Genomic DNA, 57,164 nt, shown 5'->3' on the forward strand with positions numbered 1-57,164 from the left:
CCAAGGTCGTCACCGACGCCGCCGGCACGGCGCTGTTCATGGAATACAAGGGCCGCAAGGTCGCCGACGTTTAGTCTCGTTGTGCTCGAACGTCTGATGCCGCGCCGACGGATGCCGGGAGTCCCGATTCAGGGTCCCGATCCGTTGAGTCGCGGCATCAGTGTTTTCGGTCGGCATCTGCCTGGCGGGCACTCGCTGAGTCGGCACTCGTGAGCGTCGATCCCGAGGTCTCGTCCTTGCTGGCGACTCTCGGCGTGCAGATCGACCCGGCCTTGCTTGAGCTCTCTCTCACCCACCGCTCGTACGCGTACGAGCACGGCGGCATACCCAACAATGAGCGCCTCGAATTTCTCGGTGACTCGATTCTGGGGCAGGCCGTGACGGTCATGCTCTATCGGGAGTACACGCAGCTCGACGAGGGTGACCTTGCCAAGCGCCGGGCCAGCCTGGTGTCGAGCGTTGCCCTGGCGGGCATCGCGCGCGGCATCGGATTGGGTGCGTACGTGCGCCTCGGCCGCGGCGAGATCCTCACCAATGGGCGCGACAAGTCGTCGATCCTTGCCGACACCGTCGAGGCGCTCATCGGAGCGGTCTACCTCGACTCCGGCGGAGAGACGGCGACGGCGCTCGTGCTGCGCCTGATCGAGCCGCTCCTCCGTGACCCAGGGCACTTCGGAGTGTCCATGGACCCCAAGACGAGCCTGCAGGAAGCCGCGGCTCGCCTGGGAACCGGGGTTCCCGTGTATTCCATCGCGGAAAGCGGACCCGATCACTCCAAGATCTTCATCGCCACCGTCACTGTGGGTGACGTCAGTGCGGTCGGCGGGGGCACGAGCAAGAAGCACGCCGAGATGGCCGCCGCGCTCGACGCCTGGACGCGCCTCAGCACTCCCTGAGCTGCTGTCAGGCCGTGACGCTGAAAGGCTCGCATGCCCGAACTTCCTGAAGTGGAGGTCGTTCGCGCCGGCCTGGCGCCGGCCGTAACCGGCGCCGTGATCGCCGGTGTCGAGGTCTTCGAGCCACGATCCCTGCGTCGCCATGACTCCGCGAGCGGGTATTTTGCCGACCTGTTGCAGAGGCGGGGCGTGCTCGCCGCCGTCCGCCGGGGTAAGTTCCTCTGGCTGCCGCTGGATTCCGGGCGCGCCCTGGTCGTGCACCTCGGAATGAGTGGTCAGGTGCTGCTGCGCAGCCCCGGATCGGACACGGACCGGCACCTGCGCATCCGTTTGCAGATCGAGCACCCGGAACACGGCGAGCTGTGGGTCAACTTCGTCGACCAGCGCATCTTCGGCAGTATGGCCGTGGACTCGATGCAGCCCACCCGCGACGGGCTGACGGCCGGGTACTCCGGGCTCGCAGGCGGCGCGACCGGGGCGGACGGACTGGCCGGTTCAGGCCTGGGCTGGTCGGGGCTGATCCCGTCGCAGGTGGCGCACATCGCGCGCGACCCGCTGGATCCGGGCTTCTCGGCGCCGCTCTTCCTGGCTGCCCTGGCCCGCAAGAAGACCGGGATCAAGCGCGCCCTGCTCGACCAGACCCTGATCAGCGGCATCGGGAACATCTACGCCGACGAGGCCCTTTTCGAGGCCCGGGTGCACTACGAGCAGCCGGCAGACTCCCTGTCGCCCGCGAAGGGGCGGGCGCTGCTCGGCGCGGTCCGCAGCATCCTGAACCGGGCCCTGGCCGAGGGCGGCACCAGTTTCGATGCGCAATACGTGAACGTGAATGGTCAGTCCGGGTATTTTTCGCACCGCCTCAACACGTACGGCCGGCAGGGTCTACCGTGCCCCCGCTGCGGCACACTGCTCGTGCGGCAGCAGTTCATGAACCGCAGTTCACACCTCTGCCCGCGATGCCAACGGCTGCGCTGAGGCTCGCTGCCCGCGAGAAGCCTGCCTGTCGAACAAAAATACGAAAGTCTTTCGAATATCAAGTGAATAACTCTCGACTTTAATTACCATCTTCGCTAACCTCGGACCATGACAACCACCGCAGATGACCTCAGAGCGGCAACGGATGCCGACGCCCGCCTGGGCTCGTCCTGCGCCGACTATGAGCACCTCGCCGACGCCGCGGTGCTGGCCGGTCAGAAGCAGATCGCGGCCGCCCGCCGCCTCTTCGACACCCGATCCGCGTGGATGGCGGCGACCATCGCCCGGCGTTCCCGGCCCGAACTCGGCCATTCAGGTCTGGCCGCGCAGCAGGGATTCCTCTCGCCCGAGGCGCTGATCCAAAAGGTGACGGGCTCGACCAAGACCGACGCGTTCAAACTGGTCGCGGTCGGCACGATGATGGCCGATGCCGAGGCGGCGCAGGCGCGCGTCGAGGCGGCCGTGGAGTCGCCGGACGCTGATGCCGCCGAGGTTGCGGAGTTCGTTGCGAAGGTACCCTGGCAGGCGCCGATCGCCCGCGCGGTCACCAGTGGCGCTCTCTCCGTCGACGCGGCCGAGTCGATCCGTTTTGGTCTCGGCCAGATCGACGCGGCGGTCACCGCCGACAAGCTCACCGAAGCCCTGACCCTGCTTCTTGTCGAGGCGTCGACGCTGAACACTGACCAGGTCTTCAGACTCGCGCGGCGCATGCGCGACCGCCTCGACGAGGCCGGCATTGCCGCCCGGGAGAAGCAGGCCCACGACGACCGGTTCCTGAAGGTCTACCGGCTCGGCAACGGCAAGGTGCGTCTGGATGGCCTCTTCGCGACCGAAGACGGCGAGTTCGTGCTCTCCGTCTTCGACTCGATCACCAGCCCTCGCCGCGGCGGGGTGCGCTTCGTCGACAAGGCGAAAGCCGCGTGGGCCACACGCATGCAGGACGACCCCCGCACCACGGACCAGATCGCCGCCGATGCCCTCGTGCAGCTGCTGAAGATCGCCGGCGAGGCCGATCAGGGCCGGGTGTTCGGCGGTCACCGCCCTTCGGTGCGGGTCATCGTGACCGAAAAGGCCGTCAAACCGCGCCAGCCGGGAGCCCTGAAGTCCGCGGCCACGGGCAGATCGAAGGCAACCCCGAGCCGATCTCGCAGGAAACGATCGACCGGCTCCACTGCGACACCGGAACCCGAAGCCTCCAGTTCGACGACACCGGGCAGATCATCGACGTCGGCGGTGACGAACGACTCTTCACCGAGGCACAGCGCGCCGCCATGGGAGTGCGCGACGGCGGATGCCGGTGGGTGGACTGCGACAGATCACCCGCCTGGACTGAAGCACACCACATCACTGAGTGGTTGAAAGACAACGGCTACACGGACCTCGCCGACGGGGTACGCTCTGCCACCCGCACCACCTGTTGCTGCATAACCGGCACTGCCCTCTTTGCTGGCTTTTCGGTCTTTTGTTCTTTGGCTTTGGGCTTTTGGTTGTCGGGTCTTGGGATCTGGGTCTTTGGCTCTGGGACTCAGGGCTCGGGGATTCAGGGCTCGGCAGGCTTGAGGGCCGGAGGGCCGGGTTAGAGGGCGTCGCGGCGCCAGGCTCCCTCGTAACCGAGCGGCACGAAGCCGATGGCCTCGTTGACCGTGAGCATGTGCCGGTTCTCCTCAGCGTTATAGGTCAACACCGACGGATGCCCGGGGCGCTCCGCCGCGAGCAGCTCGAGGTTCGCCACCTTCAGCAGCATCCCCAACCGGCGGCCGCGGTGCTCGCGCAGCACCAGAGTGTCCTCCTGGCTGACCGCGCGGCGGGACTCCGCCGGCACCTCCAGTTCGGTGAATCCCACGAGGTAGCCGCTCGGGCCATGCAGCACCGCCGAGGTCAGCGCCGTGCGCCTGCCGGCGGCAGCCTTCTGCTCCTCCTGCATGACGCGCTCGGGCGTCCAGAGCTGCTCCGGTTCGGCAAGGCCGGCGCTCGGGGCATCCGTGCTCATGCGCGTGTAGAGCACCGCCAGATCGGGCAACCATTCCGGCGGGGTGCGATCGACCCACTGCAGCACTGCATAGTCCGGACCCGCGTGCGCGGCGGCGGCGTCGCGCAGTCGGCGTAGCTGCGTGGGATCCACCGGCAGGGTAAGCCGGCTGGCGCGCACGACCTGCTCGAGGAGGTAGCCGCGGCCCTGAAGGAACCGAACCTCGGGGTTGCCGAGCGGAACCGAACCGAACCCGGTGGAGGAGTGAATGCGCTCACCCGGCGCTGTCGGTGATGGTGCGTAGACGATCTGAACGCTACGGTCCAAGGACTGCGCGATCGCTTCGAGCGGGGCAGTGAGGGCTGAGCCGATGCCTCGCCGTCGGTACTCGGGAAGCACTTCCACGGCCAACCACGCGTGCTCGGCAGAATCCTCCGGAAGGGTCTCGTAGTGACCGCGCCCGACAAGGCGTCCCTTGGACCGGGCCACGAAGAGGCGTTTGGGCTCCCACGCCTGCATGAGCCAGCCCGGCAGGAGCTCTTCGGCGGTCAGCTCCAGGTCGGTGGTGCCATACGCCTCGGCCTCGACCGTGTTGCGCACCCCGTTTGCCGCCTCGAAATCGGCCCAGCCGGGAGCCTGCGGCGCGGCGGGGATGGCGAGTTCGTCGATCTCGAAGGTGAAGGTCCCCATGATCGGCCAGCGTAGCGCCGCCCCTGCCGCCCCTGCCGCCCGGGCTCGGCCCCAACCCCGAACCAATTCGACGGAGATTTTGCTCAAACCCGGCCCGAGACATCCGTTTCCGCTCCAAATCGGCAAAATCTCCGTCGAATTCGTCAGGGACCGCGCCTACCGCCAGGGACCGCGCCTACCGCCAGGGACCGCGCCTACCGGGCGGTGGCGGCTGTGTCCGGTACCGTTACTGGGGGTGGCGCGCCGGGCAGCCGCGACCCGAGTCAGCGACGAAAGGGGGCGAAACCGTGTATCTGAAAAGCCTCACGCTCAAAGGCTTCAAATCCTTCGCCCACCCCACCACGTTCGCCTTCGAACCCGGCGTCACCTGCGTGGTCGGGCCCAACGGCTCGGGCAAGTCCAACGTCGTCGACGCACTCGCCTGGGTGATGGGCGAGCAGGGCGCGAAGACCCTTCGCGGCGGCAAGATGGAAGACGTCATTTTCGCCGGCACGTCCACCAAGGGCCCACTCGGCCGGGCGGCCGTGACGCTGACCATCGACAACACGGATGGCGCGCTACCGATCGACTACACCGAGGTCACCATCTCCCGCACCCTCTTTCGCAACGGCGCGAGTGAGTATGCGATCAACGGGCGCACCTGCCGCCTGCTCGACGTGCAGGAGCTGCTCAGCGACTCCGGCCTCGGCCGGGAGATGCACGTGATCGTGGGGCAAGGGCAGCTCGACGCCGTGCTGCGCGCCAGCCCCGAGGAGCGCCGCGGGTTCATCGAGGAGGCCGCCGGCATTCTCAAGCACCGTCGGCGCAAGGAGAAGACCCTCCGCAAGCTCGACGGCATGCAGGCCAACCTCACCCGGCTCAGCGACCTCGCCGGGGAGATCCGGCGGCAGCTCAAACCGCTCGGACGCCAGGCCGACATCGCCCGCGAGGCGCAGATCATCGCCGCCGTCGCCCGCGACGCCCGGGCCCGGCTCCTCGCCGACGACGTGGTCACGCTGCGTATCGCGCTCGACGCGCACGGCCGCACCGAGAGCGAGCGGCACGCCGAACGACTCGTGCTGACCGAACAGCTCGAGACTCGGCAGCGGCGCCTGCGCCGACTCGAGCAAGAGCAGATCGGCGACGCCGTCGACCGAGCCCGGCGCACGAACTTCGGCCTGGAATCCGTGCAGGAGCGCCTGCGCGGCCTCTACACCCTCGCCAACCAGCGGCTGGCCCTGCTCGGCTCGCAGGCCGAGTCCGTGGACGCCGGCCCCAGCGTGACCACGGCGATGCTGACGGATGCCGCCGCCGAGATCGACGCGCTGCGTAGCCGCATCGACGTGGCCGACTCCACCTGGGCTGCCGCCCGCGCGGCCACCGAGGAGGCCCGGGGCCGGCTCGACGCCCTCGACGAACAGATCGCCGCCCAGGCCGTGCTGGTCTCCCGGCACGACCTTCACCTCTCCCAGCTGACCGGGCAAGCCGAGACCGCCGCGGGCCGCCTGGCCTCCGTGCGCGGCGAGGTGCTGCGGCAGCAGAACGCCCTCAATGCCGCCCGTGGCCGGGTCGACACGGCTGAGGCACACCTCGCCGGACTCGACGCGGACGCCGCGGCGCTCGACGCGGCCGCCGTCGACGCCGGCGAGAGCCACCCGGCCGAGGCTGCCGCCGCGGCCCGGTCTGCCGTCGCCCAGGCGGAGGTCGAGGTCGAACGCCTGCGCGACGAACTGCACCTCGGCGAACGCGAACGGGACGCCCTCGCCGCCCGCGCGGGGGCACTGTCCCTCGCCCTGGACCATAAGGACGGCTCGGCGGCCCTGCTCGCTGCGGCGCCGGCGGGCATCCGTGGTCTGGTGGCCGAGCATGTGCGCGTGCGGCCCGGCTACGAGGCCGCCATCGCCGCCGCCCTCGGCTCCCTCGCCGACGCCGTGCTCGCCGACACCTGGAGCGCGGCCGTCGACGCCATCGTGCGCGCCCGCGCCGACGATCTCGGCCGGGTCGAACTGATCGTGGCCGGCACGATCGACGAAGACGCCAGGGCCGACGCCCCGCCCGCAGACGCGACCGGCGATGCGACGGCCGGCACGATCGACGCCGACGCGCCCGGTGACGGCACGGCGGATACCGGCATGTCAGGTATTGGCACGTCGGGTACCGGCACGACGGATGTCCTCGCACCCGACACCCGGCCCGACCTCGCCGTGCAGCCCGGGCTGCTCTGGGCCGAATCGGTGATCGACGCGCCACCCGGGGTGCTCGGCCTGCTCCGGCGTACAGCGATCGCCGACGACCTCGACGCCGCCCGAGCCGCCGTGGACCGATTCGGACCCCGATCCGAGGAAGTGGAGACCGTTGGCGTGGCGACCGCCGAGCGCGCAGCCCTCCCGATCACCGTCATCACCCGGGCCGGGGACGTATTCAGCGACACCGTGCTGTGCGGTGGTTCCGGGGCCCGGCGCAGCCGCCTCGAGCTCATCGCCGACCGCGATGCGGCCGCCGACTCGCTCGCTGCGGTGCGCACCCGGCTCGAGCAGGTCGTCGCCGACCTCGCCGAGGCCCGCGTCGTGCTGTCCGCCCGCAAGACCCAGGCCCAGGCGGCCGCCGCCCGGGTGCGGGCGTTCGAGTCCCGCACGACCGTGCAGGCCGAGAAGACCAACCGGGCCACCGTGCAGCTCGAGGCGGCCGCCGCCGAACTGAGTCGGCTCTCCGCCGCCCTCCTGCTGCAGGCCGAGGCCGTCGCCGCCCTCGAGGCCGCGAGCGAGACGGCCCGCACCGCGCGCGACGAACAGCGCGCCCGGCCGCGCCCGGTGCCGGATACCGGACCTCGCGACGCGCTCGTCGCCGCCCTCGAGGCCGCGCGCGAAGCCGAGGTCGAGGCCCGGCTCCAGGCCGAGACCGCCCGCGAACGCGTGCGCGCCGGGCAGGCGCGGGCCGACGCGCTCGCGAAACAGCAGACTGCCGCGCGGGCGGCGGCCGAGGAGGCAGCCCGGCGTGCGGTCATCCGTCGCCGTCAGGTGGATGCCGCCAGCCGGGTGGCCGAGGCGCTCCCGCTGGTGCTTGCCTCGGTCGACGCCTCCGCCAGCGAGGCCAGGCTGCGCCTGGCCACCGCCGAGGCGGAGCGCAGCAGCCAGAACGAGGAAATCGCGGCGCTGCGCCGGGAGGACAGCGCCCTCCGCGCCCGGTTGCAGGCCGTCACCGAGACCGTGCACGGCCTGGAACTGGCCATCTACGAGAAGAAGCTGCACCTGTCCGGGCTGCTCGAGCGCGCCGTCAGCGACCTCGGTCTGACCGAAGACGTGCTCGTGGCCGAGTACGGGCCCGACCAGCCGATCCCGGGCGCCGTCCAGAACAGCTCAGACCCGACCGCCGAACCCGTCCGCTTCGACCGGGACGACCAACAGCGCCGCCTGACCGTCGCCGAGCGCCGCTACGCCCAGCTCGGCCGAGTGAACCCGCTGGCCCTCGAGGAGTTTGCCGCGCTCGAGCAGCGGCACCGCTTCCTCACTGAGCAGCTCACCGACCTCACCAACACGCGCCGCGACCTGCTCACCATCATCGAGGAGATCGACGAGAAGATGGGTGCCATCTTCGGCAGCGCCTTCGACGACACCCAGGCGGCGTTCGCCGAGGTGTTCCCGGTGCTGTTCCCGGGCGGGAGCGGCAGCATCCGTCTCACCGATCCCGACAGCCTGCTCACGACCGGCATCGAGGTCTCGGTCAAGCCCGCCGGCAAGAAGATCGAGCGGCTCTCGCTGCTGTCGGGCGGGGAGCGCTCGCTCGCTGCCGTGGCCCTGCTGATCGCCATCTTCAAGGCCCGCCCGAGTCCGTTCTACATCATGGACGAGGTCGAGGCTGCCCTCGACGACGCCAACCTCGGCCGGCTGCTGACTATCTTCGAGGACCTGCGCGCCACCAGTCAGCTCATCGTGATCACCCACCAGAAACGCACGATGGAGATCGCGGATGCCCTTTACGGCGTCTCGATGCGGCTCGATGGGGTCTCGGCCGTGGTCGGGCAGCGCATCGCGAAGGATGACGAGCAGGCATCCTGACACGTCGCCGCTGATCGCCGCTGTCGAGTGAAGAACGTTAGCGCAGCACGGCCAGGAGTCGCGCGCAGGCCTCGTCGACCCGGCGGCAGGCCATGCTGCAGGTGTGCCAGCCCGGATGCAGCCGGGCCATGTTCTCGCAGGCCGCGATCGATGCCCGGGCGGCCTCGCGGCAGGTTTCCAGCAGCGCGATGGTCATCAGCCCGTCCTTGCGCGCATGCCAGGACAGCAGCCGGCTCGTCGACGAGCACACCTCGATACAGTCCAGGTCGGCGAAGAAGCAGCGGGTGATGTCGCCGTTGCCCTTGATGCGGAGGCAGGCGTCCGCGCAGTCCTCGCTTACCGTCACGAGCGCGTCGCACGCCGCGATGCACCGGTTGATCCCGGTGCGCACACTCTCGGGCCCTGTGCTGACTGCCATGCCGACACCCTAGACCGGGTCCGGGCGGCTGTCGGGGGGCTTGCACATTCCTGCTCGGAAGGACGTGCCGCGACGTGGACGATGCCGACACAAGAGGGTGAGGTCTGGGCCGTCACCCCATCATTCTGCCGGGTCGGGTCGCTCGTGTGACGGCACGAATCGCACGAACGAGCGTTATCGGGGCGGTGCCGCTCCCGGTCCGCACCATCGGTTCGGAGGTCCTCCGCTCGGTACGCGCCGGCTGCGCCGCTTCGCGCGAGGCACACCTGGGGCGCAGCGGCGCAGATACCGCGCGAGCCATAGGCTGTAGGTATGGCAGAACGCACCCCCTGGTCTCTCTCCGGCGCACTGCGCGGCATGTTCGCGAAGAAGCTCATCGACGCCGAAACCTGGGAAGACCTCGAAGACGCGCTCATCCAGGCCGACTTCGGTCCCAGCATCACGGAGGCGGTCGTGGCCGACCTGCGGGCCAAGGTCGCCAGGTACAACACGACCGACCCGACCGACCTGCAACGGATGCTGCGCGAAGGCCTCGAGGAACGGCTCTCCAAGCTCGACTCCACCCTCAACCTCAGCGCGCGGCCTGCCGTCGTGCTCGTCGTCGGCGTCAACGGCGTCGGCAAGACCACCACGATCGGCAAATTCGCGAAGTTCCTGCGCACCTACAACCGCAGCGTGCTGATCGGGGCGGCAGACACGTTCCGTGCGGCCGCCGTGGAACAGTTGGCAACCTGGGCCGAACGGGCGGGCGCCGACATCGTGCGGCCGCAGGCCCACGGCCAGGACCCGGCATCCGTCGCCTTCCAGACCGTCGAGCGGGCCATGAAAGACGGCACGGAGATCGTGATCATCGACACCGCCGGGCGGCTGCAGACCAAGGGCGGCCTGATGGACGAACTCACCAAGATCCGCAAGGTGATCGAGAAGCAGACCCCGATCGCCGAGGTGCTCCTCGTGCTCGACGCGACGACCGGCCAGAACGGCCTGGCCCAGGCCGAGGCCTTCATCCAGCACGCCGGCGTGACCGGGCTCGTGCTCACCAAACTGGACGGATCCGCCAAGGGCGGCTTTGTGCTCGCCGTGCAGGAGAAGACCGGCATCCCCATCAAGCTCGTGGGCCAGGGCGAGGGCATCAACGACCTCACCGGTTTCACGCCGCACGTTTTCGCACAAAAACTCGTCGGATAGGACAGTCATGACCATCGAACACGATTTCTTCGGAATTCTCGGCAGTGACGATGCTGGCGAGGTCTGCTGGTCGGATTCGGCCGAACTGGGCGACCAGGACGTGCAGATCGACCTCAGCTTCCCCGACGAGGAGTCCGTCTCGGCCGAAGCGCTCGACATTGCGGCGGCCATGGTCAACGACATCGAGGGACTCGATTCGCAGGCCCGCGAATCGCTCGTGGCCGACCTCAGCAAGGAGGGCTCGGTGACGGGCGCCTACATCACGACCGAACTCGACGAAATGGATCCCGAGGTTCTCGACGACGCCCTGATCTGGGATTCGGGCGACAAACAAATCGATTTTCTGCGCTCCATCCAGCTGCAGCGGATCGGTTTCCACCCGCACCACTTCCGTAGCGAGGAGCACTTCGCGGTGCTCGAGTACTCGATCAGCCCCGATGACACCGACGCCCTGCTCGTGGTCACGATCGACGTGCACGGCGACCCCGTACTGATCGCCGTCGAGCAGTAGCGCAGCAGTCCGGTCGGACGTCGGTGCTCCCTACTGGATGGTGCCCTTGGCCGGGTCGCCGAACGGCACGTTCTGCAGCACCTTGACGTCCGTGGAGACGGCCAATGCCTCATCGGTGAGCGCACCAAGTTCGGTGATTCCCGCGCCGGTCGCGTGCACCGCGAGGTCGGCGACGCTGGCCCAGCGCTCGACCATGACCACCAGGTCACCGTCGGTGTGCGCGGCATACAGTTCGCAGCCGGTCTCGGCGTGCACCGTGGGGGAGACCACGGCGAACGCGTCCAGGATCTCCTGGCTGCGACCGGGCTTCGGGGTGAGTACGGCGACGACGACGACGGACATGGTGACTCCTGGCTTCGGATGCGGTTTGCGCACCCGAACAAACGTAGGCTCCGCGACCGGTTAAACTAAACGCATCATGGCTACTTTTGGAAACCTCTCAGATCGCCTAGCCGAGACGTTCAAGAATCTCCGCACCAAGGGCAAGCTCAGCGCGGCGGATGTCGACGGCACCGTTCGCGAGATCCGGCGCGCACTGCTCGACGCCGACGTCGCCCTCGAGGTGGTCAAGGACTTCACCGGCAAGGTGCGCGAGCGTGCCCTCGGCGACGAGGTCAGCAAGGCGCTGAACCCGGCCCAGCAGGTCGTCAAGATCGTCAACGAGGAGCTCGTCGAGATCCTCGGCGGTCAGCAGCGCCGACTCGAATTCGCCAAGAAGCCGCCGACCATCATCATGCTCGCCGGCCTCCAGGGTGCCGGTAAGACCACCCTCGCCGGCAAGCTCGCGAAGTGGCTCGCGAAAGACGGCCACACCCCGATCCTGGTCGCGGCCGACCTGCAGCGCCCGAACGCGGTCACCCAGCTCGAGGTCGTCGGCGCCCAGGCGGGCGTGCCCGTCTACGCGCCCGAGCCCGGCAACGGCGTCGGCAACCCGGTCAAGGTCGCCCGCGACGGCGTCAAGTACGCGCAGCAGAAGATGCACGACGTGGTCATCGTCGACACCGCCGGACGCCTCGGCGTCGACGCGGAGATGATGAAGCAGGCCGCGGACATCCGCACGGCCATCGACCCCGACGAAGTGCTCTTCGTGATCGACGCCATGATCGGCCAGGACGCGGTGGCCACCGCCAAGGCGTTCCAGGACGGCGTCGACTTCACCGGCGTGGTGCTCTCCAAGCTCGACGGCGACGCGCGCGGCGGTGCGGCCCTGTCCGTGGCCTCGATCACCGGCCGTCCGATCATGTTCGCGTCGACCGGTGAGAGCCTCGACGACTTCGAGCCGTTCCACCCCGACCGCATGGCCAGCCGCATCCTCGACCTCGGTGACATCCTCACCCTGATCGAGCAGGCGCAGGGTGCCTTCGACGAAGACGAAGCACGCAAGATGGCGGAGAAGTTCTCCACCGACAGTTTCACCCTCGACGACTTCCTCGGGCAGATGCAGCAGCTGCGCAACATGGGTTCGATCAAGAAGATGATGAGCATGCTCCCCGGCGCCGGCGCCATGAAGCAGCAGCTCGAGAACTTCGACGAGCGCGAGATCGTGCGCACCGAGGCCATCATCCAGTCGATGACCAAGGCCGAGCGCACCACCCCGAAGCTGTTGAACGGATCCCGTCGGCTGCGCATCGCCCGCGGCGCCGGATCGACCGTGACCGAGGTCAACCAGCTCGTGTCGCGATTCGAGCAGGCCGCCAAGATGATGAAGACGGTCGCCAAGGGCGGCATGCCCAACATCCCCGGCATGGGCCCGGTCCCCGGCGGCATGGGCGGCGGCGGCCGTGGCAAGCCGCAGCCCAAGAAGAAGGGCTCGAAGTCGGGCAACCCGGCCAAGCGCGCGGCGGAGAATCTGGCGATCGCGTCCGGTGAGAAGCCCGCTGGCGCGGGCCCCGGTGCGGGCGGCGGCACGGGCTTCGGCCTCGGCGGCGCCAGGAAGGCGGGCGGTCCCACCGAAGACGAGATGGCCGCCCTGCAGAAGATGCTCGGTCGGTGACACTGCGCCGCAAACGCTGAGCCGCTGACTGCGCTGCGGATGCCCCCGGCCGCCGGTTTAGGATGAGCGCATGACCTCCTCCACGCCCTCCTCCACGCCTTCCTCCACGGCCGACCGGGTGCGTATCGGTGTGCAAATCGCCCCGCAGCACGCCCTCTATCCGAAGATCCGGGTGACCGTGGCGGAGGTCGAGGCCCTGGGCACGGACATCGCGTTCGACTGGGACCACTTCTTTCCGCTCTCCGGCGAGAAGAACGGCCTCCACTTCGAGTCTTGGACGCTCCTCGCGGCCTGGGCGGAGCAGACCTCCACCATCGAGCTGGGCGCGCTGGTCAACTGCAATGGCTACCGCAACCCCGACCTGCAGGCCGACATGGCGCGCACCATCGACCACATCAGCGGCGGCCGGTTCATCTTCGGCACCGGCTCCGGCTGGTTCGAGCGCGACTACGACGAGTATGGCTTTGAGTTCGGCACCGCGGGCACCCGCCTGGACGCCCTCGAAGCCGACCTCCCGCGGATCGAGGCGCGCTGGGCGAAGCTGAACCCGCCGCCCCTGCGCGACATCCCGGTGCTGATCGGCGGCGGGGGCGAGAAGAAGACCCTCCGGATCGTGGCGAGACATGCGGACATCTGGCATTCGTTTTCCACTCCCGCGGTGCTCGAGCACAAGCTCGGCGTGCTCTCGAAGTGGTGTGACACGGTGGGCCGGGATCTCTCCGAGATCGAGATCTCCACCGAGCTGCGGGCCCGTACCGTAACCGAGGCCGACGAGCTCTATGACCTAGGCGCCCGCCTCTTCACCCTTGGGCTGTCCGGCCCGCACTACGACCTGGCCTCGCTCACTGACTGGCTCGCCTGGCGCGACACAAAAAACGCGCTCGAGACGGGCTGCACCCGAGATGCGTGAGTCCTAATCGAGTGGTGGTATGGCTCCCGGATGGTCAGTCCTGCCCGCACCACGTGGACGCTGATCATTACAGGCGGAACGCCGGCTTCGGTGGTGAACCAATTCGACGGAGATTTTGGTGTGAAACGGGTTTTTCGGTGTGTGACGGGCCGATTCCGCCAAAATCTCCGTCGAATTCGTTGGGGACGGAGTTGCTGCAGGGCCGCGGACCCGAGAGACACGATAACCGGAACGCACTCACATCCCGCGTCACGGTCCACTGCCTGCCTGCGTCGACATCACGAACACCCGGCTCGGAACCCCCAAGCCGCGATCCCGCATCGTCCACGGCCATGAGGGCTCACTCAGCTATGCGGGGAGGCCCGTGCGGAGTTCGCGGGTCAGCGACTTCACGACGGCCGGCAGGCTGCCGCCGTGCGCCTCGGCGACGCGCAGCTGCCGCTGGTAGCTCGCACCCGCGGTGATGATCCGGTTCAGGCTCTGCAGCTCGTCCAGGCAGCCCAGACGCTCGGCGACGGGGGAGAGGATGCCGATCAGCCGGCGCACATCGTCGGTCACCAGGCTTTCGGCGCCCGCGGCATCCGTGATGATCTCGGCGTCCAGGCCGTAGCGAGCGGCCCGCCATTTGTTCTCGCGAACGAACCACGGCTGCATCGACCCGACCGTCTCGCCGGCGTCGAGACGCTTAGACATCCAGTCGACCAGGCACTGGATGAACGCGGCGATGGCGCCGAGTTCCTCCGTCGTGGACACGCCGTCGCAGGCGCGCACCTCGATGGTTCCCCATCGCGGCGACGGACGGATGTCCCAGCGCACCTCGGTCGCGTCCTCGATCACCCCGGTGGCGGTCATATCGGCCACGTAGCGCTCCCAGGCCTCCCAGTCCTGCAGGATCCACGGCAGGCCGGCGGTGGGCAACTGCTGGAACATGAGGGCGCGGTTGGAGGCGTAGCCGGTGTTCACGCCGGCCCAGAACGGGCTCGACGCCGACAGGGCCTGCAGGTGCGGCAGGTAGCCGAGCAGGCCGTTCAAAATCGGGATGACCTTGGCCTTGTCCTCGATCCCCACATGCACGTGGATGCCCCAGATCATCATGTTGCGGCCCCACCACTGGGTGCGGTCGATCAACCGGTGGTAGCGGGCCTTGTCCGTGACCTTCTGGTCGAACCACTGGCTGAACGGATGCGATCCGCTAGAGATGAGTTCGACGCCCCGCGGATCCGTGATGGCGCGCACCTCGTCAACCTGGACGGCGACATCCGTGACGGCGCCCGCAACTGTATGGTGCACCCCCGACACGAGTTCGACCGTGTTCAGGAGCAATTCCCCGGTGATGTGCGGATGCGGCGTGCCGTCGGGCGCAGCCAGAGCCGTCAGCACCTCTTCGGCCAGGCAGACCAGGTCACCCGACTCGCGGTCGACGAGGGCGAGTTCCCACTCGATGCCAATGGTTGACCGTTTCGACCGGGCAAATTCGATCCCCATGCGCGGTCCTTCCGATCCTGGTTCACCCCTTCGGGCGTGGTTGTGTGACAATCCTGACACCGATTGGCGAAGCGGCGCTTCAGCCGGCCGCGGGTCCGGTGATGACCGCGCCGCCCAGCCGGTCGATTATCAGAAAGTCGTCGATGTCTGACAGAATGATCAGTCGAGTTCTCTTGCGTCCGACCCTCTACTCAGGCGCAGGAAAAACCTTATTGAGCTTGTGCCGAGTGTGCCCCCACGCTCACGGCCCCCAGTTCGCCAAAAATCAAATACACAGGAGAATTGTGGCTGTCAAAATTCGTTTGAAGCGCATGGGCAAGATCCGTGCACCGTACTACCGCATCGTCGTTGCCGACGCGCGCACCAAGCGCGATGGTCGTGTCATCGAAGAGATCGGCATCTACCACCCCACGCAGGAGCCCTCCATCATCGAGGTCAAGTCCGAGCGTGCCCTGTACTGGCTGGGCGTTGGAGCACAGCCGACAGAGCAGGTTGAGGCTCTCCTCAAGCTGACCGGCGACTGGGGCATCTTCAAGGGTGACAAGAACGCCGTCAGTACCGTGAAGTTCAAGGAGCCGAAGGCTCCGTTCGTCGCCGACGAGAAGAAGAAGCCGGTTCTGAAGCCGAAGGCCGTCAAGCCTGTGGCCAAGGAAGAGGCACCCAAGGAGACCGAGGCTGCCGCGGAGGCAACCGAAGAGGACAAGGCGTAATTTTGCTCGCTCCCGCGCTTGAGCACCTCGTCAAGGGGATCGTCGATCACCCGGACGATGTGCATGTTGTGACCCAGACGTCCCCACGGGGCGAGGTTCTCGAGGTTCGTGTGAGCCCCGAAGACCTCGGCCGCGTGATCGGGCGTTCCGGGCGCACCGCCAAGGCACTGCGCACCCTCGTGGCCGCGCTGGCCGACGGCCGGCGCGTGCGCGTTGACGTCGTCGACACCGATTTCTGAACTGGTAAATGAGTAGTTGGATATGAGTTCGGTGAACGACAGTACGACTCCGCGCAGCCAGTTGAGGGTGGGGCGCCTGACCAAGGCGCACGGTCTCAAGGGAGCGATCAAGCTGGAATTGTTCACGGATGACCCGGGACGTCGTTTCGTCCCGGGCGCCGTGTTCACCCTGCAGGTGCCCACGGGTTCACCCTGGCACGGCAAGAAAATCGAGCTCGTCGAGCTCCGCTGGTACAACCAGCACGCGGTGGGCTTCTTCAAGGATGTCCCCGACCGTGAAGCGGCCGAAGCCCTCGCCAAGGCGATCCTCTGGATCGACCAAGACGACGCGGAACAGTCCGGCGAAGAAGACGCCTGGTACGACCACCAGTTGATCGGCCTCTCCGTCGTGCGCGACGGCGTCCAGATCGGAACCATCGCGCGGCTGGAGCACCTTCCCGCGCAGGACCTGTTGATCGTGAAGACCCCCGCCGCCGAGGTCATGATCCCATTCGTGAAGGCCATCGTGCCCTCCGTCGACATCGCGACCGGCATCGTCACCATCACCCCGCCTCCCGGCTTGCTCGAAGAGCTCCCGGAGGAACCGGACGACGACGATGACAACGTCGACAATAGTGACAACACCGCAGCCACGGCTGCCCCCGAAACTGAATCAGAACCCCAGGCCGAGGTTGACGGAGCCCCCGGCCGGAGCTGAAACACCTCCTCGGGGAGAGGCGCGCCGCGCCCGACCGGCTCCCCACCTCGTCACGACGCGGCAGACCTCTTATTGGAGCACCGGCGCATGTCGTACGTTAAACCGAGCCAACTCGTCGATGACATCACTCACTCCGGCATGCTTAAAACGCAACTGACCCTGGGGCAAATGGTGATGCGGGGTGCGCTTGCCGGGGCGATTCTCGGAGCGGCCACGACCGTCGCCTTAACCGCCACGGCCCAGACCGGGCTGCCGATCGTCGGGGCCGTGCTCTTCCCGGTCGGCTTCGCGATGATCCTGCTATTGGGTCTCGAGCTGGTCACCGGTAGCTTCGCCCTTGTCCCGCTTGCGATCATGGAAAGGCGCACGACGGTCACCCGGGGACTCAGGAACTTCTTCGTGGTCATTCTCGCCCACCTCTTCGGGGCCGGACTGTACGCCTTCCTCTACACGACGTCGATCACTTATCTGGGCACGGACATGTCCGACCCGATGGTCCAGGCCATCATCGACCTCGCCGAGCACAAGGTGCTGCCCTACGAGGCGGTCGGTGCCGGCGGCATCCTTGTCGTGATCATCAAGGCCATGCTCTGCAACTGGATGGTCGCCATCGGCACCATCATGTTCTATACGTCCAAGTCCACGGGGGGCAAGATCCTCGCGATGTGGCTGCCGGTGACGACCTTCTTCAGCCTCGGCCTCGAGCACGCGATCGTCAACATGTTCGCGATCCCGGCCGGCATCATGCTCGGCGCCGACGTCACGGTCGGGCAGTGGTGGGTATGGAACCAGGCCCCGGTGCTCCTCGGCAACGTCCTGGGCGCCATCCTCTTCACCGCGCTGCCAATCTACTTCTCGCACCGTACCCATGTGAACCGCGCCCCGGCATCCGGTGAAGCAGTCGACGTCGACGCGGAGGTGGCCGCCGAGGCGACCGAGCCTGCCGAACCCTCGCTCGTTCGCTCGTAGACTTCTCCCGTGCGTATCGACATCATCACGATCTTTCCGGAGTTCTTCTCCGTCCTCGACGTCTCCCTGGTCGGCAAGGCCCGGCAATCGGGGCTGATCGACCTTCGGGTGCACAACCTGCGCGACCACACCCACGACCGGCACCACTCCGTCGACGACACGCCCTACGGCGGCGGCGCCGGCATGGTGATGAAGCCGGAGCCATGGGGTGACGCGATCGACGCGATCCTCACCGACGTGCACCCGGGTGCCGAGCCGTCGGATGCGTCCGTCATGCCCGAAACGACGGCGACGGATGCCAGTCCGCTCCTGATCTTCCCGTCCCCGGCCGGGGATTTGTTCACGCAGGCCATGGCCCGGGAGTTGGCCGAGGAATCGAACCTCATCTTCGGCTGCGGACGCTACGAGGGCATCGACCAGCGGGTCTTCGACCACTTCGAGCAGGACGGGCGGGTGCGCTTGGTCAGTCTCGGCGACTACGTGCTCAACGGGGGAGAGGTGGCCGTGATGGCCATGATCGAGGCCGTCGGTCGTCTGATCCCGGGGGTCGTCGGCAACCCGGAAAGCCTTGTCGAGGAATCCCACGAGGACGGCCTCCTCGAATATCCGAGCTACACGAAGCCCGCGGCCTGGCGCGGCCTCGACGTTCCGTCGGTGTTGCTCAGTGGCAACCACGGCGCCGTCGCGGCGTGGCGGCGGGAGCAGCAATTCTTGCGCACGGCCCGGGTGCGCCCGGACCTTCTGCCGCCAGCGAACTGAGCTCGCCGGAGCAGGTCGCCCGGGTAGTCTGATTCCGTGTTCGTACGCAGGTTCTTCTACTACTGGCAGTTCATTGCCGTCCTCGTGCTTCCGGCGTGGCTCCTGGTCGGCGCCTCCGTTTACGGCAGCGGCGGCTGGGACGTGGTCGGCAGCTTCTTCAGCGGCCTCGTGGTCGGTGTGGGCCTGCTCGCCGTGAGCCTGATCTTCTCCGCCCGCACCGAGGTGCGCAGCACCCGCATGGTGTCGTGGGCCGACGTGGGCATCCTCACGCTCTGGCACGCCCTGATCGTGGGCATGGGCTTTACCTACGGCGTCGCGCCGGGCCTCGCCGCGCTGGTGATCGTGGTCGGAATCGGCGCGTTCTGGTTCGCCATCTGGGAGCTGATCGCCGCCGCCCGCCGCAGCATGCGGGCCATGATGCTCCTGGTCGAGGAGACGGCGAGGGGCCCCGCGTTCCTGCCGACCGTGCCGCCCACGCTGCCGCCGACCGACGGTTTCAACCCCACGCCGGATCCCTCCGTCATCATCGTGCGCGAGCATCCACTCCGCCCGCCCGGGGAGTCGTTCGAGAAGAAGGAATCCGGGAAGAAGCACGGTCAGGCGCCGGAGGCCTGACCTTCACCCAGCTTTTGCGGGCATGGTGCATTTCGTGACATAATCATCGTTTGTGCCGTGGCAAGCCTCTGCCACAGGGGAGCTGCAACGTATCGGCACGAAACAAACTCATTCATTTGCTGATTCGCTCGCCTCGCGTGTCGGATCGCATAAGCCGTAGTCGTCCTGTGGCGGATACAGAGAGCGAACAGTATGCATATTCTCGACCAGGTGGATGCCCCATCCCTCCGCAAGGACATTCCGGCGTTCCGCGCCGGCGACACCGTCAAGGTCCACGTCAACATCGTTGAGGGCGCTCGCTCTCGTGTGCAGGTCTTCCAGGGAGTCGTCATCGGACGCTCCGGCGAAGGCGTGCGCGAAACGTTCTGCGTACGCAAGGTCAGCTTCCAGGTCGGCGTCGAGCGTACCTTCCCGGTGCACTCCCCGGTGATCGACCGCATCGAGGTCGTCACCCGTGGTGACGTGCGTCGCGCGAAGCTGTACTACCTGCGCAACCTGCGCGGCAAGAAGGCCAAGATCAAGGAGAAGCGCGACTAACACCCGTCGCAGTCGACTTCCAGCTTGCGCTGGATTCCCCCTGAGCTCCTCACCCGTACACTGGGTCAGGAGCTCAGGCGGTTTAATGACAGATAATTCTCTGCCCACGCGATCCAATCGCCAGGGAACAGAAACAAAGCGCAAGAAGCGCGGCGTTGCACTCTTTATACGTGACCTGCTGGTCATCTTCGTGGTGGCGCTGCTCATCTCGTTCCTGATCAAGACGTTCCTGGTGCGCTCGTTCTACATTCCCTCCGGGTCGATGGAGACCACCCTCCTGATCAACGACCGGATCATCGTGAACCAGCTCGAACCGAAACTGATCCCGGTCGAACGCGGCGACGTCGTCGTGTTCCGGGATCCGGGCGGCTGGCTGCTGCCGCAGGCGCCCCTCGAGCAGAACGCCGTCATCGCCGCCGTGGACTGGGTCATGGCCGCGGTGGGGCTGTCGGCGCCGGACAGCAACGACCACCTGATCAAACGCGTCATCGGGCTGCCGGGCGACCACGTCACCTGCTGCAACCCGCTCGGCCAGATGAGCGTCAACGACGTGCCTCTGTCCGAACCCTATGTGTCTCTGCCGACCGGGGAGACGAGCGTTTCGCAGGACGACTTCGACATCGTCGTGCCGGACGGCTCGCTCTGGGTGATGGGTGACAACCGCTACAACTCCAAGGACTCCCGCTACAACACCGAGACCCCCGGCAAGGGGTTCGTGCCCATCGACAACGTCGTCGGGCGCGCCCTCGTGATCAGCTGGCCGACCGCGCGCTGGTCCTGGCTCGACGACTTCCCGGAGGTCTTCCAGGGCGTCCCCACGGAGACGAGGTAGGGAATGGTCGTGGATCCGACCCTCGACGTCGAACGGGCGTTGCTGGCCGCCGGGGCGACCTGCGTGATCGGTGTCGACGAGGTCGGCCGCGGCGCCCTTGCCGGTCCGGTGGGGGTAGGTGTGGCCGTCGTCAACGCCTCAGCTTCGGCCTTCCCGGCCGGTTTGCGCGACTCCAAGATGCTCAGTGAACCCCGGCGCGGGCTCCTCGCGCCGCTGGCTGTCGCCTGGGCGCTGCACTCAGCGGTCGGCCTCGCGACGCCGCTGGAGGTCGACCAACTGGGCATCATCGCCGCGCTCGGCCTGGCCGGCAAGCGGGCCCTCGCGCATCTGTTCGCGGCCGGGGTCGACATCACCGGCGCCGTGGTGCTCCTGGACGGCAACGACGACTGGCTGAACAGGGCACTGAGCACTCCGCTCAACGTGGTGACCCGCGTGCGGGCCGACCAGGACTGCGCGTCGGTGGCCGCGGCATCCGTGATCGCGAAGGTGCACCGCGACGCTCTGATGATCGAGGCGGATGCCGTGACGCCCGGCTACGAGTGGGCCGGCAACAAGGGCTACGGCAGCCCCGCCCACATGGCGGCGATCGCCCTGCTCGGACCCACCCTGCTGCATCGCAAATCCTGGCTGAAGATCACAGCGTAGGATTGAGGAACCATGGAAGAAGATGAATTCGAGGACTACGACCGCGAGGTCGAGCTGGCCCTGTACCGCGAGTACCGAGACGTTGTGGGGCAGTTTCAGTACGTCGTCGAGACCGAACGACGCTTCTATCTCGCGAACGAGGTCGAACTGGTGCGCCGTGACACGGAGCACGACTTCTACTTCGAATTGACCATGAAAGATGTCTGGGTCTGGGACGTCTACCGTTCCGACCGGTTCGTGAAGTCGGTGCGGGTGCTGACCTTCAAAGACGTCAACGTCGAGGAACTCGCGTCCAAGGAGTTCGAACTGCCGAAGGAACTCGCGCTCGACGAGTAGCACAACGAAGACTCAGGCCGGGGGGTCTGCACACTCGGCGCAACGATGCGGTCGAGAACGAAGGGTATGTCTTTTGCTTCAGGAATCTGATCGCGCTCTGGCCTCGTGGATCAACCGGGAGGCACTCGCTGAAGAGATGATCCCCTTGATCGGCCGTCTGTATCGGGAAAATCACGTCGTCACGAGCGTGCACGGCCGGGGACTGGTCAACCAGTCGGTGATCGGACTGCTCAAGGCGCACCGCTTCGCGCGCCACATCGACGATGTGGAACTGCCCCTGGAGGAGACCCTGCCGCTGCTGCAGACCCTCAGCACCCTCCGGCTCGGGACCGCGTCGATCGACCTCGGCCGGCTGGCCATGGCCTACAAACTCGAGGGTGCCGGGCGCGGCCGGGAGGAATTCCTCCGGGCCGAGCTGGCGGATGTCGTCGACCGGCAGGGTGACTTCGTCACCGCGGGCACGGATGTCGTGCTGTACGGCTTCGGCCGGATCGGACGTCTCCTCGCGCGCATCCTGATTGACCACGCCGGCGGGGGACAGGGTTTGCGCCTGCGGGCCATCGTGGTGCGCCGCGGGTCGGATAACGACATCGTCAAGCGGGCGAGCCTGCTGCGCCGCGACTCGGTGCACGGACCATTCGAGGGCACCATCACCGTCGACCCGGTGGGCAACACGATCCTCGCCAACGGCACGCTGATCCAGGTCATCTACTCGAGCGACCCGGCCACCGTCGACTACACCCGATACGGCATCCAGAACGCTGTCGTGGTCGACAACACGGGACGCTGGCGCGACGCCGACGGACTCCGCCAGCACCTGGCCTGCCCGGGTGTCGCCCGGGTGCTGCTCACGGCTCCGGGCAAGGGCGCGCTGAAGAACATCGTGCACGGCATCAACCACGACGCCATCACCGCGGACGACACCATCATCACGGCGGCATCCTGCACCACCAACGCGATCACGCCCGTGCTCAAGGCCGTGAACGACCGCTTCGGTATCCGGGAAGGCCATGTGGAGACGGTGCACTCGTTCACCAACGACCAGAACCTGATCGACAACTTCCATTCGGGCGACCGCCGCGGGCGCAGCGCCGCCCTGAACATGGTGATCACCGAGACAGGGGCCGCGAAGGCCGTCGCCAAGGCGCTGCCCGAGCTGGCCGGCAAGCTCACCGGCAACGCCATCCGGGTGCCCACGCCCGACGTGTCGATGGCGATCCTCAACCTCACCCTCACGCAGGGCACCACCAAGGACGAGCTCAACACCTACCTGCGCACCATGTCGCTGCACTCCGAGCTGCACAAGCAGATCGACTACATCGACTCGCCCGAGGTGGTCTCCAGCGACTTCCTCGGCTCCCGCCGGGCCGGCATCGTCGACGGCCTGGCCACCATCTGCACCGACACGAAGGCCGTGCTGTACGTCTGGTACGACAACGAATACGGGTACAGCTGCCAGGTCATCCGGGTGCTCGAGGAGATGGCGGGCGTGCATCCGCCGGTGTTCCCGAAGGTGTTGATCGAGTCGGTCGCCCTGGTCTGAGTCACTCTGGTCTGAGTCACTCTGGTCTGAGTCACCCTGGTCTGAGTCACTCTGGTCTGAGTCACCGAGCGGCGTTGGCCCGGGTTCGGGTCAGCGCGGCCGGGGCTCGCAGATCACGACCGGGATATCACGGCCGGTTTTCTGCTGGTAGCCGTCGTAGCCCCGATAGGCCGCCACGATCTGCGGCCACAGCTCGGCTTTCTCCGCGGGGGACGCGGTTCGCGCCCGCAGCTTCAGGGTGGTGCCGCGCACGGTCAGCTCGACGTCGGGGCTCGCGACCAGGTTGAGATACCACTGCGGGTGGCGGTCGTCGCCGCCCTTCGAGGCGATCAGCACGAAGCGCTGGTGCCCGTGCACGGGGGCGGTGAGCATGGTCGTGCGACGCTTGCCGCTGGAGCGGCCGATGGTGTGCAGCTCGACCGCCGGCATCGACCCGAACGAGGCGAGCAGGCGCCCGCCGGAGGCCGTCAGCACCGCGCGGTGCAGCACGCTCATCGTCTTCATCTGCAGATCCGTCAGCCGATTGCGCAGTCCCATGCCTCCAGCCTACGAGGTGAACAGGGGCGACCGACGGATGTCCCGGCGTCTTCTGCCCCGCTACAGCGGCAGCGCCCCGGCAATGTCCACCAGCGTGGCCTCCAGGTTGACGTCCCAGGTCTCCAGCAGCGCGAACAGCACGCCGTAGCCCGCATAGGCGGTGACCGGGATCAGCAGCAGCCACTCCCGCAGGGAGCCGGCGTTGCCCAGCACCGGCACGGACAGGTAGCCGCCCGATGACCACAGATTCTCGAGCACCGGCACCCGGCGCCACCATCTGGGCGGTTTCGGGATCCACGGCCAGAACAGGGGCAGCCCGCCGGTGGTGAGCAGGTCGCCCAGAAGGTGCACGCCGTAGCCCAGTGTGAAGCAGATCACGAACCACGAGTGCTGCTCCGGGGCGAAAACGGCGATGAAAGCCGCCACGGCGAAGCCGATCGCCCAGGCCAGCCCCCACGACTGCTTCGAGAGGCCGAGCACCTTGGCCGCAAACGCGATCGCCGCGGCGCTCATCAGGGCCGGGCCGGCGCGCACCGGTTCCGTGGCCCAGACGGGCTCCCAGAGCACCAGACCGATCACGGTGGCGAGCAGCCACGCCGAGAACAGGCCGAGCAGGCTGTGCAGGCCGTGCCGGTGGCCGCCGGAGGCCCGGGAGATCCCCGTGGTGACGAGCCGGCCGAGCACCGGGACGGATTGCGAGATGGTGGCCGAGTTGTGGTCGGCGTCGGCGAGGAGGGCCGCCCCGGCGCAGAGCAGCGAGCCGGCGATCGTGCCGACGGGCGTCACAGGAAAGAGCCCGAGGCCGTGCCCGGCGGTCGCCGTGACGGCGATCCAGGCGGCGGCGCCGGTCATGGCATGGTGTGCACCCATCATGAGAGGGGGTCCTAACTGGTCCAAGTCTGATTCAGGCCATCGGGGGCATGCCGAGCCTCGACTGGGCCGGTTCACCAGTTCCGGTTCAACTGTAGGTGGCTTCCGCTCCCCGCCCGTGCCGGCCGGCACTAGCGTGGGGGCATGAGCACACCGGTTCCGTCCGCGCCCGCCGCGGCATCCGTCGTTGTCAGCGTCGCGGCATCCGTCGTCGTGGAGCAGGCGCTGGCCCTGGCCCCGCTGATCGACGGCCACAACGACTGGGCGTGGGAGTGCCGGCAGAGCCGCGACTACTCCGTGGAGGGTCTCGGGCGCGGTCTGTCCACCGACACCGACATCGCCAGGCTGCGGGCAGGGCAGGTCGGAGCGCAGTTCTGGTCGGTCTACGTCAGCGACGACCACACAGGCGCCGACGCCGTGCAGGGCACGCTTGAGCAGATCGACTGGGTCTACCGCCTCGCCGCGCGCTACCCCGACGACTTCAGCATCGCGCGCAGTGCCGCCGACGTGGAGGCCGCCCGAGCGATCGGGCGCATCGCCTCCCTGCTCGGCGCCGAGGGCGGACACAGCCTCAACGACTCCCCGGCCGCGCTGCGCATGTTCGCCCGGCTGGGCGTGCGCTACCTCACCCTCACCCACGTGCACAACACGACCTGGGCCGACTCGGGCACCGATGAACCCGAGCACGGTGGCCTCACACCCCGCGGCGTCGACTACGTGCACGAACTGAACCGGCTGGGCATGCTGGTCGACCTCTCGCACGTCTCCCCGGCCACGGCGCACGCGGCGTTGGACGCGTCCGACTCGCCCGTCATCTTCAGTCACAGCTCCTGCCGGGCCCTCAGTGACCACCCCCGCAATGTGCCCGACGACGTGCTGCGCCGCCTGGCCGCCAACGGCGGGGTGCTCATGCTCACCTTCGTGCCCCAATTCCTGTCCGAGGACTACTCGGTCTGGTTCGAGGGCGACCGGGCCGGGCCGGCGCCGGTCGTGACGCTGACGGATGTCGCCGATCACGTCGAACACGCCCGCCGCGTCGCCGGGATGGCCCACATCGGCCTCGGAGGCGACTTCGACGGCACCGACGAGTTCCCTGCCGGCCTCGAAGGCGTCGACGGTTACCCCGCGCTGCTGTCCGAGTTGGCCCGGCGCGACTGGCCGGCCGCCGACCTCGCGGCCCTTGCCGGCGCCAACGTGCTGCGGGTGTTGCGCGAGACGGATGCCGCGTTCGCGGCCGCCGGACACGCGGCATCCGGCGCCTCGGTGCCCCGGTTGGTGCGCTGAGCATGCCGGGCCGGCGTGTTCCGCCAACCCTGCCGGTGCCCGGCTCCGAATCAGTGTCATGACCCCTCGACGACGCCCTGCCTTCTGGATCACCGTGTGGATCGCCGCCGCCGTGCTGCTCGCGGGGGCGGTGGCCCTGGCAATGCTCGCCCAGAGCGGCGTCCTGGGCCGCGGCCTGGGCAAGGCCGACCCGGGCCCCGCGGCCCGCGGCCCCGGCGAGACCGTGGTCGCCTTCTACGGCGACTCCTACACGCGCGGCACCGGCGGCTCGGCCGCGGACAAACGTTGGTCGACCATCGTCTCGGCCGAGCGCGACTGGACCGAGGTCAACCCGAGCCGCAACGGCCTCGGCTTCGTGAACCAGCGGCGGGGGGATGATCTGATCGACCAGGTCATCGCTGCCAGGCCGGACATCGTGATCAGCACCATGGGGCTCAACGACAACTTCTCGATGCCGTCCCGCGCCGACGAGATCGAGGCGGCGATCACCCGCGACTTCGAGATGATCCGGGCGGCCCTGCCAGAGGCGCGCCTCATCGTCGTGGAGCCGTTCTGGTACACCGAGGAGCGCCCGGACTCCGTGGAGCAGATCATCGGCTGGGTTCAGGCGGCCGCGCTCGGCGCCGACGCAGACTACATCTCCGGCGCCTCCTACTGGCTCGACGGGCACCCCGAGTGGATGGCCGACGACGGCCTGCACCCCAATGACGCCGGCTACGCAGCCGTCGCCGAGCAGATGGACGCGGCGCTCGCCGCGCTGGGGCTGTAGCTGAGCGAGTCCTGATCGATTGGTTGTGTCGCTCCCGGAACGGCAGAGCTGATTGCACCGCGTGGACGCTGGTCAGCACAGACGGACCGCCGGGCCGGGGGTGGTCCTCCCCAGACGCGGCCGCGCCGCCGACCGCACAGCTTGTCGACCCCGCGAGTGCCGGGAGCGCCTACCCGGCACGCTGGGGGCGGAGGTGCTCGTGGCACGCAAAGACGAACTGGGCAGGCAGGGCGAGGAGTGCGCCGCCCTCTTCCTCGCCGCCGCCGGTTACCGGGTCGTGGAGCGCAACTGGCGCTGTGGGCAGGGTGAGATCGACCTGGTCGCCGAGCTCGGGGGAGAGGTCGTCTTCGTCGAGGTGAAGACGCGTTCGGGAACCCGCTTCGGGCATCCGTTCGAGGCCATCACTGTCGCCAAGCTCGCCCGGCTGCGTCGCCTCGCGGCGGCGTGGTGCGAACAGGCGGATGCCCGGCCCGCCCGCATCCGTGTCGACGCCATCGCCGTGATCATCCGTCCCGGCACCGAGCCCGTGATCGAGCACTTGATGGGCGTGTTCTGATGGGGCTCGCCCGCACGCATGCGGTGGCCCTGGCCGGGATGACCGGGGCACTGGTCGAGGTGGAGGCCGACATCTCCGGGCAGCTGCCGGGTATCATCCTGATCGGGCTGCCCGATGCGGCCCTGTCGGAGGCCACCGAGCGGGTGCGGGCGGCGGCGAAGAACTCGGGCTGTCCGCTCACCCGCAACAAGCTCACCATCAACCTCTCCCCGGCGTCGTTGCCGAAGCACGGGTCGGGCTTCGACCTGGCCATCGCGCTGGCCTGCCTCGGGGCCGACCAGGTGGTCTCGGCCGCGTCGGTGGGCCGGGTGGTGCACATCGGCGAGCTGGCCCTCGACGGACGGCTGCGGCCGACGCCGGGCATGCTCCCGGCGGTGATCGCGGCCTCCCGGCTTGGCCACGGCACGGTGATGGTGCCCGCCGGCAACGTCGATGAGGCGTCCCTCGTGCCGGGCGTGCGGGTGATCGGTGTCGCCTCCCTGCGGGACGCCGCCATCTGGCATGGCGCCGAACTCGAACCGATCCCGGTTGACCCCATCCTCGTTCCCGGCGACGCCGCGGCGGAGACGGCCGAACCCGACCTGGTCGACATCATCGGCAATGACGATGCGATCCTGGCGTTGCAGATCGCGGCGGCCGGCGGTCACCACGTCTTCATGGTGGGGCCGCCCGGCGCCGGCAAGACCATGCTGGCGGCCCGGCTGCCCGGACTGCTGCCCGACCTCGACGCTGAGGCCTCCCTCGAGGTCAGCTCCATGCGGTCGCTCAGCGGCCGCGCCGTCGGGCGCGCCCTGATCACCCGCCCGCCGCTTGAGGCCCCGCACCACACGGCGACGGCGGCGGCCATGGTCGGCGGCGGCAGCGGGCAGATCCGGCCTGGCGCGGCGGCGCGCGCCTCGCACGGGGTGCTCTTCCTCGATGAGGCTCCCGAATTCGCCTCGGCGGTGCTTGACGCGCTCCGGCAGCCGCTGGAATCCGGGGTGATCAGCATTCACCGCGCCAACGCGGTCTCCCACTTCCCGGCCCGCTTCCAGCTGGTGATGGCGGCCAACCCGTGCCCCTGCGGGCAGTACGGCGCCCCTGACCTGGACTGCACCTGCCCGCCGAGCTCCCGACGACGGTACTTGGCGCGCATTTCGGGACCGCTGCTGGACCGTATCGACATTCAGCTGCGGGTGCAGCGCATCACTGCCGCCCAGCTGCGGCTGGCCACCGAGACGCCCCGACTGGCGAGCGCCGTCGCCCGCGGACGGGTGATCGAGGCCCGAGCCGCCGCGGCCCAGCGCCTCGCCGGCACGCCGTGGACGCTGAACTCCGATGTGCCCGGCCCCTGGCTGCGCGGCCCCCAGGCCCGGCTGGGCAGAGCGGCCACGGCCATCCTTGACCGGGCGCTTGAACGCGGAGGCATCACCATGCGCGGATATGACCGTGTACTGCGGGTGGCCTGGTCCATCGCCGACCTCGAGGGCGTGTCCCGGCCCGGCATTGAACAGGTAGGGCAGGCCTTGTACCTGCGGAAGGGAATGACGTCATGATGCTGTTTGGGCTGGAGGAATCCACGGTGGTTGCGCTGACCGGGGGCGTGCGGGCATCCGCCGGGTCTGGCCCGACGGATGCCGCGGCCGCCGCCGATGTGTTCGCGCGCGCCGCGTGGACCGGTATCTCGGAGCCGGGCGACGGCGCCGCCGGACTGCTCGTGCAGGGGCTGGGGGCCGGGCCGGCACTCAGTGCCGTCCTCGACCTGTGGACCGGGGCCCGGCTCGCGGGCGCGCTGGCCGCAACGGGGTTGCCACTGACCGACGACCTGCAGGCCCTACTGGAGCAGGCCCTGCAACGCTGGCGGCCGCGGTTATCCTCGGCCGAGGTGATCCGTTCCCTGCAGCAGGCGGCGCGCGCGTCCGCCGGGCTCCTGGTGCCCACTGATGCACATTGGCCGAGAGGCGTCGACGACCTGGCAGTCCACGCGCCGATCGCACTCTGGTGGCGGGGCATCCCGACCGCTCTGACCGCGCTGTCCAACTCGATCGCCCTGGTGGGTGCCCGCGCGGCCACCGGCTACGGCGAGCATGTGACGATGGAGGCCTCCGCCGGGCTCGTCGACCGCGGCTTCCTCATCGTCTCCGGGGCGGCGTACGGCATTGACGGCATGGCGCACCGGGCGGCACTGGCCAGCTCGGGGCTGACCGTCGCGTTCCTCGCCGGGGGAGTGGACCGCTACTATCCGAGCGGCCACGACGCCCTGCTGAGCCGCATCGCCACGATGGGGGCGATCATTTCCGAACTGCCCTGCGGGGCCGCGCCCACCAAATGGAGGTTCCTGCAACGCAACCGGTTGATCGCCGCCGCCAGCGCGGCCACGGTCGTGCTCGAGGCCGGCTGGCGCTCGGGTTCGCTCAACACTGCCGGGCATGCCGCCGCTCTCGGCCGGCCGCTCGGGGCCGTTCCGGGCCCGGTGACCTCGCCGACGTCGGCCGGCTGCCATCGGCTGATCCGCGAGTATGACGCCGTTTGCGTCAGCACAGCCGCGGAGATGGCCGAACTGGTGGGCGAACGGATGCTGAGCCTCACCCTCGACCTGCCGCCCGCCGACGGAGACACGGCCGGGTTCGGCGGCCGCACGAGCGAGCAGGTGCGCGTGTTCGACGCTCTGAGCACGCGGGCGGCGCGCAGCGTGACCGACATCGCCCGTCGGGCCGGACTGTCGATGTCAACGGTGCAGGGGTCCCTCGGCGCCCTCGACCTGGAGGGGGTGGTTCGGGAGAAGGAGACCGGCTGGGTGCGCGGCCGGTAACGGTTCGCCGTTCACCCGACCACCCCCCTGGTCGTCCCCGTCCTTTCGGCGTATGAGCACGTCGACCGTGGCCCCGTCGTTGTCATCCATGATCACTGGAAGACTCCTGATTACTTCCTGATTACTGGACGATCGTGACGATGACGGAGGCGCTCACAAGCCCCGAAGCTTCCGCCGTGAACGTGTACAGGCCCGCTTGATTGCCTTGGTAACTGACCTGGCAGCCACTGAACGTAGCAACACCGTTGAGAGAAGTCCTGGTTGTCGCCGCGCACGACAGCGTGCCGGATCTGTTGGACGGTGGACTCGCAGAGAGCGTGACGCTTACAGCGGCGTTCGCTGTGTTGCCGAAGGCATCCTGGATCGTGATTTCCGGCTGAGGCACGAAGAAGTCGTTCCTCTTATGGCTCTTCTGAGGGAATGTTCCGGTGAAAGCGAGTTTGGACGCGGCCCCGGCCGAGATCGTGATGGTGTTGCTCGTGGCCGTGATGGGGCCTGCCACGACGGCCGTCAGTGTGTAGGTGCCGGCCTTGTCGATCCGACAACCGGTGAAGGTCGTGACGCCGGCGGTGCTGGCGGAAGCACACGCGGACAGGGTGGCCCCGACGGGTGCGTTGGTGAGGCTCAATGTCACGGCTGCGGTGCTGTTCGTGACGGTGTTGCCACCGGCATCCTGCACCGTGACAACCGGTTGGGTGGAGAAGGCACTCTGACTGATGGCAGTGCTGGTCGGGAAGGCGATGGCTAGTTTCGCTACGGAGCCGACCGATATGGTGAGGCTGCTGGACTCGGCCATCCAGGTCCCTGAGGCCGCCGTGAGTGTGTAGCTGCCGGGTTTGTCGATCCGGCAACCGGTGAAGGCCGCGACACCGGACGCGGCCGCGAGCGGGTTGCCTGAGGTGCAGGACAACGCGGCGCCTGCCTGAGTCGTGAGGCTGAGGCTGATGGGGGCAGTGCTGGTGGTGACGGTGTTTCCGAACGCATCCTGCACGGCAATGACAGGTTGGGTTGAGAACGGGGTTCCGCCGCTACTGCTATTGGCGGGCTGTGCGGTGAAGGCGAGTCTCTTAGGGGGCCCGGCGGTGACGTTGATGCCGTTGCTCGTGGCGTCGGCGAGCCCGGCCGAGGTGGCGGTGAGCGTGTAGCTGCCGGCCTTGTCGATCTGGCAGCCGGCGAAGGTGGCGATGCCTGAGACGGCAGCCCGGGCGTTCGCGGCGCAGGTCAGGCTGGCCCCGGCGGGTGAGGTGAGGCCGAGGCTGATTGTTGCGGTGCTGTCGGTGATGGTGTTTCCGCCGGCGTCCTGAACGGTGACAACCGGTTGGACGGGCGCGGCGAACGTGGTCTGGCTGGTGGCGGAGAAGTCAACGGCAGGTTGGGTGAAGGACAGTTTCTTCGCGGAGCCCACGGAAACGGTCAGGGCGGTGCTCGTGGCGGCGGTCAGGGCACCGGAGGCCGCGGTGAGCGTATAGGTGCCGGCCCTGTCGACGGCGCAGCCGGTGAAGGCCGCGACACCGGATGCTGCCGCCAGCGGGTTGGTTGGGCACGTGAGCCTGGCGCCGCCGGGCGTCGTGATGCTGAGGGTTATGAACGCGTTGCTGACGGTGACGGTATTTCCGAACGCGTCCAGCACCGTGACCACAGGCTGGGTGGGGAATACCATCCCGCCGGTGCTGCTGGAAGGTTGCGTTGCGAACACGAGCTGCGTGGCGCTGCCGGCGGCGATGGTGATGCTGCCGCTTGTGGCGGCGGTGAGCCCGTTCGCGGTCGCGGTGAGTGTGTACGTGCCGGCCCTGTCGATCTGGCAGCCGGAGAAGACCGCGATGCCGGATCCGGCTGGCAGCGGATTCTGGTCGCAGGTGAGGTTCGCTCCGGCGGGCGACCCGGTGATTGCCAGGGTGACCGGGCTGGTACTGGTGGGCACGGTCTCTCCGGCGGCATTCTGGATCGCGACGCTGGGCTGGGCAGTGAAGACGGCGCCGCTGGTCGCGTCGGACGGTTGGGCCTGGAACGCGACTTTCGTCGGATTCGAGATCGTCACGCTGCCACTGGGGGCGCTCGCCGCGGTCCAGCCGTTGTAGACGGCGGTGACCGTGTAGGTATAGTCGCCGGTCAGAACGAGCAGGTCGTCGCAAAACGCGGTGGCCACGATGATGGTCGGGCTGGTGCCGCAGGCCGGGGTCGGCGTGCCGGTGCCGGTCTTGGTGCGGGTGGCGTAGTAGCCGGTCGGCGCGGGCGTGCCGACGGATGCCGTCCAGCGCAGGCTCACGGTGCCGGCGCTCGTCGCGGGAACGAGCACGTCGGTGGGCGGAAGCAGCGTGCCAAGGGCTGCCGAGCCGGAGCCGAACCCGGGGGCGGTGTAATACGCGGAGGCGCCACCGGTTACGGACACGACCAACACGGCAAGGGTCACGGCGGCGGTGAGGCCGAAGAATGAGAGGCGGGTGTTTCCGGATGCGGAACGGTGGGGACGGAGGGAAGTCACGTCAACCTCTCACAGCTGTCGAACGAGCATGAATGTTCAAGGACTCTGATGTACCAAAATGAAAATCGCACAGGTGGGCAGGCTCGGAGAGAGTCTGCCCACCTGTGATCGAGCTAGTTGGACTTGAGCGTCAGCGTGACGGTGGCGCCCTTGCAGGCGTCCTGGTCGTCAGCGGTGTCAAGGAACATGAGCGTCGAGGTTCCCGTGATGGTCACATCGACGGCGGTCTGGCTCCTGGGTGTGCCCATCACGCGCGTGTCGGAGACGACGGACGGGGCGATCGTGAAGTTGTCGGCGAAGACACACCCCGGGGCGTCGGTGCTTCCGGTCTGGGAGATGGTTGCGACCTTGAGGCTGGACGTGCCCGCATTTTTTGCGGAGTACGTCACCGGCACGGAGGCGCCCGGGGTCAGACCGTCGGCCAGGTGGGCGCTCAGCACCAGCGAGCCGTTGGACTTGGCGTTGGCCGCCGCACCGGTGCCGGAGCCGGTCGTCGACCAGTAGGCGTACGCTCCGCCTCCGCCGACCAGGAGCATCGCGGCCGCGACGAGCGCGATGCTCCTCACCCGCAGTTGCTTGGCGGTGCCGGCGGTTGCCTCGGGTGTGGTCTTCTTGGTCATGTGATGCCCTTCTATCGATTTCGGGTCTCGACAGTCCTCATCTGTGAGGACACGTGCTGAAAGCTAGGGCGGTCTCGTGTGCGCCGTTAGGCCGGATGAGCCCCCAGAACGGGGCTGCGGGTCCCCCCAATAGTGGGCTCGCGCGAATCCCACCGAAGGGTGAATTTGCGCGACGACAGGCCGACGTCGGGGGCAGGCCGTAGTCTGGGCGGCACCCACGAAAGGTGAGTCATGTCAGCCGTGCAACTGGGCCAGTACCCTCCAGCCACCCACCTCATCGCGCATATCAGCGACACCCACTTCCTCGGCGGAGGTCGAGCGCTCTACGGTGCGGTCGACACGGACACCACCGTGTACCAGGCGATGGCGCAGTTGGAGCGGTCCGGTCTCCGGCCCGACGCGCTGCTCTTCACCGGTGACATCGCCGACCGCGGTGAAGCCGTTGCGTACCGCCGGGTGCGTGACATTGTCGAGGCCGCGGCCGAACGGATGGGCGCCCCCGTCATCTGGGTGATGGGGAACCACGACAAGCGCGAGGCCTTCCGCACCGAGCTGCTCCGGGAAAAAGGATCCTCGGCGCCGATCGACCGGGTATTCGACATCGGGGGAGTGCGCATCATCGCACTGGACACGAGTGTTCCGGGCTATCACCACGGCGACCTGTCCGGCGCGCAGTTGGCGTGGCTGGCCGAGGTGCTCAGCGAGCCTGCTCCGCACGGCTCCCTGCTGGCGCTTCATCATCCGCCCGTGCCGACGATGTTGCCGCTGATGTCCATCCTCGAGCTGCGGGGGCAGCCCCGACTGGCCGAGGTGGTGGCCGGCAGCGATATCCGGGCGATCCTGGGCGGACACCTGCACTACGCGACGACCGGACTCTTCGCGGGTATCCCGGTGTCGGTCGCCGCAGCGACCTGCTATACGATCGATCCGACCGCGCCGCAGGGGTCGCTCAGCGGTCTGCAGGGTGGGCAATCGATCAACCTCGTGCATGTCTACGACGACCAAATCGTGCACTCGCATGTGGCTCTCGGCGAGTTTCCGGCAGCGACCGGCTTCGACGCGGCCTTCCTCGACCGGATGGAGGCGCTCACGCCCGACGAGCGCACCGAGGCCTTCTCGCGGCAGGTCTGACCGAGGTGACTATGCCTGAGTCCGTTCGCGTACCACCGCCGGTTCCCGCGCCGGTGCACCTCCTCGATGCGTCTGTCGACGACTTCGTGGTCTACCTGGCCGTTGAGCGCGGCTTCTCCGTGCACACCGTGCGCGCCTACCGCACCGACCTGGCGGGACTGATCGCCTTCGCCGAAACTCGCAGCGTCATCGACCCGGCGGCGCTGAGCCTCGATCTGCTTCGCGATTGGCTGTGGGTCGGAACCCAGTCGGGGCTGGCGCGGGCGACCATTGCCCGGCGGTCGGCCTCCGCCCGCAGCTTCACGGCCTGGCTGGCACGCACCGGCGGCAGCGCAACCGACCCCGCCGTGCGGCTGCGCTCGCCGAAACCCGGCAGACCACTGCCCCGAGTGATCAACCACACCCAAATGCAGGAGCTACTCACCCACCTGGAACTTCGTGCCGCCGGTCCCGACCCGGCGGCGCTGCGCGACCTCGCGATAGTGGAACTGCTCTATGCGTCGGGGTTGCGGGTCTCGGAGCTCGTTGGCCTCGACGTCACCGACGTCGATCTGCACCGACTCACCGTGCGGGTCACCGGCAAGGGTTCCAAGGAACGCGTCGTTCCCTTCGGCGTGCCGGCCCAGCACGCGATCCTCGCCTATCTCGAACGGGGCCGCCCCCGGCTCGTTGAGACCGCAGCGCCCGCCGAGACCGCAGCGCCCGCGGAGACCGCAGCGCCCGCCGAGACCGCAGCCCCCGCCGGGACCGCGGGGCCTGCTGCCGAGAACCGCGCGCACGCCGCGAGAACCGCTGCCGAGAACGCCGCGACGCCGGTGAGCGCGCTGTTCCTCGGTGCGCGCCGCCAGCGCCTCGGCGTGCGGGCGGTCTACCGGCTGGTCGCCACTCTGCTCGCCGATGTGCCCGGCAATGGGCCGGCCGGCCCGCACGCCCTCCGCCACACGGCGGCCACCCACCTGCTCGACGGCGGAGCCGACCTCCGGGCCGTGCAGGAGCTGCTCGGCCACTCCAGCCTCGGCACCACCCAGATCTACACTCATGTCTCGGCCGAACGCCTTATACAGAGCTACCGCACCGCGCACCCGCGCGCCTGACTCCCCGGCGACGGCTTCCGGGACTGCTCCGCGACTACCTCGCGGCTGCCGGCCCCTCAGCTGTCTCCTCTCAGGAGCAGTGCCGGCAGCAGCACCGCGCGAGGAACGCCGACCAGATACAGCAGTGGTGACACATAGCCACCGTTCAACCGGGCGCCAAGATGCAGGCACTGCCCAGCGCAGTGCCCGCCGTCGGCAACCTGGCCGACGGGTTGCCCTGCCGCGACCCGGTCACCGACCGCGACACTGGCCGACACCGGCTCGATGCTGGACACCAGGCCGTCGGCATGTTCGATCGAGAGTACGGGGCGGTCGACCACGACCCCGGCGAACGAGACGATACCCTCGGCCGGTGCAACCACCTCCCGGCCGGCCTCGGCCGACAGATCCAGACCTCGATGGCCCGGCGCATACTGGGTGGCCGGCGCCTGGAAACCCCGGAGCACCGGATGCGGCGGAACCAGCGGCCAGTGCCAGGTGCCGGTGGTGGCCGTATCCGCAGCCGTCTCCGGAGCCGTCTCCGTGACCGACGCCGCCCCGGGTGGTGTCACACCCGCCGCGTCGCTCCGCACGATGGACAGGCAGGACAGCGGCAGCAGCGCGGCCGCGATGAGCAGACGGAAGGCATTCATGCCACCACCGTGCGGCCTCCGTCCCGCCCGAAACCGGCGAGGGCGGTATCCGTGACCGGATCCCGTACCACCCCGCCTGGGGAGGGACGCCCGCACGTGCCGGCGCGCGCACGGGGCACCCCCGTGGGTGCTAACCTTTGTGGAGCAGCGCTTGCGTGCTGACTACGCGTGCCCATTCGGCCTCCAGACCCACTCGGTCCTCGTTTCTTTCAGATGCGGGGCGGTTCTGTGCCGGGCACCAGGAGTGGTGATCATCCGATCACGACACAAACCGATTGGCGTTCGTCTGCATCGCAGCGCGCGCCGGACAAGGAGAACGGCTCATGGCCGTCGTAACCATCCGCCAGCTGCTCGATAGCGGCGTGCACTTCGGGCACCAGACCCGCCGTTGGAACCCGAAGATGAAGCGCTTCATCTTCACGGAGCGCTCCGGCATCTACATCATCGACCTGCAGCAGTCGCTCGGGTTTGTCGACAAGGCCTACGACTTCGTCAAGGAGACGGTTGCCCACGGCGGCACCATCCTCTTCGTCGGAACGAAGAAGCAGGCGCAGGAATCGATCGCCGAACAGGCCATCCGTGTGGGCCAGCCCTACGTCAACCAGCGCTGGCTCGGCGGCCTCCTCACCAACTTCCAGACCGTTTCCAAGCGTCTGGCCCGCATGAAAGAGCTTGAAGAGCTCGACTTCGAGGACACCGCCAAGAGCGGTTTCACGAAGAAGGAAATGCTCATCAAGAAGCGCGAGCTCGTCAAGCTGCACAAGAGCCTCGGCGGCATCCGCAACCTCACGAAGACGCCGTCGGCGCTGTGGGTTGTGGACACCAACAAGGAGCACCTCGCCATTGACGAAGCCCGCAAGCTCGGCATCCCCGTCATCGCGATCCTCGACACCAACTGCGACCCGGACGACGTCCAGTACCCGATCCCGGGCAACGACGACGCCATTCGTTCCGTCGGCCTGCTGACCCGCATCATCGCGGACGCTGCGGCCGAGGGCCTCATCCAGCGCCACGCCAAGCCGGAGGCTGAAATCGAGCCTCTCGCCGCGTGGGAAGCCGAACTCCTGGCCGCTCCTGCCGAGAACGCCCCGGCAGCTGACGAAGCCGTCGCCGTCTCCGACGAGACCGCAGAGGCCGTCGTGGCCGCGCCGGTTGCCGACGAGGAAGCCGCCGCAGCCCCAGCCGCAGAAGCCGAAGCCGCAGCCGTTGTTGCAGCCGACGCTCCCGCCGAAGAAACCAAGTAAGGACCAAGCATGGCAAGCATCAGCCTCGCAGACGTCAAAGCGCTGCGCGAGCGCCTCGGTACCGGCATGGTCGACACCAAGAACGCCCTCGTTGAAGCCGAAGGCGACATGGAAAAGGCCGTCGAAATCCTTCGAATGAAGGGTGCGAAGGGTAACGCCAAACGCGCCGATCGTTCCACCTCCGAGGGACTCGTCGCTGCCAAGGAAATCGGCAACACCGCCACCCTGATCGAACTCGCCTGCGAGACCGACTTCGTCGCCAAGGGCGATAAGTTCGTTGCACTAGCCGAGAAGGTCTTGGACGCGGTCGCCGCTGCCGCGGCCACCACGGTCGAGGAAGGCCTGGCCGCTCCGGTCGACGGTCAGACCGTCGGCCAGCTCATCGACGGCGAGGCCGCGATCATTGGCGAGAAGTTCGAACTTCGCCGCGTCGCATCCGTCGCGGGTGAGAAGTTCGCGATCTACCTGCACAAGACCAGCAAGGACCTGCCCCCGCAGGTCGGCGTTGTTCTGGGTTACTCCGGAGATGACGCGGAGACCGCGCGCAGCGTGGCTCAGCACATCTCCTTCGCGAACCCCGAGTACCTCGCTCGCGAAGACGTTCCCTCCGACCTCGTTGAGGCCGAACGCCGGATCGTCACCGAGATCTCGAAGAATGAGGGCAAGCCGGAGGCTGCACTGCCCAAGATTGTCGAGGGTCGCGTCACCGCGTACTTCAAGCAGGTTGCACTCCTCGAACAGGATTATGCCAAGGACAACAAGCTGTCCGTCAGCAAGGTTCTGGCTGATGCCGGACTGACCGTCTCGGGCTTCGCCCGATTCAAGGTCGGCGCGTAACCGGTCGTTTGATCGTAGTGAAGGAGATCGGGTTGCAGTCGCAATCCGGTCTCCTTCTGTGTGTGGGCACCCACCAGCCCACCCAGTAGTTTTAGAACACCGCCGGAACACGGCACGGCACAACACAACACAACCCAACCCAACACAACACAACACAACACAACACAACACAACACTGCACGGCACAGCACGGCACAGAGCATCACGAGGGAAGAAGCGCACAGAATGTCAGACACGGTCAAGAAGCGCAGGGTCCTCCTCAAACTTTCCGGCGAAGCCTTCGGGGCAGGCAGCCTGGGCGTCAATCCCGACGTCATCAGCGCCCTCGCCCGCGAGATCGCCGAGGCGGCCAAGACGGTGGAAATCGCCATCGTCGTCGGCGGCGGCAACTTCTTCCGCGGCGCCGAATTGTCGCAGCGTGGAATGGACCGCGGCCGTGCCGACTACATGGGCATGCTCGGCACCGTGATGAACGCCCTTGCCCTCCAGGACTTCCTCGAGCAGGCCGGATCCGAGACACGGGTGCAGTCCGCGATCGCGATGACCCAGGTCGCCGAACCGTACATCCCTCGTCGCGCGGAACGCCACCTCGAAAAGGGCCGCGTGGTCATCTTCGGCGCGGGCGCCGGGCTGCCCTATTTCTCCACCGATACGGTTGCGGCCCAGCGTGCCCTGGAAATCGATGCGGACATCGTGCTCGTCGCCAAGAACGGCGTCGACGGGATTTACTCCGACGACCCGCGCACCAACCCGGACGCGCACAAGATCGACCACATCACCTACCAGGAGGCCCTGCAGCGCGGCCTCAAGGTCGTCGACTCGACAGCCTTCAGCCTCTGCATGGACAACGGAATGCCCATGCAGGTGTTCGGCATGGCCCCGCACGGCAACGTGACGGCCGCCATTCTCGGCGCCGATCTGGGAACCCTTGTCTCCAACTAAGCTTGACAACGCCATCGAAGAAGGAGTCATCGTGATCACGGATGTTTTGTCCGACGCCACCGCCCGCATGCACAAGGCCGTGGAAGCTGCCAAAGACGACTTCGCGACCGTGAGAACCGGTCGTGCGAACCCGCAGATGTTCGCCAAGATCCTGGTGAACTACTACGGCACACCGACGCCGCTGGAACAGCTCGCCTCGCTGCAGAACCAGGAGGCCCGCACGCTCCTGATCGGGCCGTACGACAAGGGCGCCCTGCGAGACATCGAGCAGGCCATTCGCGACACTCCGAACCTGGGCGCCAACCTCGGAAACGATGGCAACGTCATTCGGGCCACGCTGCCGGAGCTGACCGCGGACCGCCGCAAGGAATACGTCAAGATCGTGCGCACCAAGGCCGAAGATGCCAAGGTGTCGGTGCGCAACCTGCGCCGCAAGGCCAAGGACGACCTCGACGCCCTCAAGAGTGAAGTGGGAGACGACGACGTGGCCCGCGGCGAGAAAGAACTCGAACACATCACCAAGACCCACGTGGATGCCATCGACGACGCCCTCAAGCGCAAAGAAGCAGAACTCCTCGAGATCTAAGGACGATCCAGCCTCATGACGGACGAATCAGGCGATTCCGGAGAACGCGAAGGGCTGCGCGCCAAGCGCGAGCATGGTGTCAGTCGCGCCGAGTTCAGGGCCCAGATGCAGTCGAAGAAGGCCGATCTCGAACGTCAGATGCTGGCGACCCGGGCGCAGCTGGATGCGACTCAGGAACGCATCCAGGCGCGCACCGGGCGCAACCTGATCCTGGCAACCCTGATCGGGCTCGCGCTTGGCTTGTTCATGCTGTTCAGCCTCATCTTCATCAAAGACCTGTTCATGGTCTGCGCGATCGCGTTCGTGGGCTTCACGGCCTTCGAGCTCGCTCAGGCTCTCCGTCTCGCCGGACGCAACGTGCCGCGCGTACCGGTCGTCCTGGCATCCGTGGGCGTCGTGCCTGCCGCGTTCTACCTCGGCGCGGCCGGCCAGTGGCTGGGCACGCTCGCCGGCATTGGGTTGATCGCCTTGTGGCGGCTGGCTTTTCTCGTCCGGCGCGCCCACCGCGCTCCCTCCCGGGAGGTGCTCGGCGACATCGGTGGTGGCTTCCTGATCCAGGCCTACGTCGTCTTCCTCGGCAGTTTTTCTGTGCTCCTGGTCGCCCAGCCCGACGGGCAGTGGTGGACCCTCGCCTTCCTGCTGCTGGTCATCTCCGCCGACACCGCGGCGTACGCCGCCGGCCTCAGCTTCGGCAAGCACCGCATGGTCCCCTCAATCAGCCCGAAGAAGACCTGGGAAGGGTTCGCTGGCGCCGGCGTCGCCTGTATCGGGATCGGCGTGCTGCTCGCAGTGTTCATGCTCGACCAGCCCTGGTGGTTCGGCCTCGTCTTCGGTGTGGTCATCTTGTTCAGCGCGACCTTCGGCGACCTGGCCGAATCCCTGATCAAGCGTGACCTAGGCATCAAGGACATGAGTTCCTGGTTGCCTGGTCACGGCGGTCTCCTCGACCGGTTGGATTCGATCCTGCCGTCGGCCGCAGCCGCGTACGCCCTCTACCTGATTTTCGCTTAGCGGCCTCGGTTTAGTCAGGCGCGCGGCAGTGAGGCAGAATGTTCCGGTGACCTCCACCTTCCCTCGGACCGGCAAGAAGACGCTCGGCTACAGCGCTCCGCAGGTGGAGGAGTTCCTCGCTGTCGCCCGAAAAGCGTATGACGCCACCGACGACAGCGTCGGGTTGACCGCCGAGGACATCCGTCACACCGCGTTCAGCATGCACAAGGGCGGATATTCGCCTGCGCACGTGGATGCGGCCCTCGAGCGTCTCGAAGACGCCTTCGCGACGCGCGACCGGGACCGTGCGGCGCAGGCGCAGGGCACCGAGGCGTGGCTGGCCGAGGTGCATGACCTCGCTCAGGTGCTCGTGAACCGGCTCAGCCGGAAGGACGGACACCGCTTCCACCGGGTGAGCGTTCTCAGCGTCGGCTACAGCCGGGCGGATGTCGACCGGTTCTCCCACAAGCTCGTCCGGTACTTCGAAGACGGGCTCCCCATAACGGTGGAAGATGTGCGCTGCGCCGTGTTCCGGCCCCAGCGTGGCGGTTACCGGGAAGCCCAGGTCGACGTTGTGCTGGACAGCGTCGTCGACGTGATCCTGGCCGTCCGTTGAGTTGCGCCGCGCGCCGTGTCGAGGTCAATCGGCACCGTTATCTGGCTGTTATGTCGGATTTCCGATAGGCTCGGGAAATCGTGGGTAGACATCTGAACACCATTGCATCCGAACACGCCGGTAGGCCCGTCAAGGTCAGAATGAGAAGGTCCCGCTCGCGCGGGCGCGTCCCCCTCTTCGCCTTCACCGCCGCAGCGGCGTTCGTGCTCGTCACTGTCGTCGACCCGTATTCCGGCGCGACGGCCTCACCCTACTTCCAGGTTGCCGGCGACCGATTCAACGGTGAGGCAGCCCAGGAGATCCAGGTCGCTGCGGCAGCCTCGAACACCTTCACGCGTGACAGTTTCACCGTCACCGAGAAACCCAAGCCCGTTCCCGTTCCCGTCGCCGCTCCCGTCGCGTCCAAGTCCGCGTCGAGTTCGGCTCCGTCGGCGGCCGTTCCTGACCCCGGCTCGGCGCAGGCGATAGCCGCCGATGCGGTGGCCGCCCGCGGCTGGGGCGACGATCAGTTCAACTGCCTCGTGTCGCTCTGGAACAAGGAGTCCGGCTGGCGCGTCAATGCGGAGAACAGCTCCAGCGGTGCCTACGGAATCCCGCAGTCACTGCCGGGCTCCAAGATGGCCACCGCCGGCGACGACTGGGCGACCAACCCCGCGACCCAGATCCAGTGGGGCCTCGGCTACATCTCGGGCCGCTACGGCACCCCCTGCGGCGCCTGGGCGCACTCCGGCGACGTCGGCTGGTACTAGCGCTTCTTGTTCTTCCAGGCTCGCACGTAGACTGGTTCAATGGCCCGCAGCAACCGACCCCGTGGCCGCCAGCCCGGTCCGGGAGCCGCTGATGACGGCCTTGAGCGGATGCGCGCCGGCTGGCGACGCACGGAAACCCGCCGCGACGGCCTCTGGACGGTGCAACCCGTACCGGGGCCGCAAGCCGTGAAATCGTACGTGTGCCCCGGTTGCCACCGCGAGGTTGCGCCCGGCACCGCGCACGTGGTGGCCTGGCGCGGCGACGGCGTCATGGGTGAGGCATCCGACCTTGCCGCGAGGCGCCACTGGCACTCGCACTGCTGGAAGATCAAATAACCGCCCAAGCGGCACCAGGGGAGAAACCATGACTTCGAGTGTGGAAATTCGTGGCGGCGTCGAGCTACCGGCCGTGCGCGAGCAGATCGAGCTGCACACCGCGGACGGCCTGACCCTGGTCGGCGAACTGGCCACACCCGTGAGCCGGGCACCGGTGGCGACGCTGGTGACGCTGCATCCGCTGCCCACCCACGGCGGCTTCATGGACTCGCACATCCTGCGCAAGGCTGCCGGGCGGCTGCCGGCCTTAGCCGACCTGGCGGTGCTGCGCTTCAACACTCGCGGCACGACCTCGCCGCGCGGCACGAGTGGCGGCAGCTTCGGCGACGGCGTCGATGAGCGCCTCGACGTTGCCGCCGCGATGGCGTTCGTCGCCGAGCGCGGGCTGCCCGATCCCTGGCTGCTCGGCTGGTCGTTCGGCACGGAGCTCGCAATTAAGTACGGCCTGGAGCACCCGATCCGGGGTGCCATCCTCCTATCGCCGCCGCTGCACCGGACCTCTGACGCCGAGCTGGCCGCCTGGACCGGCCGGGACGCGCGGCTGGTGGCCGTCATCCCCGAGTTCGACGACTATCTCCGCCCCGAGGAGGCCCGGGAACGCTTTGCGAGCGTGCCGGACACCCGGCTCATCGCCGTGGAGGGCGGGAAGCACCTGTGGGTGGGGGAGAGCGCCACCCGCCGCGTACTCGACGAGATCGTCGCCGTGGTCAACCCGGCCGCCGCGCCTCTGCCCACAGAGTGGACTGCGTCGGCCTAGTACCCGATCGGCCTAGAGTTTGTTCTGTCGGGGGATCACGACCTGCTTGATGATCATGATGGTTGCCGCGGCGACGGGGATGGCGATCAGCGCGCCGAGGATGCCGAGCAGACTACCGCCCGCGAGAGCGGCGACCACAACGACGGCGCCGGGAACGGACACGGCCCGGTTCATGATGTTGGGGCTGAGCAGGTAGGCCTCTACCTGCATGTAGATCAGATAGTAGATCGCGGCGACCAACGCTGTGAACATCGAGCTGCCGATTCCGGGGATCAGGCAGGTCAGCACGATGATGATCGACCCGGAGATCGTGCCCACGAGAGGGACCAGCGAGAACAGGAACGCGATCAGCGCGAGCAGCGCCGGGAACGGCGCGCCGATGATCGACAGGAAGGTGAAGCTGAGCACGCCGTTGCAGAGCGCCAGGGCTCCCTGGCCGATCACGAATCGGCCGACGGATGTCGTGATCTGCTCGCTGAGATCGGCGAACCGAGCCCGCTTCGAGGCCGGTACCAGCTGGTACACGGCCTGCTTGATGCTGTTCAGCGATGCCGTGAAGTACAGCGTGAGGATCAGGATGATCAGGGCGCCGAAAAGGCCGCTGACGATGGCGAGGCCGGACTGGATGATCGTGCTCGTGATGTTAGTGATGTTGCCGCCGACGAAATCGGTGACCGACTCTGTGATTTTCGACAGCGGGAGAGCCGGAAACTGCCTCTGTACATCGGCGAGAAAGGTGGAGGTGTTGATCGAGGTGACCAGGTCCGGGATGGCCTTGGAGAGGTTGGAGACCTGCACGACGATGATCGGCACGACGGCGAAGATCACTCCGGTCAAAACCCCGATCACGGCAACAAGCACCGTGAGCATGGCTGCCCAGCGGGGAAACCTCTTCTTCTCCAGCCAGGAGACGGCCGGGTCGAGCCCGAGCGCGAGGAACAGTGCCGCACCGATGTAGGTGATGATCGTTTGCAGAGTGATCACCGACGTGATGATGAGCAGGCCGACGCCGACGCCCAGGGTGCCGATCAGTCCGACGCGAAAAGCATTCTGAATCTTCACTGAGATCCCCTCGGCTGGTGTCAGCGCTCGTCGTCGTCGCTGGCGGCGACCTTTTCCGCCTGCGTGAGCAGACCGCGCAGGCTCTCGAAGTAGCCGGCCACGGCGTCACGCTCAATCCTAATCTGGGACAGGCGCTCCTCCGCGTCGGCCACGAGCACGCGCGTGCGCAGTTCGGCATCGGTCGCCAGCGCGGCGGCCCGCGTCTCGGCGTCCCGCACCAGACGTTCCGCCGACTCCTCGGCAACCTTCTTCGATGCCCTGACCTCGTCGCGGGCGGAGGCGTCCAGCTGGTCGTTCAATGCGCGCAGTTCGACCGTGCGCCGGTTGGTCTCGGCAAGCTGCTTGGTGGCATCCGCGACGAACTTCTGCGTCTGGGCCACCGCCTCCTGGTGGCGCTGCAGCTGGCCCTGCTCCGCTTCGTCCCGCCGGGCCTTCAGCTCGACGTCGAGGTCGGCCCTGGTCTGATCGATCTCGCGCTTGAGCTTGGCGGCTTCGTGCTCTCCCCGCTTGCGGGTGGCCGTCAGATGGTTCTCCAGGTCGATGCGCAGCTGCTCGCTTTCGGCGGTGAAGTCGGCGCGGGTCTGCTCATTGTCCCGACCGAGGTCGGCGTGTGACTGTTCGATCTCGGCCGCGAGGCCGACGCGCGCCTTGCCGACCTCGCGGCTGAGGTCGGCGCGCTGGCGTTCGAGGTCGCGGGCCAGGTCGGTCTGAGCCTGCTCGCTTTCAACGGACAAATCGGCGCGCTGCTGCAGCGTCTCCCGTTCGAGGTCGGTTCTCGCCTGCTCGATCTCGATTGCGAGAAGGTTGCGGGCCTGCTCGGTCTCGTGGGCGAGGTCGATGCGAGCCTGTTCGGTTTCCCGGGCCAGGTCGATGCGGTGCTGTTCCGTCTCGGCGGCGAGGTCGATGCGAGCCTGTTCGGTTTCCCGGGCCAGGTCGGCGCGTTGCTGGTCGAGTTCGTGGGCGACTTCGGAGCGGGTCAACTCGGTCTCGCTCGTGAGCCCGGCCGCGACCTCGCGGGCCTCGGTCGCCTCCCGCTGGGCCACCACGCGAACCTCGGCGGCCTCGCGCTCCGCTTCCGAGCGGATCGCGGCGACTTCCCGCTTCACGGTTGCGCGCAGCTCGGCGGCCTCGGTGGCCACCGCTCCGCGGATGGCCGCCGCTTCGTGCACGGCGTCCTGGGTGAGCGTGGTGGAGTCCTCGTGGGCCCGGGCGAGTAAGTCGTCGGCTTCAGCGACGGCATCATTTAGGATGCGACCGGCCTTGACCGCGGCATCCGACAGTGCCCGTTCGGCCTGCTCCTTGCCCTCGCGGAGCAGGGTCTGCACTTCGCTCGCTGCGGAGGCGCGCAGCCGTTCGGCGTCGATGTCCGCCTGGGCGATCACCCTCGTCGACTGCTCTTCCGCCACGCGCAGGGTGTTCTCGAGCTTGGTGCCGAGGCCGGAGAACGTGGGGCTGCCGACCTCTTCGATTTCCGCGTTCAGATCGTCGATCTGGGTGGTGAGGCGTTTGATTTCCTTTTTCGCCTCGGTGCCCTGGGTATTCGCCTGAATCAGGTCGCGGCGCAGTCCCTGGATGGTCTTGTCGACTTCGTCGCGGTCGTAGCCGCGGAATACCTGGGTGAAGTCTGCTTCGTCGTTCGCCACGCTGTCTCCTCAAAATGGGGCTCTGACCCCCGTTTACGGACTGACGAAGGGAGCCTCCACAATTTTAGTCTGTTCAGTAGGCACTGGCGCGTCCCAACCCGAGGGATTATTAGGTGCCTCTCAGGGGCAACCAGTATCGTAAGACGTCCTGTCTGTTGCTAATCGGGCCCGCATCCGGGTCCAATGCGCCCGTGTGCGCGATGAGCGGCCGGCGACACAGAAGGGTTGACGTGCGTTTTGTTCTTGCCATAGTGGCATTCGTCCTTGCTGCGGCAATGATTGTGCTCGGCATCGCCCAGCGGACCATCTTTCTCGATCCGGCCTCGGTGAGCCTGAGCGCATCCGTGGCGGACGCCCGCTTCGCGGTGGTCGAGTCCAGTGCTCTCAACGCTGTGCCGGGAAGCCAGACGATCACCGTCAGCGGTTCCGACACGGTTTTCCTGGCCTACGGGCGCACCGACGACGTCAAGGCGTGGCTCGGAGACGAACCATACGTCGACATCCGCAAGGACAAGGACACGGTCGCCCTCAGCAGCACACTCATCGATCCGGCTACGGAGGCCGAATCGGGCGCCGAGTCTGAGTCCGGCTCTGCGGCGCCGGCGGACCCCGCGGCTGAGTCGGAGACGGTCACCAACCCGGAGGGCTCCGACCTGTGGCTGCAGGAGTTCACGGCTGAGAACACGCTGACCACCACCCTCAAGGTTCCCGACGGCATCTCCCTGATCGTGGCCTCCGACGGCACGGCCTCCGCGCCCACAGATGTCAGCCTGTCCTGGCCTACCGACAACTCCACACCCTGGGCAGGACCGCTGATCGTCGGCGGCGCGGCCGTCGGCCTGATCGGCTTGATCATCTACCTCCTGGCACTCCTGCACCTGCGCCGCTCCCGCGGCCCCCGCCGCAATCTGCCCCGCGGGCCACGGATGCCCCGGCTCCCGCGCGTGCCCCGTCCGAAGGCCATCAAGCCGAGCCAGATCAACGGATCCGGTAAGTCGATCGCCCGGTCCATGGTCGCCATGCCCCTGATCCTGGTCAGCGGTTTGATGCTCAGCGGTTGCTCGGCCGATTTCTGGCCGGCCACGTCCTCTCCCGACGCCGCCACCAGCGGGACGCCGACTCCGACCGACACCGCCGGCCCGGCCCAGGACGTGCCGCCGCCCGCCGTTACGGTGCCGCAGCTCGAACGCATCGTGACCGATATCGCCTCGCTGACCGCGGATGCCGATGCGAACCTCAACGCCGACACCCTCGCCACCCGGTTCACCGGCCCGGCACTGGAGAAGCGACTGGCGAACTACAAGATCCGGGGGGCCGACCCGGCCATCGCCGCGCTGCCGGCGCTGCCCACGTCACCCCTCCGGCTCACGCTGCCGCAGCAGTCCTCCACCTGGCCGCGCGTCGTCATGACGGTCCTCCAGGACGAGGCTGACACCGCCGCCGCGCCGACGGCCCTCGTGCTGCGACAGGAGTCGCCGCGGGCCGACTACCTGGTCGAATACATGATTCAGCTTGAAGCGGCCGCCACGGTTCCCAAGGTCGCCCCGGCGACCATCGGCGCCCCGATCATTGCACCCGACTCCACGTTCCTCCTGCTCTCACCCGACCAGATCGCCGCGGCCTACGCCGACGTGCTCCAGCTCGGGGAGGCCAGCCCCTCCTACGCCCTGTTCGAGGCGGAGGGCGACAGCTTCCGCACCCAGGTCACCGAACTGAAGACCTCACGCCAGGCCGGCCTGCCCTCGACGGCGTCGATCGAATTCGGTGCGGCCGCCGGCACCGGGCGCACCGTGGCATTGGCGACCAACGACTCCGGCAGTATCGTCGCCGTGAGCCTGACCGAGACCGAGACGGTGAAACCGGTGGATGCCGGCGCGACCGTGAGCCCCGAGGGTGCCAGCAAGGCCCTCTCCGGCATCACCGCCACGGCCAAGGGCATCACCAGCACCTACGGCGACCAGCTCCTGTTCCATGTTCCGGCCGCCGGTTCGAACGAAAAAATCGTCTTCCTTGGTTTCTCCCAGGGTCTGATCTCATCAACGGAGCTTCCATGAGTGTTATCCCCCCGTCCCTGTCCGGCATGAACCTGCGCGGAGCCGTCGACCTGTCTACGCTGGTGAACCGTCCGGCGGCGCCGGCCGCGGGCGCACCGCCGGCGCCGGGGGCGCCGGGCGCGCCCGGTACACCCGCGGCGGGTCCGGTCGCGGTACCCAGCCTCGTGCTCGAGGGCACGGATGCGAATTTCGGCGAAATACTGGAACTCTCGATGAGTGTTCCGGTCATCGTGGACCTCTGGGCCGAATGGTGTGAGCCGTGCAAGCAGCTCACGCCGATCCTGGAAAAGCTCGTCCTGGAATACGCCGGCCAGTTCGTGCTGGCCAAGGTCGACGTGGACTCGAACCCGCAGCTCACCCAGGCCTTCCAGGCGCAATCGATCCCGACCGTGGCCGCCGTGATCGGCGGTCAGCCGGTGCAGCTGTTCAGTGGCGCACTGCCTGAGGGCCAGGTGCGCGAGGTTCTGCACCGGGTCTTCGAGCTCGCGGCGCAGCACGGCGTCACCGCCATGGCCGCCGCCCCGGAGGCCTCCGGCGACGCCGAAGCGGAGGCGCCGGCCTCCGGAGAACCCGAGCTGCCGCCGCTGCACCAAGAGGCCTACGACGCCATCGACCGCGGAGACTATGACGCGGCGATCGCTCTCTACAAGACCGCGCTGGCGCGGGACCCCCGGGACCAGATGGCCGTCGCCGGCCTGGCCCAGGTGAGCCTCCTGGCCCGGTTGCACGGCAAGACCATGGCCGAGATCCGCTCAGCCGCCGCGGCCGCGCCCGACGACCTGCTAACGCAGCTCGCGGTCGCCGACCTCGACCTCTCCGGCGGTCACATCGAGGATGCCTTCGATCGGCTGCTCGCCCTCTTTCCTGCGCAGGAGCCGGCCGGCCGCAACCTGATCCGCGAGCGCATCCTGGAGATGTTCGAGGTCATCGGCCAAGACGACCCGCGGGTGCCGCCCACCCGCTCCCGCCTCACCGCGCTGCTGTACTAGACGACGGCGTTTCCGACGGGGCCATTTCCGCGCTCTCGCGAACTGGAACGAAGCGGGTCAGCGTTGCAGGCGCAACCAGAGACCGGCCAGCGGGGGCAGGGTCACCACGGCGGATGCCGGGCGTCCGGCCCACGGCACGTCGAGCGCGGTCACGGCACCCAGGTTTCCGACCCCGGAGCCGCCGAAGTCCGCGGCATCCGTGTTCAGAATCTCCTCCCACACCCCGGCGAACGGCAGGCCGACCTGGTAACCGTTGTGCGGCGCCCCGGAGAAGTTGAACAGGCAGGCAATGGGGTTGCCGTCGGCGTCCCAGCGCAGGAACGAGACCACGTTCTGGGCGGCCGGGCCGCCCTCGAGCAGCTCGAAGCCGCCCGGGTCGTTGTCCTTAGCCCAGAGGCTCGGGTTCGACCGGTACACCCGGTTCAGTTGACCGACAAGCGTGAACAGGCCGCGGTGAGCCGGCTGGTCGAGGGTCCACCAGTCCAGGCCGCGCTCTTCGCTCCACTCGGAGCGCTGCCCGAATTCCTGGCCCATGAACAGAAGTTGCTTGCCGGGGTGCGCCCACATGAAGGCGAGGTAGGCGCGCACGTTGGCGAGCTGCTGCCAGGAGTCACCGGGCATCTTCGCGACCAGCGAGCCCTTGCCGTGCACGACCTCGTCGTGGCTGATCGGCAACAGGAAATTCTCGCTGAACGCGTAGACGAATGAGAACGTGATCTGGTTGTGGTGGTGCGCCCGGTACATCGGGTCGACCTGCATGTACTCCAGCGTGTCGTGCATCCAGCCCATGTTCCATTTGAAACCGAACCCGAGACCACCGGCACTGGTCTGCGCCGTGACCCCACCCCAGTTGGTGGACTCCTCGGCGATCATGACCGCTCCGGGATTGCGCTTGTAGGCGGTGGCCGTGATCTCCTGCAACAGGCTGATCGCCTCGAGGTTCTCGTTGCCGCCGTGGATGTTCGGCTCCCACTGACCGTCCTCGCGGGAGTAGTCCAGGTAGAGCATCGAGGCCACGGCGTCGACCCGCAGCCCGTCGATGTGGAACTCCTCGAGCCAGTAGAGGGCGTTCGCGACCAGAAAGTTGCGAACCTGCTTCTGGCCGAAGTCGAAGACGTAGGTGCCCCAGTCCATCTGCTCGCCGCGGCGAGGGTCGGGATGCTCGTACAGCGCTTCGCCGTCGAAGCGGGCCAGCGCAAAGTCGTCCTTCGGGAAGTGCCCGGGCACCCAGTCCATCAAGACGCCGATGCCGGCCCGGTGCAGCCGGTCGATCAGGTAGCGCAGGTCATCGGGGTGGCCGAACCGGCTCGTCGGCGCGTAGTAGCCGGTGACCTGGTAGCCCCACGAGCCGCCGAACGGATGCTCGGTGAGCGGCATGAACTCCACGTGCGTGAACGCCAGTTCGTTCAGATAGTCGATCAGCTGGTCGGCGAGGTCGCGGTAGCTCAGCCCCGGACGCCACGACCCGACGTGCATCTCGTAGATGCTCATGGCCCGGTTGTGGGGGTCGGTGGCCGAACGGTCGGTGAGCCAGCGGGCATCCGCCCACTCGTAGCTGGTCTCACCGATGATGGAGGCCGTCTTGGGCGGGATCTCGGTGTAGCGGGCCATCGGGTCGGCCTTACGCACCCAGTCGCCCGAGCGGGTCATCAGCTCGAACTTGTAGTTGGAGCCGGCGGTCAGCCCAGGCACAAACAACTCCCAGACCCCGGTGCTGCCCATGTTGCGCATGGCGTGCAGCGTGCCGGTCCAGGCGTTGAAGTCGCCGATCACGCGGACGGCCCGGGCATGCGGGGCCCACACGGCGAAGGATGTGCCAGACGTGGTGCCGAGCGGGCCCGCGTTCGGCCGGTAGTGGGCGCCGAGAACATCCCACAGGCGTTCGTGTCGACCCTCGCCGAGAAGGTGCAGGTCGAGCTCGCCGAGGGTGGGCAGGTAGCGATAGGGGTCGTCGACGATCCAGGCGGGGGCGTCGCTGTAGCGGGCCTCCAGCAGGTAGTCCTGAAGGCCGAGAGTGCTCACGCCCTGCCAGATACCGTGGCCCAGGTGAGCCAGCTCCACATGCGCGCCCGTGGGCAGCACGGCGAAGACCTCGGTCGCGAGCGGGCGGAGGGCACGGATGACGGTGAGCGGGTCCGCGATACCGGCCTGCTCGATCAGGTGCTGGCCGAGGACCTCGTGCGGGTTGTAGTAGCTGCCGGTGGAGACGGCCTGGAGGACGTGGTCGGCGATCACCGGCAGCTCGAACGGCGCGGGGGAGTGCAGCGCTCCGGCAGGCTTCGGCACGCTCGCCTTCACGGTTCCCTGAGGCTGGGCGGCGCCCGTCTTGTCCAGGGTCTTCTTGTCAGCGGTTGTCTTGTCTGCGGCCTTTTTGGCCGCCGGACCTCCCTGTGCGTGCTTCATTGAGCTGGTCCTTTCACGTGCAGGATGTGCACCGGTTCGGTGAATGCGTCGAGGCGCACGAAGTTGTCGGCCGACCAGGTCCAGATGGCACCGGTGATCAGGTCCTCGACCTCGAACACGGAGCCGTACGGCAGACCGAACCGGGCGACGTCGAGGTGCACGACGGTTTGGCGCACGGAGTGGGGGTCGACGTTGGCGACGATGATCAACGCGTCCGAGTGCCCGCTGCCCGTGAACGGCGCGTCGAGGAATTTGCTGTAGACGAGGATCCCCTCGTCTTCGCTCTCGTGGAGATCGAGGTTGCGCAGCTGCCCGAGGGCCGGGTGCTCGGCGCGGATGCGGTTGAGGAGGGTGAGGTAGGGCGCCAGGGACGCGCCGGCCGCTTCGGCCCCCGCGAAGTCACGCGGCCGGTACTGGTACTTCTCGTTGTCGATGTTCTCCTCGGCGCCGGGCCGGGCCACGCACTCAAACAGGTCGAAGCCCGTGTACACGCCCCAGGTCGGCGCCGCGGTGGCCGCGAGGGCCGCCCGGATCTTGAACGCCGCCGGGCCGCCGAACTGCAGATACTCGGAGAGGATGTCGGGCGTGTTCACGAACAGGTTCGGCCGCAGGAAGTCGGCGGTCTCGTGGGCGAGGCCATCGAAGAATTCCGCAAGTTCCTGCTTCGTGTTGCGCCAGGTGAAGTAGGTGTACGACTGCTGGAACCCCACCTTGCCCAGGCTCTGCAGCAGGGCTGGCCGGGTGAAGGCCTCGGCGAGGAAGAAGACATCCGGGAATTCGGCGTTGATCTCGAAAATCAGCCACTCCCAGAAATCGAGCGGCTTCGTGTGCGGGTTGTCGACCCGGAAGATATTGACGCCCACTCCGATCCAGTACCGCACGATCCGCAGCACCTCGGCGCGGATACCCAGAGGGTCGTTGTCGAAGTTGACCGGGTAGATGTCCTGATACTTCTTCGGCGGGTTCTCGGCGTAGGCGATGGACCCGTCGGGCAGCGTGGTGAACCACTCCGGGTGCTCGGTGACCCAGGGGTGGTCGGGCGACGCCTGCAGGGCCAGGTCGAGCGCGACCTCGAGGCCGTTCTCGCGAGCGACCGCAAGAAAGAACTGGAAGTCGGCGACGGTGCCGAGGTCCGGGTGGATGGCGTCGTGGCCGCCGTCCGCCGACCCGATCGCCCAGGGCGAGCCGGGGTCGTTCGGTCCGGCGTTGAGCGTGTTGTTGGGTCCCTTGCGGAAAGCCAGGCCGATCGGGTGGATCGGCGGCAGGTAGAGAACGTTGAAGCCCATCGCGGCGACGGCCGGAAGCCGGTCGGCTGCGGTGCGGAAGGTGCCGCTCTGCCAGGAGCCGTCGGCGCGCTTCACGGCGCCCTCCGACCGAGGGAAGAACTCGTACCAGGAGCCGACGCCGGCCCGGGTGCGTTCGACCAGCACGGTCCGGGATTCCGAGACCGATTCGAGGCCGGCCATCGGGCGCACGGCGGCCGCGGCAGCCAGCTTCGGGCTGCTGAGTACATCGAAGCGGGCGGCGACGGACTTGGCCGGGTCGACGAGGGACTTCGCGGCCGCGGTGAACGTGCGCCGCTCGTTCAGAGGGCGGGTCTTGACGGCGCTCTCTCGGATGAGCAGCTCAGAGCCGATCAGGAACATGAGTTCCACATCGACCTCGGCGGGGATCTTCAGCGAGGCGTTGTGCAGCCAGGTGGCCCAGTCGTCGGCGTAGGCGCGCACGCGGTAGGTCCAGCGGCCCTGGGTTCCGAGGGTGACGAGCGTCTCCCAGCGGTCGGTGCCGGGGGAGTTCAGGGACATCGGATGCTGCGACTCGGTTCCATCGGGAGCGGTCAGCAGCAGCATGACGCCGATGAGGTCGTGTCCCTCCCTGAATGCGGTCGCGGCGAACGGAACCGCTTCGCCCACGAACGCCTTCGCGGGCCAGAGGTCGTCGTTCAACTGAGGGGACAGATCGAGGATCGGGATACGGCCGATCCGGGGTTCTGCCGGGTCTGTCGTCTGGACTTCCTGAACCGCGCCGAGGATTTCAGGAGCCGCGCCTGTGCGTTTTACTGTCTTAGCCACCTACTGACCGTAGCGCGGATTGGGGGTGTAATGCTGCCTCTATTCACCCGCCGGACACGCCACGCGCCTAGGCTGAGGATGTGAAAGCGATCCGCAAATTTACCGTCCGAACCGTGCTGCCCGAGTCGCTCGCCGCGCTCGACGAGCTTGCCGGCAACCTGCGCTGGTCCTGGCATGAGCCGACCCGCCAGTTGTTCGAGCACATCGCCCCCGAATTGTGGCGTGAGAGCGGTACCGACCCGGTCGCGTTGCTGGGGGCCGTCGACACGGCCCGCCTCGAAGCCCTCGCCCAGGACAACGACTACGTGGCGTGGGCGAACGCCACCCGCGACGAACTGCGCGAGTACCTCGAGAAGCCCCGCTGGTACCAGGGGCTCGAGGGCGACAAGCCGGCATCCATCGCCTATTTCTCCCCGGAGTTCGGCATCGCCGCCGCGTTGCCGCAGTACTCGGGCGGCCTCGGCATCCTCGCCGGCGACCACCTGAAGAGCGCCTCGGACCTTGGCGTGCCGCTGGTCGGTGTTGGCCTGTTCTACCGTGCCGGGTACTTCAGCCAGGCCATCTCACCCGACGGCTGGCAGCTGGAGAGCTACCCGCTGCTCGACCCCGACGGCCTGCCGCTGTCGGTGCTGCGCCGGGCCGACGGCTCGCCCGTGCAGGTCTCCCTCGCACTTCCCGACGACCGGACCCTGCACGCGCGGGTCTGGCAGGCGATGGTCGGTCGCATCCGGCTCTTGATGCTCGACACCGACATCCCCGAGAACACCGACGACCTGCGACTGGTCACCGACCGCCTGTACGGCGGCGGCGGCGAACACCGTCTGCTGCAGGAGCTGCTGCTCGGCATCGGCGGCGCCCGCGCCGTGAAGAAGTGGAGCAGCCTCAACGGCCAGGCCGACCCTGAGGTGTTCCACACCAACGAGGGTCACGCCGGTTTCCTCGGCCTCGAGCGCATCTCCAGCCTGATCGGCGAGGGGCTCAGTTTTTCGGAGGCGCTGCAGGTGGCCCGGGCCGGAACGGTGTTTACGACCCACACGCCGGTCGCCGCCGGCATCGACCGGTTCGAGCGCAGCCTGGTGCGGCGCTACTTCGAGACCGACCTGCTTCCGGGCGTCGCCGTCGACGACCTCCTCGCCCTCGGCGCGGAGAACTTTCAGGATGGCAATCCGGACGTCTTCAACATGGCCCTGATGGGCCTGCGACTGGGGCAGCGCGCCAACGGCGTTTCGAAGCTGCACGGCGAGGTCAGCCGGGTGATGTTCAAGGGTCTATGGCCAGGTTTCGACGCCGACGACGTGCCGATCGCCTCGATCACGAACGGTGTGCACGCCCCCACCTGGACCGACCCGGCCCTTCTCGCGCTCGCGCAGAGCCGTCTGGGCACCAGCGACACGTCCGACGCCGATTGGGCGTCGCCCGCCGTGTCCGACACGGACCTGTGGCAGGTGCGCGGCCAGATGCGCCTGCAGTTCGTCGAGGACGCCCGCCGACGGATCGCCGCGGCCTGGGAGGGCCAGAACCCGGGCGGCATCGTGCCGTCCTGGATCGGGCGGGTCTTCGACCCGAACGTTCTCACGATCGGGTTCGCCCGCCGCGTGCCGACCTACAAACGTCTGACCCTGATGCTGCACGACCCCGAGCGGTTGCGCGCGCTGCTGCTGCACTCCGAACACCCGATCCAAATCGTAATCGCAGGCAAATCGCATCCGGCCGACGAGGAGGGCAAGCGCCTGATCCAGAGGATCGTGCAGTTCGCGGCCGACCCGGCGCTGCGCACCAAGATCGCGTTCCTGCCCGACTACAACATCGGTATGGCCCAGCTGATGTACCCAGGCACGGATGTCTGGCTCAACAATCCGCTGCGCCCGCTCGAGGCGTGCGGCACGTCCGGCATGAAGGCGGCCCTCAACGGCGCCCTCAACCTGTCGATCCTCGACGGCTGGTGGCCGGAATACTACGACGGCAACAACGGTTGGGCGATCCCCACCGCAGACGCCGCCGGTGACGCGGCCGAACGTGACCGGCTCGAGGCGGACGCGCTGTACGAGCTGATCGAGCACCAGGTCGCACCGAAGTTCTACGACCGCAACGCCGACGGAGTGCCCGAACGCTGGGTCTCCTCGATTCGGCAGACGCTCGCGAAGCTCTCACCGGAACTCAACGCCGGTCGGATGGTGCGCCAGTACGTGCAGGAGCTGTACCGGCCTGCCGGCACGGCCGAGGCCCGCCTGTCCGAGAACAACTACCGGGCCGCCCGGGAATTGGCCGCCTGGAAGGGGCGGATCGTCTCGGCCTGGCCCGGCGTCGCCGTGACCCACGTCGAATCCGGCGGCGTCGCCCCGGTGCCGCAGGTCGGCGACGAACTGCACCTCCGCGCACACGTGCAGCTGAACGGTCTTGCGCCCGAGGACGTCACCGTCGAGGTCGTCTACGGCAAGAGCCTCACCAATGACGACCTGAGTGACGTCAACACCCTGCCGCTCAATACGGAACCGTTGGGGACCGGTGCGACGGATGCCAGTACGCCGACGCTCTTCACCGGCACGATAGAACTCGACCGTGGTGGCGCATTCGGCTACACGGTGCGGGTCGTGCCGCACAACGAGCTTCTGGTGAGCCCCGCCGAGATGGGTCTGATCGCCGTCGCCGGCTAGCGCTGACCGGCCTCACGAAAAAGCACCTTCGTTCCGACGGAGGTGTTTTTTCGTGCGGTTACGGGCGCGCGATCGCCGCGAAGACCGCGGAGGCGGCCCGGGCCAGATCGGCCGGCGTCAGCTCGATGTCAAAACCGCGGCGCCCGCCGGAGACGAAGACGGTGTCAAACGTCAGGGCGCTCTCGTCGACCACGGTCGTGAGCCGGCTCTTCTGGCCGATCGGGCTGATACCGCCCACCACGTAGCCGGTCTTGCGCTCGGCGAGCGACGGGTCTGCCATCACGGCCCTCTTTGCACCCACGGCGGTGGCCAAAGCCTTGAGGTCGAGCTGGCCGGTGACCGGCACGACGCCGACGACCAGCCGGCCGTCGACATCCGTCAGCAGGGTCTTGAACACCCGACCGGCGGCGACGTCGAGTTTCTCCGCCGCTTCCAGGCCGAAACTCGTCGACGACGCCTCGTGCGGGTAGGCGTGCGGGGTGAACGGGATGCCGGCGCGCACCAGCGCCACCGTCGCCGGAGTACCGGCGCTTCCCTCCACCCGTTTGGCCACGGTCAGCGGCCCCCGGTCCGGTTTCCCATGGTCCCTTTGCCCACGCTCAGTGCGCCCGGAGCAGCTGCATCGAGGCGGCCGGAACGAGGAACTGGTCGCCGGGGGCGTGCTCGATGACGGCGTCGCTCAGGTCGTCGTGGCTGGAATCCCAGAGCAGCGAGTACGAGGTGACGCCCGTGTGCAGGGGCAGTGTCACCGTCACCTCCTCCTCACGGCCCTGCACGATCAGCAGGATACGGTTGAAATCCTCGTGCTCCGGGGTGCTCGCCGCCAGGTACTGCAGAGTGCGCTCATCGGACGAGTGCCAGTCGTCCTCGGACATGGACCGGCCCTCCGCGTTGTACCAGTTCATTTCGCTGGCGCTGAGGGTCGTCTCACCGGGGCGTCCGAACCGTACCGGGCGCAGCGCCGGGTTTTCGCGGCGCAGCTGGAGCAGGCGCCGGGTCACCCGGTGCAGGTCCTCCTGCCAGTCGTCGAGGTCCCAGTTCAACCAGGTGAGCTCACTGTCGTGGCAGTAGGCGTTGTTGTTGCCGCGCTGGCTGCGACCGAATTCGTCGCCCGCGGTGATCATCGGCACGCCGGCCGACAGCAGCAGGGTCGCGAGCAGGTTGCGCATGGCCTTGCGCCGGGCGGTCAGGATGTCCCGGTCCCGGGTCGGACCCTCCGCGCCGTGATTGAACGAGTTGTTGGAGTCGGTGCCGTCGCGGTTCGACTCCCCGTTGCCAACGTTGTGCTTGACGTTGTACGAGGTCAAATCGGCCATCGTGAAACCGTCGTGGGCCGTGATGAAGTTGAGCGAGGCGAGCGGGCCGCGCTCCCGGGAGAAGGTGTTCGCGGAACCTGCGAGGCGGGTCGCAAAGCGCCCGATCCCGCTCCCGGCGTGCCCGTCGCGGGCGGCCGCCAGGTCGGTCAGCCAGAACGAACGCATGCGGTCGCGGTAGCGGTCGTTCCACTCGGTCC

General features: G+C 67.8%; 54 protein-coding genes (2 of these 54 running past the window's edge). 39 read left to right on the forward strand and 15 right to left on the reverse strand.

Annotation, left to right across the window (positions count from 1 at the left end; translation table 11 throughout):
• The 4 genes from rpmF to CXY81_RS13610 form a co-directional block, all read left to right on the forward strand.
• Positions 1-74, forward strand: partial view of a 50S ribosomal protein L32 gene (gene rpmF, locus CXY81_RS13595; protein ID WP_066596228.1) — the end only. The gene continues 130 nt to the left of window position 1, outside the view; 74 of the gene's 204 nt are visible here — the last part of the coding sequence; the start codon falls outside the window, past its left edge; the stop codon is at positions 72-74.
• 135 nt (positions 75-209) lie between these two features.
• Positions 210-896 (forward strand): ribonuclease III, encoded by a 687-nt coding sequence (gene rnc, locus CXY81_RS13600; RefSeq protein ID WP_104195157.1) that lies wholly within the window; start codon positions 210-212, stop codon positions 894-896.
• Positions 897-929: 33 nt separating this feature from the next.
• Positions 930-1,871, forward strand: a complete 942-nt coding sequence (locus CXY81_RS13605) for an Fpg/Nei family DNA glycosylase (RefSeq protein WP_104171683.1) — start codon at positions 930-932, stop codon at positions 1,869-1,871.
• Between the two features lie 108 nt (positions 1,872-1,979).
• On the forward strand, positions 1,980-3,230 hold the full coding sequence (locus CXY81_RS13610) for a DUF222 domain-containing protein (protein WP_104195158.1): 1,251 nt from the start codon (positions 1,980-1,982) through the stop codon (positions 3,228-3,230).
• 217 nt (positions 3,231-3,447) lie between these two features.
• On the opposite strand, the gene CXY81_RS13615 is transcribed toward CXY81_RS13610, so the two are convergent.
• Positions 3,448-4,530: a GNAT family N-acetyltransferase gene (locus tag CXY81_RS13615; RefSeq protein WP_104195159.1), complete on the reverse strand. Its 1,083-nt coding sequence runs from the start codon at positions 4,528-4,530 to the stop codon at positions 3,448-3,450.
• Positions 4,531-4,817: 287 nt separating this feature from the next.
• Here CXY81_RS13615 and CXY81_RS13620 point away from each other — a divergent pair, with 287 nt between their 5' ends.
• Complete coding sequence (locus CXY81_RS13620) at positions 4,818-8,564, forward strand: chromosome segregation SMC family protein (protein WP_104195160.1); 3,747 nt, start codon at positions 4,818-4,820, stop codon at positions 8,562-8,564.
• 37 nt (positions 8,565-8,601) lie between these two features.
• Here the strand turns inward: CXY81_RS13620 and CXY81_RS13625 are convergent, their stop codons facing one another.
• Positions 8,602-8,982, reverse strand: a complete 381-nt coding sequence (locus CXY81_RS13625) for a four-helix bundle copper-binding protein (RefSeq protein ID WP_146067704.1) — start codon at positions 8,980-8,982, stop codon at positions 8,602-8,604.
• A 312-nt stretch (positions 8,983-9,294) separates the two neighbouring features.
• On the opposite strand from CXY81_RS13625, the gene ftsY reads away from it, so the two are divergent.
• Both ftsY and CXY81_RS13635 read left to right on the forward strand, forming a co-directional pair.
• A complete protein-coding gene (gene ftsY / locus CXY81_RS13630) occupies positions 9,295-10,170 on the forward strand; it encodes a signal recognition particle-docking protein FtsY (RefSeq protein ID WP_104103088.1) in 876 nt (291 codons plus the stop codon).
• Positions 10,171-10,177: 7 nt separating this feature from the next.
• Positions 10,178-10,681, forward strand: a complete 504-nt coding sequence (locus tag CXY81_RS13635; protein ID WP_104171690.1) for a DUF2004 domain-containing protein — start codon at positions 10,178-10,180, stop codon at positions 10,679-10,681.
• 30 nt (positions 10,682-10,711) lie between these two features.
• Here the strand turns inward: CXY81_RS13635 and CXY81_RS13640 are convergent, their stop codons facing one another.
• Positions 10,712-11,023, reverse strand: a complete 312-nt coding sequence (locus tag CXY81_RS13640) for a putative quinol monooxygenase (protein WP_104195161.1) — start codon at positions 11,021-11,023, stop codon at positions 10,712-10,714.
• 76 nt (positions 11,024-11,099) lie between these two features.
• On the opposite strand from CXY81_RS13640, the gene ffh reads away from it, so the two are divergent.
• Together ffh and CXY81_RS13650 are read left to right on the forward strand one after the other, a co-directional pair.
• Positions 11,100-12,674, forward strand: a complete 1,575-nt coding sequence (gene ffh / locus CXY81_RS13645; RefSeq protein WP_104103097.1) for a signal recognition particle protein — start codon at positions 11,100-11,102, stop codon at positions 12,672-12,674.
• A 70-nt stretch (positions 12,675-12,744) separates the two neighbouring features.
• Entirely contained in the window at positions 12,745-13,584 is an 840-nt protein-coding gene (locus CXY81_RS13650; RefSeq protein ID WP_104195162.1) for an LLM class F420-dependent oxidoreductase, read from the forward strand.
• A gap of 348 nt (positions 13,585-13,932) precedes the next feature.
• Here the strand turns inward: CXY81_RS13650 and CXY81_RS13655 are convergent, their stop codons facing one another.
• Positions 13,933-15,069 carry a glutamate--cysteine ligase gene (locus CXY81_RS13655; protein ID WP_104169852.1) on the reverse strand — a complete coding sequence of 379 codons (1,137 nt, stop codon included), beginning with the start codon at positions 15,067-15,069 and terminating at the stop codon, positions 13,933-13,935.
• A gap of 284 nt (positions 15,070-15,353) precedes the next feature.
• On the opposite strand from CXY81_RS13655, the gene rpsP reads away from it, so the two are divergent.
• The 11 genes from rpsP (at position 15,354) to CXY81_RS13710 (ending at position 22,951) form a co-directional block, all read left to right on the forward strand.
• Positions 15,354-15,779: a 30S ribosomal protein S16 gene (rpsP, locus tag CXY81_RS13660; RefSeq protein WP_104195163.1), complete on the forward strand. Its 426-nt coding sequence runs from the start codon at positions 15,354-15,356 to the stop codon at positions 15,777-15,779.
• Positions 15,780-15,781: 2 nt separating this feature from the next.
• A complete protein-coding gene (locus CXY81_RS13665) occupies positions 15,782-16,018 on the forward strand; it encodes an RNA-binding protein (protein WP_104103108.1) in 237 nt (78 codons plus the stop codon).
• A 22-nt stretch (positions 16,019-16,040) separates the two neighbouring features.
• The gene (rimM, locus tag CXY81_RS13670; protein WP_104103111.1) at positions 16,041-16,715 is read left to right on the forward strand and encodes a ribosome maturation factor RimM; all 675 of its coding nucleotides are present in this window, start codon (positions 16,041-16,043) and stop codon (positions 16,713-16,715) included.
• A gap of 87 nt (positions 16,716-16,802) precedes the next feature.
• A complete protein-coding gene (locus CXY81_RS13675; protein ID WP_104195164.1) occupies positions 16,803-17,684 on the forward strand; it encodes a formate/nitrite transporter family protein in 882 nt (293 codons plus the stop codon).
• A gap of 9 nt (positions 17,685-17,693) precedes the next feature.
• Positions 17,694-18,443 carry a tRNA (guanosine(37)-N1)-methyltransferase TrmD gene (trmD, locus tag CXY81_RS13680; protein ID WP_104195165.1) on the forward strand — a complete coding sequence of 250 codons (750 nt, stop codon included), beginning with the start codon at positions 17,694-17,696 and terminating at the stop codon, positions 18,441-18,443.
• Between the two features lie 36 nt (positions 18,444-18,479).
• Positions 18,480-19,058 (forward strand): MFS transporter, encoded by a 579-nt coding sequence (locus CXY81_RS13685; protein WP_104195166.1) that lies wholly within the window; start codon positions 18,480-18,482, stop codon positions 19,056-19,058.
• 192 nt (positions 19,059-19,250) lie between these two features.
• Positions 19,251-19,595: a 50S ribosomal protein L19 gene (gene rplS, locus CXY81_RS13690; RefSeq protein WP_104195167.1), complete on the forward strand. Its 345-nt coding sequence runs from the start codon at positions 19,251-19,253 to the stop codon at positions 19,593-19,595.
• An 85-nt stretch (positions 19,596-19,680) separates the two neighbouring features.
• Positions 19,681-20,427, forward strand: a complete 747-nt coding sequence (gene lepB / locus CXY81_RS13695) for a signal peptidase I (protein ID WP_104195168.1) — start codon at positions 19,681-19,683, stop codon at positions 20,425-20,427.
• A gap of 3 nt (positions 20,428-20,430) precedes the next feature.
• Positions 20,431-21,072, forward strand: coding sequence for a ribonuclease HII (locus tag CXY81_RS13700; RefSeq protein WP_104169858.1), 642 nt, complete (start codon positions 20,431-20,433; stop codon positions 21,070-21,072).
• 12 nt (positions 21,073-21,084) lie between these two features.
• A complete protein-coding gene (locus tag CXY81_RS13705; protein WP_066596196.1) occupies positions 21,085-21,408 on the forward strand; it encodes a DUF2469 family protein in 324 nt (107 codons plus the stop codon).
• A gap of 73 nt (positions 21,409-21,481) precedes the next feature.
• Positions 21,482-22,951, forward strand: a complete 1,470-nt coding sequence (locus CXY81_RS13710) for a glyceraldehyde-3-phosphate dehydrogenase (RefSeq protein ID WP_104169859.1) — start codon at positions 21,482-21,484, stop codon at positions 22,949-22,951.
• 90 nt (positions 22,952-23,041) lie between these two features.
• Here the strand turns inward: CXY81_RS13710 and CXY81_RS13715 are convergent, their stop codons facing one another.
• Positions 23,042-23,488 (reverse strand): nitroreductase family deazaflavin-dependent oxidoreductase, encoded by a 447-nt coding sequence (locus tag CXY81_RS13715; protein WP_104169860.1) that lies wholly within the window; start codon positions 23,486-23,488, stop codon positions 23,042-23,044.
• A 60-nt stretch (positions 23,489-23,548) separates the two neighbouring features.
• Positions 23,549-24,361, reverse strand: coding sequence for a metal-dependent hydrolase (locus CXY81_RS13720; protein WP_104195169.1), 813 nt, complete (start codon positions 24,359-24,361; stop codon positions 23,549-23,551).
• Positions 24,362-24,502: 141 nt separating this feature from the next.
• Between CXY81_RS13720 and CXY81_RS13725 the strand changes: the two genes are divergently transcribed.
• The 5 genes from CXY81_RS13725 (at position 24,503) to dprA (ending at position 29,758) form a co-directional block, all read left to right on the forward strand.
• On the forward strand, positions 24,503-25,642 hold the full coding sequence (locus tag CXY81_RS13725; RefSeq protein ID WP_104195170.1) for a dipeptidase: 1,140 nt from the start codon (positions 24,503-24,505) through the stop codon (positions 25,640-25,642).
• A gap of 58 nt (positions 25,643-25,700) precedes the next feature.
• Positions 25,701-26,411, forward strand: a complete 711-nt coding sequence (locus CXY81_RS13730) for an SGNH/GDSL hydrolase family protein (protein ID WP_166786652.1) — start codon at positions 25,701-25,703, stop codon at positions 26,409-26,411.
• Positions 26,412-26,610: 199 nt separating this feature from the next.
• Positions 26,611-26,967, forward strand: coding sequence for a YraN family protein (locus CXY81_RS13735; RefSeq protein WP_104195253.1), 357 nt, complete (start codon positions 26,611-26,613; stop codon positions 26,965-26,967).
• Positions 26,967-28,502, forward strand: a complete 1,536-nt coding sequence (locus CXY81_RS13740; protein WP_104195171.1) for a YifB family Mg chelatase-like AAA ATPase — start codon at positions 26,967-26,969, stop codon at positions 28,500-28,502. The genes CXY81_RS13735 and CXY81_RS13740 overlap by 1 nt, the downstream gene beginning before the upstream one ends.
• The gene (gene dprA / locus CXY81_RS13745) at positions 28,499-29,758 is read left to right on the forward strand and encodes a DNA-processing protein DprA (protein ID WP_104169864.1); all 1,260 of its coding nucleotides are present in this window, start codon (positions 28,499-28,501) and stop codon (positions 29,756-29,758) included. Before CXY81_RS13740 ends, dprA begins: the two co-directional genes overlap by 4 nt.
• A 121-nt stretch (positions 29,759-29,879) precedes the next feature.
• On the opposite strand, the gene CXY81_RS13750 is transcribed toward dprA, so the two are convergent.
• Entirely contained in the window at positions 29,880-32,240 is a 2,361-nt protein-coding gene (locus CXY81_RS13750) for a hypothetical protein (protein WP_104195172.1), read from the reverse strand.
• Positions 32,241-32,353: 113 nt separating this feature from the next.
• On the reverse strand, positions 32,354-32,860 hold the full coding sequence (locus CXY81_RS13755) for a hypothetical protein (protein WP_104169866.1): 507 nt from the start codon (positions 32,858-32,860) through the stop codon (positions 32,354-32,356).
• A 231-nt stretch (positions 32,861-33,091) separates the two neighbouring features.
• Between CXY81_RS13755 and CXY81_RS13760 the strand changes: the two genes are divergently transcribed.
• Positions 33,092-33,991: a phosphodiesterase gene (locus CXY81_RS13760; RefSeq protein ID WP_104195173.1), complete on the forward strand. Its 900-nt coding sequence runs from the start codon at positions 33,092-33,094 to the stop codon at positions 33,989-33,991.
• An 11-nt stretch (positions 33,992-34,002) separates the two neighbouring features.
• On the forward strand, positions 34,003-35,085 hold the full coding sequence (locus tag CXY81_RS13765) for a tyrosine-type recombinase/integrase (RefSeq protein WP_104195174.1): 1,083 nt from the start codon (positions 34,003-34,005) through the stop codon (positions 35,083-35,085).
• Positions 35,086-35,141: 56 nt separating this feature from the next.
• Here the strand turns inward: CXY81_RS13765 and CXY81_RS13770 are convergent, their stop codons facing one another.
• On the reverse strand, positions 35,142-35,717 hold the full coding sequence (locus CXY81_RS13770; RefSeq protein WP_104195175.1) for a M23 family metallopeptidase: 576 nt from the start codon (positions 35,715-35,717) through the stop codon (positions 35,142-35,144).
• A gap of 323 nt (positions 35,718-36,040) precedes the next feature.
• Here CXY81_RS13770 and rpsB point away from each other — a divergent pair, with 323 nt between their 5' ends.
• The 9 genes from rpsB (at position 36,041) to CXY81_RS13815 (ending at position 42,774) form a co-directional block, all read left to right on the forward strand.
• Positions 36,041-36,961 carry a 30S ribosomal protein S2 gene (rpsB, locus tag CXY81_RS13775; protein WP_104103167.1) on the forward strand — a complete coding sequence of 307 codons (921 nt, stop codon included), beginning with the start codon at positions 36,041-36,043 and terminating at the stop codon, positions 36,959-36,961.
• A gap of 9 nt (positions 36,962-36,970) precedes the next feature.
• Positions 36,971-37,798, forward strand: a complete 828-nt coding sequence (gene tsf, locus CXY81_RS13780; protein ID WP_104195176.1) for a translation elongation factor Ts — start codon at positions 36,971-36,973, stop codon at positions 37,796-37,798.
• A gap of 225 nt (positions 37,799-38,023) precedes the next feature.
• Positions 38,024-38,740 (forward strand): UMP kinase, encoded by a 717-nt coding sequence (gene pyrH / locus CXY81_RS13785; RefSeq protein WP_104103173.1) that lies wholly within the window; start codon positions 38,024-38,026, stop codon positions 38,738-38,740.
• 31 nt (positions 38,741-38,771) lie between these two features.
• Entirely contained in the window at positions 38,772-39,326 is a 555-nt protein-coding gene (gene frr / locus CXY81_RS13790) for a ribosome recycling factor (RefSeq protein ID WP_104103176.1), read from the forward strand.
• A 15-nt stretch (positions 39,327-39,341) separates the two neighbouring features.
• Positions 39,342-40,337 carry a phosphatidate cytidylyltransferase gene (locus CXY81_RS13795; RefSeq protein ID WP_233194174.1) on the forward strand — a complete coding sequence of 332 codons (996 nt, stop codon included), beginning with the start codon at positions 39,342-39,344 and terminating at the stop codon, positions 40,335-40,337.
• Positions 40,338-40,383: 46 nt separating this feature from the next.
• On the forward strand, positions 40,384-40,932 hold the full coding sequence (locus tag CXY81_RS13800) for a DivIVA domain-containing protein (RefSeq protein WP_104103179.1): 549 nt from the start codon (positions 40,384-40,386) through the stop codon (positions 40,930-40,932).
• Positions 40,933-41,072: 140 nt separating this feature from the next.
• Complete coding sequence (locus CXY81_RS13805) at positions 41,073-41,681, forward strand: lytic transglycosylase domain-containing protein (protein WP_233194175.1); 609 nt, start codon at positions 41,073-41,075, stop codon at positions 41,679-41,681.
• Positions 41,682-41,720: 39 nt separating this feature from the next.
• Positions 41,721-42,017, forward strand: a complete 297-nt coding sequence (locus CXY81_RS13810; RefSeq protein ID WP_104169874.1) for a hypothetical protein — start codon at positions 41,721-41,723, stop codon at positions 42,015-42,017.
• Positions 42,018-42,045: 28 nt separating this feature from the next.
• Positions 42,046-42,774 carry an alpha/beta hydrolase gene (locus tag CXY81_RS13815; RefSeq protein ID WP_104195177.1) on the forward strand — a complete coding sequence of 243 codons (729 nt, stop codon included), beginning with the start codon at positions 42,046-42,048 and terminating at the stop codon, positions 42,772-42,774.
• Between the two features lie 12 nt (positions 42,775-42,786).
• On the opposite strand, the gene CXY81_RS13820 is transcribed toward CXY81_RS13815, so the two are convergent.
• Entirely contained in the window at positions 42,787-43,836 is a 1,050-nt protein-coding gene (locus CXY81_RS13820) for an AI-2E family transporter (protein ID WP_104169876.1), read from the reverse strand.
• Between the two features lie 20 nt (positions 43,837-43,856).
• On the reverse strand, positions 43,857-45,479 hold the full coding sequence (locus CXY81_RS13825) for a hypothetical protein (protein ID WP_104195178.1): 1,623 nt from the start codon (positions 45,477-45,479) through the stop codon (positions 43,857-43,859).
• Between the two features lie 251 nt (positions 45,480-45,730).
• Here CXY81_RS13825 and CXY81_RS13830 point away from each other — a divergent pair, with 251 nt between their 5' ends.
• Both CXY81_RS13830 and CXY81_RS13835 read left to right on the forward strand, forming a co-directional pair.
• A complete protein-coding gene (locus CXY81_RS13830) occupies positions 45,731-47,533 on the forward strand; it encodes a hypothetical protein (protein ID WP_233194176.1) in 1,803 nt (600 codons plus the stop codon).
• The gene (locus CXY81_RS13835; protein WP_104195180.1) at positions 47,530-48,522 is read left to right on the forward strand and encodes a tetratricopeptide repeat protein; all 993 of its coding nucleotides are present in this window, start codon (positions 47,530-47,532) and stop codon (positions 48,520-48,522) included. Before CXY81_RS13830 ends, CXY81_RS13835 begins: the two co-directional genes overlap by 4 nt.
• Before the next feature lie 57 nt (positions 48,523-48,579).
• Here the strand turns inward: CXY81_RS13835 and glgB are convergent, their stop codons facing one another.
• Both glgB and CXY81_RS13845 read right to left on the reverse strand, forming a co-directional pair.
• On the reverse strand, positions 48,580-50,925 hold the full coding sequence (gene glgB / locus CXY81_RS13840) for a 1,4-alpha-glucan branching protein GlgB (protein ID WP_104195181.1): 2,346 nt from the start codon (positions 50,923-50,925) through the stop codon (positions 48,580-48,582).
• On the reverse strand, positions 50,922-52,997 hold the full coding sequence (locus tag CXY81_RS13845; RefSeq protein ID WP_199183065.1) for a maltotransferase domain-containing protein: 2,076 nt from the start codon (positions 52,995-52,997) through the stop codon (positions 50,922-50,924). The genes glgB and CXY81_RS13845 overlap by 4 nt, the downstream gene beginning before the upstream one ends.
• A gap of 80 nt (positions 52,998-53,077) precedes the next feature.
• On the opposite strand from CXY81_RS13845, the gene glgP reads away from it, so the two are divergent.
• On the forward strand, positions 53,078-55,651 hold the full coding sequence (gene glgP, locus CXY81_RS13850; protein WP_104195182.1) for an alpha-glucan family phosphorylase: 2,574 nt from the start codon (positions 53,078-53,080) through the stop codon (positions 55,649-55,651).
• Positions 55,652-55,709: 58 nt separating this feature from the next.
• Here the strand turns inward: glgP and ybaK are convergent, their stop codons facing one another.
• Together ybaK and glgX are read right to left on the reverse strand one after the other, a co-directional pair.
• Positions 55,710-56,204, reverse strand: a complete 495-nt coding sequence (gene ybaK, locus CXY81_RS13855) for a Cys-tRNA(Pro) deacylase (protein ID WP_198411422.1) — start codon at positions 56,202-56,204, stop codon at positions 55,710-55,712.
• Between the two features lie 46 nt (positions 56,205-56,250).
• Positions 56,251-57,164 carry the 3' portion of a glycogen debranching protein GlgX gene (gene glgX / locus CXY81_RS13860; protein WP_104169883.1) on the reverse strand. It continues 1,129 nt past the right edge of the window, so the window shows 914 of its 2,043 coding nt (coding positions 1,130-2,043); the start codon falls outside the window, past its right edge; the stop codon is at positions 56,251-56,253.

The organism is Cryobacterium sp. M25 (assembly GCF_002929635.1).
In the GTDB taxonomy this organism is placed as follows: Bacteria; Actinomycetota; Actinomycetes; order Actinomycetales; family Microbacteriaceae; genus Cryobacterium; species Cryobacterium sandaracinum.

What these genes read in the sequence shown, in the direction of transcription:
- CXY81_RS13605 (WP_104171683.1), top strand. Translation starts at nt 930, where the DNA reads ATGCCCGAACTTCCTGAAGTGGAGGTCGTTCGCGCCGGCCTGGCGCCG.
- CXY81_RS13610 (WP_104195158.1), top strand. Translation starts at nt 1,980, where the DNA reads ATGACAACCACCGCAGATGACCTCAGAGCGGCAACGGATGCCGACGCC.
- CXY81_RS13615 (WP_104195159.1), bottom strand. Translation starts at nt 4,530, where the DNA reads ATGGGGACCTTCACCTTCGAGATCGACGAACTCGCCATCCCCGCCGCG.
- CXY81_RS13625 (WP_146067704.1), bottom strand. Translation starts at nt 8,982, where the DNA reads ATGGCAGTCAGCACAGGGCCCGAGAGTGTGCGCACCGGGATCAACCGG.
- ftsY (WP_104103088.1), top strand. Translation starts at nt 9,295, where the DNA reads ATGGCAGAACGCACCCCCTGGTCTCTCTCCGGCGCACTGCGCGGCATG.
- CXY81_RS13635 (WP_104171690.1), top strand. Translation starts at nt 10,178, where the DNA reads ATGACCATCGAACACGATTTCTTCGGAATTCTCGGCAGTGACGATGCT.
- CXY81_RS13640 (WP_104195161.1), bottom strand. Translation starts at nt 11,023, where the DNA reads ATGTCCGTCGTCGTCGTCGCCGTACTCACCCCGAAGCCCGGTCGCAGC.
- ffh (WP_104103097.1), top strand. Translation starts at nt 11,100, where the DNA reads ATGGCTACTTTTGGAAACCTCTCAGATCGCCTAGCCGAGACGTTCAAG.
- CXY81_RS13650 (WP_104195162.1), top strand. Translation starts at nt 12,745, where the DNA reads ATGACCTCCTCCACGCCCTCCTCCACGCCTTCCTCCACGGCCGACCGG.
- CXY81_RS13655 (WP_104169852.1), bottom strand. Translation starts at nt 15,069, where the DNA reads ATGGGGATCGAATTTGCCCGGTCGAAACGGTCAACCATTGGCATCGAG.
- rimM (WP_104103111.1), top strand. Translation starts at nt 16,041, where the DNA reads ATGAGTTCGGTGAACGACAGTACGACTCCGCGCAGCCAGTTGAGGGTG.
- CXY81_RS13675 (WP_104195164.1), top strand. Translation starts at nt 16,803, where the DNA reads ATGTCGTACGTTAAACCGAGCCAACTCGTCGATGACATCACTCACTCC.
- rplS (WP_104195167.1), top strand. Translation starts at nt 19,251, where the DNA reads ATGCATATTCTCGACCAGGTGGATGCCCCATCCCTCCGCAAGGACATT.
- lepB (WP_104195168.1), top strand. Translation starts at nt 19,681, where the DNA reads ATGACAGATAATTCTCTGCCCACGCGATCCAATCGCCAGGGAACAGAA.
- CXY81_RS13700 (WP_104169858.1), top strand. Translation starts at nt 20,431, where the DNA reads ATGGTCGTGGATCCGACCCTCGACGTCGAACGGGCGTTGCTGGCCGCC.
- CXY81_RS13705 (WP_066596196.1), top strand. Translation starts at nt 21,085, where the DNA reads ATGGAAGAAGATGAATTCGAGGACTACGACCGCGAGGTCGAGCTGGCC.
- CXY81_RS13715 (WP_104169860.1), bottom strand. Translation starts at nt 23,488, where the DNA reads ATGGGACTGCGCAATCGGCTGACGGATCTGCAGATGAAGACGATGAGC.
- CXY81_RS13720 (WP_104195169.1), bottom strand. Translation starts at nt 24,361, where the DNA reads ATGATGGGTGCACACCATGCCATGACCGGCGCCGCCGCCTGGATCGCC.
- CXY81_RS13725 (WP_104195170.1), top strand. Translation starts at nt 24,503, where the DNA reads ATGAGCACACCGGTTCCGTCCGCGCCCGCCGCGGCATCCGTCGTTGTC.
- CXY81_RS13730 (WP_166786652.1), top strand. Translation starts at nt 25,701, where the DNA reads ATGACCCCTCGACGACGCCCTGCCTTCTGGATCACCGTGTGGATCGCC.
- CXY81_RS13740 (WP_104195171.1), top strand. Translation starts at nt 26,967, where the DNA reads ATGGGGCTCGCCCGCACGCATGCGGTGGCCCTGGCCGGGATGACCGGG.
- dprA (WP_104169864.1), top strand. Translation starts at nt 28,499, where the DNA reads ATGATGCTGTTTGGGCTGGAGGAATCCACGGTGGTTGCGCTGACCGGG.
- CXY81_RS13755 (WP_104169866.1), bottom strand. Translation starts at nt 32,860, where the DNA reads ATGACCAAGAAGACCACACCCGAGGCAACCGCCGGCACCGCCAAGCAA.
- CXY81_RS13760 (WP_104195173.1), top strand. Translation starts at nt 33,092, where the DNA reads ATGTCAGCCGTGCAACTGGGCCAGTACCCTCCAGCCACCCACCTCATC.
- CXY81_RS13765 (WP_104195174.1), top strand. Translation starts at nt 34,003, where the DNA reads ATGCCTGAGTCCGTTCGCGTACCACCGCCGGTTCCCGCGCCGGTGCAC.
- CXY81_RS13770 (WP_104195175.1), bottom strand. Translation starts at nt 35,717, where the DNA reads ATGAATGCCTTCCGTCTGCTCATCGCGGCCGCGCTGCTGCCGCTGTCC.
- rpsB (WP_104103167.1), top strand. Translation starts at nt 36,041, where the DNA reads ATGGCCGTCGTAACCATCCGCCAGCTGCTCGATAGCGGCGTGCACTTC.
- tsf (WP_104195176.1), top strand. Translation starts at nt 36,971, where the DNA reads ATGGCAAGCATCAGCCTCGCAGACGTCAAAGCGCTGCGCGAGCGCCTC.
- pyrH (WP_104103173.1), top strand. Translation starts at nt 38,024, where the DNA reads ATGTCAGACACGGTCAAGAAGCGCAGGGTCCTCCTCAAACTTTCCGGC.
- CXY81_RS13795 (WP_233194174.1), top strand. Translation starts at nt 39,342, where the DNA reads ATGACGGACGAATCAGGCGATTCCGGAGAACGCGAAGGGCTGCGCGCC.
- CXY81_RS13805 (WP_233194175.1), top strand. Translation starts at nt 41,073, where the DNA reads ATGAGAAGGTCCCGCTCGCGCGGGCGCGTCCCCCTCTTCGCCTTCACC.
- CXY81_RS13810 (WP_104169874.1), top strand. Translation starts at nt 41,721, where the DNA reads ATGGCCCGCAGCAACCGACCCCGTGGCCGCCAGCCCGGTCCGGGAGCC.
- CXY81_RS13815 (WP_104195177.1), top strand. Translation starts at nt 42,046, where the DNA reads ATGACTTCGAGTGTGGAAATTCGTGGCGGCGTCGAGCTACCGGCCGTG.
- CXY81_RS13835 (WP_104195180.1), top strand. Translation starts at nt 47,530, where the DNA reads ATGAGTGTTATCCCCCCGTCCCTGTCCGGCATGAACCTGCGCGGAGCC.
- glgB (WP_104195181.1), bottom strand. Translation starts at nt 50,925, where the DNA reads ATGAAGCACGCACAGGGAGGTCCGGCGGCCAAAAAGGCCGCAGACAAG.